The organism is Taklimakanibacter deserti, from assembly GCA_003574785.1.
Genome location: QORU01000013.1, coordinates 56,205 through 113,454, shown reverse-complemented (window position 1 = coordinate 113,454; position 57,250 = coordinate 56,205). Strand labels below are relative to the sequence as shown.

Annotated in this window: 54 protein-coding genes (2 of these 54 only partly in view); 17 read left to right on the top strand and 37 right to left on the bottom strand. The window is 63.5% G+C overall.

Translation table 11 applies throughout. From position 1 onward, the window contains the following. The 3 genes in view from argE to DS839_RS25820 are tightly spaced (at most 34 nt apart) and all read left to right on the top strand, a layout consistent with a single transcriptional unit that may run on beyond the window. Nucleotides 1-1,055, top strand: the 3' portion of a protein-coding gene (argE, locus tag DS839_RS25830; protein ID WP_119273371.1) for an acetylornithine deacetylase. It extends 133 nt beyond the left edge of the window; only the last 1,055 of its 1,188 coding nucleotides appear in the window; the start codon falls outside the window, past its left edge; its stop codon occupies nt 1,053-1,055. Nucleotides 1,056-1,089: 34 nt separating this feature from the next. Beyond that, a complete protein-coding gene (locus tag DS839_RS25825) occupies nt 1,090-1,509 on the top strand; it encodes a RidA family protein (RefSeq protein ID WP_368911922.1) in 420 nt (139 codons plus the stop codon). Nucleotides 1,510-1,523: 14 nt separating this feature from the next. Then, a complete protein-coding gene (locus tag DS839_RS25820) occupies nt 1,524-2,201 on the top strand; it encodes a DUF1028 domain-containing protein (protein WP_119273370.1) in 678 nt (225 codons plus the stop codon). A 340-nt stretch (nt 2,202-2,541) separates the two neighbouring features. Here the strand turns inward: DS839_RS25820 and DS839_RS25815 are convergent, their stop codons facing one another. Beyond that, complete coding sequence (locus DS839_RS25815) at nt 2,542-3,921, bottom strand: IS1380 family transposase (RefSeq protein WP_119273369.1); 1,380 nt, start codon at nt 3,919-3,921, stop codon at nt 2,542-2,544. Between the two features lie 117 nt (nt 3,922-4,038). Between DS839_RS25815 and DS839_RS25810 the strand changes: the two genes are divergently transcribed. Together DS839_RS25810 and murA are read left to right on the top strand one after the other, a co-directional pair. Then, entirely contained in the window at nt 4,039-4,995 is a 957-nt protein-coding gene (locus DS839_RS25810; RefSeq protein WP_368911921.1) for a LysR substrate-binding domain-containing protein, read from the top strand. Between the two features lie 60 nt (nt 4,996-5,055). Next, entirely contained in the window at nt 5,056-6,339 is a 1,284-nt protein-coding gene (murA, locus tag DS839_RS25805) for a UDP-N-acetylglucosamine 1-carboxyvinyltransferase (protein WP_119273367.1), read from the top strand. 1 nt (nt 6,340) lies between these two features. Here murA and DS839_RS36675 read toward each other — a convergent pair whose 3' ends face one another. Both DS839_RS36675 and DS839_RS25795 read right to left on the bottom strand, forming a co-directional pair. After that, nucleotides 6,341-7,516: a LysR substrate-binding domain-containing protein gene (locus DS839_RS36675; RefSeq protein WP_162918794.1), complete on the bottom strand. Its 1,176-nt coding sequence runs from the start codon at nt 7,514-7,516 to the stop codon at nt 6,341-6,343. 289 nt (nt 7,517-7,805) lie between these two features. Beyond that, the gene (locus DS839_RS25795; RefSeq protein ID WP_119273366.1) at nt 7,806-8,729 is read right to left on the bottom strand and encodes a LysR family transcriptional regulator; all 924 of its coding nucleotides are present in this window, start codon (nt 8,727-8,729) and stop codon (nt 7,806-7,808) included. 91 nt (nt 8,730-8,820) lie between these two features. On the opposite strand from DS839_RS25795, the gene DS839_RS25790 reads away from it, so the two are divergent. Next, entirely contained in the window at nt 8,821-9,978 is a 1,158-nt protein-coding gene (locus DS839_RS25790) for an aromatic ring-hydroxylating oxygenase subunit alpha (RefSeq protein ID WP_119273365.1), read from the top strand. A gap of 232 nt (nt 9,979-10,210) precedes the next feature. Next, on the top strand, nt 10,211-11,434 hold the full coding sequence (locus DS839_RS25785) for an NAD(P)/FAD-dependent oxidoreductase (RefSeq protein WP_119273364.1): 1,224 nt from the start codon (nt 10,211-10,213) through the stop codon (nt 11,432-11,434). On the opposite strand, the gene DS839_RS25780 is transcribed toward DS839_RS25785, so the two are convergent. The 20 genes from DS839_RS25780 to DS839_RS25685 form a co-directional block, all read right to left on the bottom strand. After that, the gene (locus tag DS839_RS25780; RefSeq protein WP_119273363.1) at nt 11,426-12,250 is read right to left on the bottom strand and encodes an ABC transporter permease; all 825 of its coding nucleotides are present in this window, start codon (nt 12,248-12,250) and stop codon (nt 11,426-11,428) included. The two genes, DS839_RS25785 and DS839_RS25780, sit on opposite strands and share 9 nt — an antisense overlap. Nucleotides 12,251-12,254: 4 nt before the next feature. Then, a complete protein-coding gene (locus DS839_RS25775; protein WP_119273362.1) occupies nt 12,255-13,508 on the bottom strand; it encodes an ABC transporter permease in 1,254 nt (417 codons plus the stop codon). A gap of 21 nt (nt 13,509-13,529) precedes the next feature. Then, nucleotides 13,530-14,579, bottom strand: coding sequence for an ABC transporter substrate-binding protein (locus DS839_RS25770; RefSeq protein ID WP_119273361.1), 1,050 nt, complete (start codon nt 14,577-14,579; stop codon nt 13,530-13,532). A 54-nt stretch (nt 14,580-14,633) separates the two neighbouring features. Next, entirely contained in the window at nt 14,634-15,752 is a 1,119-nt protein-coding gene (locus DS839_RS25765; protein WP_438816550.1) for an ABC transporter ATP-binding protein, read from the bottom strand. Between the two features lie 139 nt (nt 15,753-15,891). Continuing rightward, nucleotides 15,892-16,827 carry a LysR substrate-binding domain-containing protein gene (locus tag DS839_RS25760; RefSeq protein ID WP_119273360.1) on the bottom strand — a complete coding sequence of 312 codons (936 nt, stop codon included), beginning with the start codon at nt 16,825-16,827 and terminating at the stop codon, nt 15,892-15,894. Nucleotides 16,828-16,839: 12 nt separating this feature from the next. Next, nucleotides 16,840-17,661, bottom strand: coding sequence for an alpha/beta hydrolase (locus DS839_RS25755; RefSeq protein ID WP_119273359.1), 822 nt, complete (start codon nt 17,659-17,661; stop codon nt 16,840-16,842). Then, nucleotides 17,658-18,764, bottom strand: coding sequence for a zinc-binding dehydrogenase (locus DS839_RS25750; RefSeq protein WP_368911934.1), 1,107 nt, complete (start codon nt 18,762-18,764; stop codon nt 17,658-17,660). The genes DS839_RS25755 and DS839_RS25750 overlap by 4 nt, the downstream gene beginning before the upstream one ends. Next, a complete protein-coding gene (locus DS839_RS25745; RefSeq protein ID WP_119273357.1) occupies nt 18,764-19,987 on the bottom strand; it encodes an NAD(P)/FAD-dependent oxidoreductase in 1,224 nt (407 codons plus the stop codon). The genes DS839_RS25750 and DS839_RS25745 overlap by 1 nt, the downstream gene beginning before the upstream one ends. Before the next feature lie 2 nt (nt 19,988-19,989). Then, nucleotides 19,990-20,982, bottom strand: a complete 993-nt coding sequence (locus DS839_RS25740) for a fatty acid desaturase (protein ID WP_119273356.1) — start codon at nt 20,980-20,982, stop codon at nt 19,990-19,992. Between the two features lie 109 nt (nt 20,983-21,091). After that, nucleotides 21,092-22,585: a sugar ABC transporter ATP-binding protein gene (locus tag DS839_RS25735; protein WP_119273355.1), complete on the bottom strand. Its 1,494-nt coding sequence runs from the start codon at nt 22,583-22,585 to the stop codon at nt 21,092-21,094. Continuing rightward, on the bottom strand, nt 22,575-24,125 hold the full coding sequence (locus DS839_RS25730; RefSeq protein ID WP_119273354.1) for a xylulokinase: 1,551 nt from the start codon (nt 24,123-24,125) through the stop codon (nt 22,575-22,577). The genes DS839_RS25735 and DS839_RS25730 overlap by 11 nt, the downstream gene beginning before the upstream one ends. 15 nt (nt 24,126-24,140) lie before the next feature. After that, on the bottom strand, nt 24,141-25,160 hold the full coding sequence (locus tag DS839_RS25725; RefSeq protein WP_119273353.1) for an ABC transporter permease: 1,020 nt from the start codon (nt 25,158-25,160) through the stop codon (nt 24,141-24,143). Further along, nucleotides 25,157-26,149 carry an ABC transporter permease gene (locus DS839_RS25720; protein WP_119273352.1) on the bottom strand — a complete coding sequence of 331 codons (993 nt, stop codon included), beginning with the start codon at nt 26,147-26,149 and terminating at the stop codon, nt 25,157-25,159. Before DS839_RS25720 ends, DS839_RS25725 begins: the two co-directional genes overlap by 4 nt. Before the next feature lie 38 nt (nt 26,150-26,187). Next, nucleotides 26,188-27,495 (bottom strand): sugar ABC transporter substrate-binding protein, encoded by a 1,308-nt coding sequence (locus tag DS839_RS25715; protein ID WP_119273351.1) that lies wholly within the window; start codon nt 27,493-27,495, stop codon nt 26,188-26,190. A 70-nt stretch (nt 27,496-27,565) separates the two neighbouring features. Next, a complete protein-coding gene (locus DS839_RS25710; protein ID WP_119273350.1) occupies nt 27,566-27,910 on the bottom strand; it encodes a non-heme iron oxygenase ferredoxin subunit in 345 nt (114 codons plus the stop codon). Between the two features lie 131 nt (nt 27,911-28,041). Continuing rightward, a complete protein-coding gene (locus DS839_RS25705; protein WP_119273349.1) occupies nt 28,042-29,235 on the bottom strand; it encodes a M20 family metallopeptidase in 1,194 nt (397 codons plus the stop codon). Nucleotides 29,236-29,278: 43 nt separating this feature from the next. Next, on the bottom strand, nt 29,279-30,268 hold the full coding sequence (gene araD1 / locus DS839_RS25700) for an AraD1 family protein (RefSeq protein WP_119273348.1): 990 nt from the start codon (nt 30,266-30,268) through the stop codon (nt 29,279-29,281). A gap of 12 nt (nt 30,269-30,280) precedes the next feature. Next, a complete protein-coding gene (locus DS839_RS25695) occupies nt 30,281-31,060 on the bottom strand; it encodes an SDR family NAD(P)-dependent oxidoreductase (protein WP_119273347.1) in 780 nt (259 codons plus the stop codon). Between the two features lie 9 nt (nt 31,061-31,069). Continuing rightward, a complete protein-coding gene (locus DS839_RS25690) occupies nt 31,070-32,794 on the bottom strand; it encodes an IlvD/Edd family dehydratase (RefSeq protein ID WP_119273478.1) in 1,725 nt (574 codons plus the stop codon). A gap of 1 nt (nt 32,795) precedes the next feature. Next, complete coding sequence (locus DS839_RS25685) at nt 32,796-33,515, bottom strand: FadR/GntR family transcriptional regulator (protein WP_368911920.1); 720 nt, start codon at nt 33,513-33,515, stop codon at nt 32,796-32,798. A 170-nt stretch (nt 33,516-33,685) separates the two neighbouring features. Between DS839_RS25685 and DS839_RS25680 the strand changes: the two genes are divergently transcribed. The 3 genes from DS839_RS25680 to DS839_RS25670 all read left to right on the top strand — a co-directional run bounded on the left by DS839_RS25680 (nt 33,686) and on the right by DS839_RS25670 (nt 36,436). After that, on the top strand, nt 33,686-34,720 hold the full coding sequence (locus DS839_RS25680; protein ID WP_368911919.1) for an ABC transporter substrate-binding protein: 1,035 nt from the start codon (nt 33,686-33,688) through the stop codon (nt 34,718-34,720). A gap of 64 nt (nt 34,721-34,784) precedes the next feature. Beyond that, nucleotides 34,785-35,639 (top strand): ABC transporter permease, encoded by an 855-nt coding sequence (locus tag DS839_RS25675; protein WP_119273345.1) that lies wholly within the window; start codon nt 34,785-34,787, stop codon nt 35,637-35,639. Next, nucleotides 35,636-36,436, top strand: a complete 801-nt coding sequence (locus DS839_RS25670) for an ABC transporter permease (RefSeq protein WP_119273344.1) — start codon at nt 35,636-35,638, stop codon at nt 36,434-36,436. The genes DS839_RS25675 and DS839_RS25670 overlap by 4 nt, the downstream gene beginning before the upstream one ends. Here the strand turns inward: DS839_RS25670 and DS839_RS25665 are convergent. From DS839_RS25665 to DS839_RS25650, 4 genes are read right to left on the bottom strand one after another with little or no spacing between them, the layout of a single operon-like run. Continuing rightward, entirely contained in the window at nt 36,433-37,407 is a 975-nt protein-coding gene (locus tag DS839_RS25665; RefSeq protein WP_119273343.1) for an ABC transporter permease, read from the bottom strand. The two genes, DS839_RS25670 and DS839_RS25665, sit on opposite strands and share 4 nt — an antisense overlap. Next, on the bottom strand, nt 37,404-38,354 hold the full coding sequence (locus tag DS839_RS25660) for an ABC transporter permease (RefSeq protein ID WP_119273342.1): 951 nt from the start codon (nt 38,352-38,354) through the stop codon (nt 37,404-37,406). Before DS839_RS25660 ends, DS839_RS25665 begins: the two co-directional genes overlap by 4 nt. Beyond that, nucleotides 38,351-39,856: a sugar ABC transporter ATP-binding protein gene (locus tag DS839_RS25655; protein ID WP_119273341.1), complete on the bottom strand. Its 1,506-nt coding sequence runs from the start codon at nt 39,854-39,856 to the stop codon at nt 38,351-38,353. The genes DS839_RS25660 and DS839_RS25655 overlap by 4 nt, the downstream gene beginning before the upstream one ends. An 18-nt stretch (nt 39,857-39,874) precedes the next feature. Beyond that, the gene (locus DS839_RS25650; RefSeq protein WP_119273340.1) at nt 39,875-40,927 is read right to left on the bottom strand and encodes an ABC transporter substrate-binding protein; all 1,053 of its coding nucleotides are present in this window, start codon (nt 40,925-40,927) and stop codon (nt 39,875-39,877) included. 121 nt (nt 40,928-41,048) lie between these two features. Here DS839_RS25650 and DS839_RS25645 point away from each other — a divergent pair, with 121 nt between their 5' ends. Further along, on the top strand, nt 41,049-41,861 hold the full coding sequence (locus DS839_RS25645; protein ID WP_119273339.1) for an IclR family transcriptional regulator: 813 nt from the start codon (nt 41,049-41,051) through the stop codon (nt 41,859-41,861). Here the strand turns inward: DS839_RS25645 and DS839_RS25640 are convergent. The 3 genes from DS839_RS25640 to DS839_RS25630 form a co-directional block, all read right to left on the bottom strand. After that, nucleotides 41,858-42,685, bottom strand: a complete 828-nt coding sequence (locus DS839_RS25640) for an FTR1 family iron permease (RefSeq protein WP_119273338.1) — start codon at nt 42,683-42,685, stop codon at nt 41,858-41,860. The two genes, DS839_RS25645 and DS839_RS25640, sit on opposite strands and share 4 nt — an antisense overlap. A gap of 11 nt (nt 42,686-42,696) precedes the next feature. Then, a complete protein-coding gene (locus tag DS839_RS25635) occupies nt 42,697-43,059 on the bottom strand; it encodes a cupredoxin domain-containing protein (RefSeq protein ID WP_119273337.1) in 363 nt (120 codons plus the stop codon). 117 nt (nt 43,060-43,176) lie between these two features. Next, nucleotides 43,177-44,097, bottom strand: a complete 921-nt coding sequence (locus DS839_RS25630) for a LysR family transcriptional regulator (RefSeq protein ID WP_119273336.1) — start codon at nt 44,095-44,097, stop codon at nt 43,177-43,179. A 276-nt stretch (nt 44,098-44,373) separates the two neighbouring features. Between DS839_RS25630 and DS839_RS25625 the strand changes: the two genes are divergently transcribed. The 6 genes from DS839_RS25625 to DS839_RS25600 all read left to right on the top strand — a co-directional run bounded on the left by DS839_RS25625 (nt 44,374) and on the right by DS839_RS25600 (nt 49,928). Beyond that, nucleotides 44,374-45,501 (top strand): ABC transporter substrate-binding protein, encoded by a 1,128-nt coding sequence (locus DS839_RS25625; protein ID WP_119273335.1) that lies wholly within the window; start codon nt 44,374-44,376, stop codon nt 45,499-45,501. A 168-nt stretch (nt 45,502-45,669) separates the two neighbouring features. Continuing rightward, entirely contained in the window at nt 45,670-46,476 is an 807-nt protein-coding gene (locus DS839_RS25620) for an ABC transporter permease (RefSeq protein ID WP_368911918.1), read from the top strand. Continuing rightward, a complete protein-coding gene (locus tag DS839_RS25615) occupies nt 46,473-47,282 on the top strand; it encodes an ABC transporter permease (protein WP_119273333.1) in 810 nt (269 codons plus the stop codon). The genes DS839_RS25620 and DS839_RS25615 overlap by 4 nt, the downstream gene beginning before the upstream one ends. After that, the gene (locus tag DS839_RS25610; protein WP_119273332.1) at nt 47,283-48,365 is read left to right on the top strand and encodes an ABC transporter ATP-binding protein; all 1,083 of its coding nucleotides are present in this window, start codon (nt 47,283-47,285) and stop codon (nt 48,363-48,365) included. Nucleotides 48,366-48,378: 13 nt separating this feature from the next. Beyond that, nucleotides 48,379-49,155: a creatininase gene (locus tag DS839_RS25605; protein ID WP_119273476.1), complete on the top strand. Its 777-nt coding sequence runs from the start codon at nt 48,379-48,381 to the stop codon at nt 49,153-49,155. After that, complete coding sequence (locus DS839_RS25600; RefSeq protein ID WP_119273331.1) at nt 49,152-49,928, top strand: creatininase; 777 nt, start codon at nt 49,152-49,154, stop codon at nt 49,926-49,928. The genes DS839_RS25605 and DS839_RS25600 overlap by 4 nt, the downstream gene beginning before the upstream one ends. Here DS839_RS25600 and DS839_RS25595 read toward each other — a convergent pair whose 3' ends face one another. From DS839_RS25595 to DS839_RS25565, 7 genes are all read right to left on the bottom strand, one after another. Continuing rightward, complete coding sequence (locus tag DS839_RS25595; protein WP_119273330.1) at nt 49,929-50,630, bottom strand: SDR family oxidoreductase; 702 nt, start codon at nt 50,628-50,630, stop codon at nt 49,929-49,931. Nucleotides 50,631-50,638: 8 nt separating this feature from the next. Continuing rightward, nucleotides 50,639-51,934, bottom strand: coding sequence for a 4-aminobutyrate--2-oxoglutarate transaminase (gene gabT, locus DS839_RS25590; RefSeq protein ID WP_119273329.1), 1,296 nt, complete (start codon nt 51,932-51,934; stop codon nt 50,639-50,641). 104 nt (nt 51,935-52,038) lie between these two features. After that, nucleotides 52,039-52,239: a hypothetical protein gene (locus tag DS839_RS25585; RefSeq protein WP_119273328.1), complete on the bottom strand. Its 201-nt coding sequence runs from the start codon at nt 52,237-52,239 to the stop codon at nt 52,039-52,041. Further along, nucleotides 52,236-53,939, bottom strand: a complete 1,704-nt coding sequence (locus tag DS839_RS25580) for a hydantoinase B/oxoprolinase family protein (RefSeq protein ID WP_119273327.1) — start codon at nt 53,937-53,939, stop codon at nt 52,236-52,238. Before DS839_RS25580 ends, DS839_RS25585 begins: the two co-directional genes overlap by 4 nt. A gap of 11 nt (nt 53,940-53,950) precedes the next feature. Next, nucleotides 53,951-55,975 carry a hydantoinase/oxoprolinase family protein gene (locus DS839_RS25575; protein WP_119273326.1) on the bottom strand — a complete coding sequence of 675 codons (2,025 nt, stop codon included), beginning with the start codon at nt 55,973-55,975 and terminating at the stop codon, nt 53,951-53,953. Between the two features lie 30 nt (nt 55,976-56,005). Next, nucleotides 56,006-56,743, bottom strand: coding sequence for a GntR family transcriptional regulator (locus DS839_RS25570; RefSeq protein WP_119273325.1), 738 nt, complete (start codon nt 56,741-56,743; stop codon nt 56,006-56,008). After that, nucleotides 56,740-57,250 carry the 3' portion of a branched-chain amino acid ABC transporter permease gene (locus DS839_RS25565; RefSeq protein ID WP_368911917.1) on the bottom strand. Its footprint extends 530 nt past the window's final position, so only the last 511 of its 1,041 coding nucleotides appear in the window; its start codon lies off the right edge, out of view — the gene reads right to left on this strand; the stop codon is at nt 56,740-56,742. The genes DS839_RS25570 and DS839_RS25565 overlap by 4 nt, the downstream gene beginning before the upstream one ends.

Here is a 57,250-nt window from a genome sequence, read left to right as displayed (position 1 = left end):
GCATTCCCGATGTGTCGGGCAAGAAGGCCTCGCTCCTCGCCACGATCGGGCGTCCCGACCAGGCGGGCATCGTGCTCTCGGCCCATACCGATGTCGTGCCGGCCGAGGAACCGTCATGGTCGAGCCCGCCTTTCACTGCCACAACGCGCGGCGATCGTATCCACGGCCGCGGCACCTCGGACATGAAGGGCTTCATCGCCTCGGCGCTGGCCCATGTGGATGCGTTCAAGCGCGCCGCCACGGCGACGCCGGTTCATCTGGCCTTCTCCTATGATGAGGAAGTCGGCTGCCGTGGCGCGCCGGACCTCGTCAAGGCGACCGCCGCTTTGCCCGTGCGCCCAGCTTTGTGCATCGTCGGCGAGCCGACATCGTTGCGCGTCGTCTCGGCGCATAAGGGCAAGGTCGCGCGCCGCATCCGCATCACCGGCCGGACCGGCCATTCCGCCATGACGCATCGTGCCGCCAATGCCGTCTTCGCCGCCGCCCGCATCGTCGCCAGCCTCGACGACATGGCGCGGGAATTGAGCCGTCTCCCCTATGACGGCATCGCCTTCGATCCGCCCTACAGCACGCTTCATGTCGGCTCGCTCCATGGCGGCACCGCCCTCAATCTCGTGCCCGACCAGGCGGTGATCGAATTCGAGATCCGGAGCGTGCCCGGCGCCGATGTCGCAAGTCTGCTCAAGCGCATCGATGTGCTGGTCGACGCGCAGCGCCAGTCCCTCAGGCGCACGGCATCCGAGGCCGATATCGTGATCGAGGACATGTCCGCCTATCCGGGGCTCGCTCCTTCCGCCACCGATGCCGCCGTGAAGGCCGTGGCCGACCTTGCCCAAGTCGAAGCGGGCCAGGAAACCGTCAGCTTCGGCACCGAGGCCGGGCTCTACAGCGAAGCCCGGATCCCGACCGTTGTCTGCGGCCCGGGCGACATGGCCCGCGCGCACAAGGCCGATGAATGGATCGGCATGGACGAACTCTCAGGCGCCAATCGCATGATGCAGCGCCTCGCCCAGAAACTCGACCGGCCCATCGCCGAATGGATGGGTGCGACATGATCAACATCTTGCAACTATCCAATGGGGAACAATCATGATCCATAAGCGTCTCAGACCGTTCAACACCAAGGACACCTATCCCGAGCAGAAGCTCGACAATGACCTGTCGCAAGGCGTCGTCGCGCGCGGCACGATGGTCTTCCTGCGCGGCCAGGTGGCGCAGGACCTCGACACGAGGAAGAGCGTGCATATCGGCGATGCCACGCTGCAGACGCGCAAGACGATGGAAAACATCAAGCTGCTGCTCGAGGAAGCAGGCAGCGAGCTTAGCCACATCTGCCGCATCGTCGTCTATCTGACCGATGTGCGCCACCGCGAGGCGGTCTATCGCGAGATGGGGAGCTGGCTCAAAGGCGTGTTCCCCTGCTCCACCGGCCTCGTCATCACCGCCCTTGCGCGGCCCGAATGGCTGGTCGAGATCGAGGTGACCGCCGTCATTCCCGACAAGAGCTGAAGGGGACGTTCGCCATGACCTTCTCCATCTCTGCCCGCTGCCCGAGGACAGGCATGTTCGGCATCGCGGTCTCGTCTTCGAGCCCCTGTGTCGCGGCGCGCTGCGCCCATGCGCGCTCGGGCGCCGGCGCGGTCGCGACCCAGAACATCACCGACCCCATGCTGGGTCCCAAGGGTCTTGATCTCCTGGCCCAGGGACTTTCGGCCAAGGACGCCCTGGCGAAGCTCCGCGCGGGGGCCTCGCATATCGACTACCGCCAGCTCGCTCTGGTCGACCGCCAGGGCGGCACAGCGTCCTTTTCCGGTGCCAAGACCTTGGGAACCCATCGCACGGCCGAGGCGCCGAATGTCGTCACCGCCGGCAACCTCTTGAAAAACATCGATATTCCGCAGCGGATGATCGATGCCTTCATGGCTGACGAAAAGGCTCCCCTGGGCGATCGGCTGATCGCGGCCATGCAGGGAGCGCTTGCCGCCGGCGGTGAGGAAGGCCCCGTCCATTCGGCCGGCATGCTGCTGGTGCGCGATGTCGCCTGGCCGGTCGCCGATCTCAGGGTCGACTGGCACGAGACCGATCCCATCGGTGAGCTTCAGCGCCTATGGCAGTTGTGGCAGCCGCAAATGGACGCCTATGTCACACGCGCGCTCAATCCCTCGTCAGCGCCGAGCTATGGCGTGCCCGGCGATCGTTAGAGCAAATCCCGCCAAAGTTGCAGACTTTGGCGATAAGGATTTGCTCCAACATATAGATTCGGCGCGATTCCTTATCGGCGAAGTGGGAACCACTTCGCCGGGAAGCGCGCTGGGATTGAACCCTCCGTCAGACCTGACCTAAACTCCTCTTGTGAGGAGTCGGCTAGCCCGGATTTCTCACACTGCTGTTTGAATCGGCGGCGAGTGGTGGGTTGGTTGGGTTGGAGATTTTCGGGTTGTGAGCATTTGAGCGATTTTCGCCGATTTCGGGCGAGCTCGATCGCCTCGCCGCTGCGGGCGATGGCGGATGGGATTATGTGGTCCAAGGGCTTCTGGTTCGTCAGGGCGCCCGTTGGGCGAGCATCGCATGTGCGGCGGCGAACTCGCGCTGATAGGGGCAGCCCGACGCCATGGCGATCTTGATGCGCCGCACGCTGATCCGGACGAGCGCGCCGATCTTGAGAAGCTTGAGGCGAATGGTGCCGCATGCCGCCTTGGCGAACTGGGTGTGTCTGAGCGCGATGCGGCGCAAGGCGCAGAGCAGCACATAGGCCATCGACGCAAACCACAGGCGCAGCTGGTTGGCCTGCATGGTCGCCGTCGAGGTGCGATCGGCAAACAGATCGCCCTGGCATTCCTTGATGCGGTTCTCCATGTCGCCGCGGGCGCAATAGATGTTCTCGTAAAGATACCGTGCAGCGCACACGCTCCTGGCGAGCGAGGTCACCACAAAGCACGGATTGGCTTCTCCTCCAGTGTGCTCGGCCTTGGCCACCACCCGGCGCCTGGCGCTCCAGCTATCGCGTGTCGTCCACGTGAAGTCCTTGAACCGGCGCTGAGGCTTGCCGCTCTTGCGGCTGTGCGCGGCTGCCTCCTCGAGCTCGGCTGCAATCGCACCGACCAGCCGCTCGTTCCGGGCCAGGCCGAACAGAAAATCGACCTTATTGGCCTCGCACCACGCCATCAGCTCCTCGCGGGCAAAGCCTGAATCGGCCCGCAGCAGAATGCGGGTCCGCGGCCAGCGGACGCGGATTTGCGCGACAATGCGCGCTACCTCCGCGACCGCGCCGGCCGAGGCATCGATATTCGACCGCCTGAGCTTGGCCGCCAGCAGATGCTGACCGCAGAACACATAAAGGGGCAGATAGCAGTAGCAGTCATAGTAGCCATGGAAGAAACGGCCTTCCTGATGGCCATGCAGCGGATCGTCGGTGGCGTCGAGATCGAGAATGATCTGTTTGGGCGCCCGCACATGCGCTTCCAGGAACACATCGACCAGAAGCTGCTCGATCGCCGCACCGTCATGGCTGATCTTGTGATAGCGCGTCGCAACGGACCGGCTCAGCTCCAGACGGTTGAGCGTGCTCTTGCCCGCCACCGGCGCGCAATCCCGGCGCTTGGCTGCAAGCTTGCCCAAAAGGATCGCCAGAACCGGATCGTGGCGCAACTCGTCGTGATCGTTGAGATCCTCATAGCCCAACGCTATCCCGAATACCCGCTGCCCGACCAGCGTCGCCACCTCATGCTCGATCAGCTCCGGGCAGCGCCGATCGCGAAAGCAACCCGCAAAACGACCGATCAGTCTGATCACCCGATCCGTCATCCCAAGCAGCAACCCGCCAGCATCGGAGCTGATCGTCCCACCGTCAAATGCCGCGACAACCTCGCGGCTTTCAACATGTGCAAATCCAAACAAATCCGCTATACACTCTGTCTGCATCGGGGCGCTCCTCGAATCCTTCGAAGTTATTGCAGCACAACAACTTTCGCTGATTCGGCGCTCCGATGCGCCTACTTAGTTTGAGAAATCCGGGCTAGTCAGCAGAGAGGGAAGAGTGTGAGCAAAGGGGATCCCAGCCGTTCGCCTTTGCGTTTCACTTTACGGCAGCTCCTCTATTTCGTAGCGGCGGGCGAGACCAAGAGCGTCAAGCTCGCGGCCGAGAGGCTGAACATCTCGCAGCCTTCGATCTCGACGGCGATCGCGCAGATCGAGGAGGAGTTTGACCTGCAGCTTTTCGTGCGCCACCATGCGCAAGGCCTGTCGCTCACGCCCGCCGGCGAGCGCTTCCTGCAGGCGGCGAAGACGCTGCTCGACCAGACCGAGGAATTGCACAATGTCGCCGACGAGGTCGCGGGCTCGATCAGCGGGCCTTTGAATATCGGCTCCTTCCGCACCTATGCCCCGCTCATCATATCGGAAGTGTGCAAGGGCTTCCTCGACCAGTATCCGCGCGTAAAACTCCATGTCTCGGAGGGCGACGAGGCGCAGCTCATCACGCGGCTGCGCAAGGCCGAGATCAGCATCGCCATTACCTATTCGCAGCATATTCCCGACGACATCGCCTTCGAGCCCCTGGCCGAGCTTCCGACCTATGCGCTGCTGCCGGCCGATCACCCGTTGGCGGCGAAGGGGCCCGTCGCGCTCAGCGCCCTCGCCGAGCTTCCCTTCATCCTGCTCGATCTGCCGCTTAGCCGCGAATATTTCCTGTCGATCTTCATGCGCGAGAACCTGACCCCCAACATCCTGACGCGCTCGGAATATCCGGAAGCGATCCGGTCCTATGTGGCGAGCGGCTTCGGCTATTCGCTGCTCACCGCCCGGCCGCTCAACAAGGCGGCCCTCAATGGCAAGCCGCTGGCCTATGTGAGGCTCGCCGGCGACTATCCGCCCATGGTGCTCGGCATGGCGACGCTCAAAGGCCTGCGCAAGACCAGCGTCATGCAGGCCTTCGAGATCCATTGCCGGGGCGTGATCTCGACCGATAAGATGCCGGGCATGGCACCCCTCGGCTGAGTGCTCTACCTTTCCCGCCCCACCCCGCTCGAATCGCATTTTTGAATAAAAGGAGTCGCCGTGACCCGTTTCCTCATCGAGGGCCGTCATCCGATCTCGGGCATGATCGAGCCCAAGGGCAGCAAGAATGCCGCGCTGCCCATCATCGCTGCGACCCTCCTCACCGACGAGGCGGTCACCCTGACCCGTCTTCCCGACATCGCCGATGTGCGCGTCATGGCCAATCTGGTGCAGGGTCTGGGGTCGAGCGTCACCAGCATCACCGACAACCGCGCCACCTTCAAGGCGGCGTCCATTCGCCACTCCGCCCCCGACCGAGCCCTGGCGCAAGCCATCCGCGCCTCCTTCCTTCTGGCGGGGCCGCTCCTCGCCCGCACCGGCAGCGCCACCTTGCCGCGTCCCGGCGGCGACCGCATCGGCCGGCGCCCGCTCGATGCCCATATCATCGCCTTCCAGGAAATGGGGGCCGAGGTCGAGATCTCGCCCGACAGCTATCGTCTCACCGCGCCCAAGGGCCTCAAGCCCGCCGACATCTTTCTCCTCGAAATGAGCGTGATGGCGACGGAGAACGTCGTCATGGCGGCGGTGCTCACGCCGGGCACAACTCATATCCACAATGCCGCCAGTGAACCGCATATCCAGGATCTCTGCCGCCTCCTCACCGCCATGGGGGGGCGCATCCAAGGTATCGGCTCGAACGTCCTCACCATTACCGGTGTCACCTCGCTGCACGGCGCCACGCATGAGGTCGGACCGGATTATCTCGAAGTCGGAAGCTTCATCGGGCTCGCCGCCGCGACAGGCGGCGATCTCATCATCCGCAACTGCCGGCCGCGCGAGCACCGCATGACCGCCATCGCCTTCGGGCGGCTTGGAATCGAGTGGGAAGTGAAGGGCGAAGACATCCATGTCCCGCGCCATCCCCGGCTCCAGATCCAGGAGGATATGCACGGGGCGCTGACCAAGATCGATGATGGTCCGTGGCCCGCCTTCCCCGCCGACCTCGTGTCGATCGCCCTTGTGGTCGCGACCCAGGCCGCCGGCACCATCCTGATCCATGAAAAGATGTTCGAGAGCCGCCTGTTCTGGGTCGACAAGCTCATCGCCATGGGGGCCCGCATCATCCTGTGCGATCCGCATCGCGCCGTCGTGGTCGGCCAGTCGCATCTTTTCGGCCAGCGCCTGTCCAGTCCCGATATCCGCGCCGGCATGGGGCTCGTCATCGCCGCCCTCTGCGCTGAAGGCCAAAGCGAGATCCAGAATGTCGAGCAGATCGACCGCGGCTATGAAAGACTGGACGAACGCCTGCGGGCGCTCGGCGCCAGGATCGAGCGCGTTGATTGACTCACACCGTCCTGAACAGGCTGCGGCACTCGGCGGCGAAGGCTTCGGCGGCGGGACTGAGGCTCGAATTCACCCGGCGGGCCAAGACGACGCGGCTCGGCGGCGTGGGCTCGGCGAGTGGACGCGTGACGAGCGCGGCACCGTCATAGGACATGGACGCCGCGGGCTTGGTCGACAAGAGGCTGTAGCCGAAGCCCGAGCCCACCATGCCGCGCACCATCTCGAAAGACGAGGTCCGGAAGCGGATATGCGGAACGAGGCCCTTCCGGCTGAAGAGCGAGAGGAAATAATCGCCGCTCGGCGGCGGCTCGAGCAGGATCATCGGCTCTTCGGCAAGCGCTTCGAGCGAGAGCGCAGGTTGGCTCGCCAGCGGATGGCCTTCGGCCAACAGCACATAGGGCTGCAATTCGGTCAAAGGCTCGGACGCGATCTGGTCGCTCAGATTGAAGTCATACATCAGCGCAAGATCGACATCGCCCGATTTCACCGCCTCGAGCACGCGGCGGTGGTCACCCTCGACCAGCTTGAGATCGACCTGCCGTTCCTTGCGCGCGAGGCCGCTCAAGACCTTGGGCACGATATAGGGACCGAAAGTATGAAAGGCCCCGAGCTTGACGGTTTCGGCGCCCGCGACATTGCCCACCCGGAAGCTGTCGAAGCGCGAGGGCGTGCCATAGGCGCGATTGGCATAGATCAGCGGCGATCCGCTGTCGGAGGCGAAGATCTCGGCCACGCTGCCGACGATCACATAATGGGTGCCGATCTGCTGGGCCGAGAGGATGCGGCAGTCGAAGGCGGCGAGCGCATCGACGACACGCGGCGCGCCGGTGGCGAGCGTCGTCCAGTCGGCGCAGGAGAATTTGTCGCCATCCGCCGTCTTGACGCGCCCGGCGAAGCAATCGGACACGAAGGACTGGTCGTCGCGGAGCACATTCACGCAGAAGACGCCGTTATTGATGATGGCCTGGACCGCCGGGCTCAAATGATGGATGCAGACGAGCAAGGTCGGCAGTGCCGTATCGGCCGAGACCGAGGACATCGCCGAGACGGTGACGCCATGGCGCCCGGCCGTACCATTGGTGGTGACGACATTGACCGTGCAGGCAGCGAGCCCCATGCCGGCGAGGAAGCGCTGGCGCAAATGGGGATCAGTCGGGCTCTCGGCAGGCTGGACCACTTATCCTCCTCCTTCGCATGAGAGGAGTATTGGCCGCGCCAGGGCTTTTGGAAAATATTAGTTTCCGGCGTCCTGCTTCACCTAAACTGATGCATTTTTGCCTGGCTATCGCGGGCCAGACCATGCGATTTGGAAAATCTCATAATGGCCGTAGCGGGTCCGCCCTTGCGAAATTCCCTGCTCGGTATTCGAAAATCCCTGCTCGAAAATCTAACCCTTTGAAATCACTGAGGTGAGCAATTTTTTCGCGGAAATTCCCTGATAATCCCTGAAAATCCCTGTATCCGGCCTATTGCCGGAGCGGGGCGAATGCCGCTTTGAAGCGGTTGCGGGCATGGTCGGCGAAGCGGCGCAGGATCGGCCCATGGAGCGCCTTCTCGCGGGCGGCGAGGACGATGCCGAGGCGGCGTACATTCTCCTTGATGTCGATGACCGCGACCTCTCTTCCGTCATAGGTCATGGGGCTGGGCGGGCGCATGACCAGGAGCGTGAAGCCGAAGCCGTTGCTCACCGCACTACGCACGGTTTCGAGCGAGCCCGACCTATAGGCGATCGGTGGGTCGATGCCGTTCTCCGCGAGGAGCTCCTCGAAATACTGCCGGCTGCCCGGCGCGTCGAACAGCACATAGGGCTCGCGCGCCAAATCCTTGAGCCGGACGGTCTTCTGGCGCGCCCGCTTGTGGTCGGCGGCCAAAACCGCTTGCGGGCGCAGACTGGCAAGGGTGAGCGTATCGAGGCCAGCGAGATCGGCGCCCCGGTCATAGGTCAAAGCGAGATCGAGCGTGCCGTCGTGCAAGGCTCCCGCCAGCTCGCTCAAGGACATTTCCTGGGGATGGATCTTGATGTCAGGCGCCTCGCCCGAGAAGGAGCGGATCAGGCTCGGCGCATAGAACGGCGCCAGCGTGTGGAAGATGCCGAGCCTGATCTCGCCGGCGCGCTCCGCCGCGAGGGCTTCTGCCTCACGCTCGACCTGGCGCGCTTTGAGATCGAGCGCCAGCACATGATCGAGAAAGAGACGTCCCTGCAGAGTGAGTGTCACGCCCTTGGCATGATGGCGCTCGAAGAGCACCAGCCCCAAGACCGCTTCGAGCTTGTCGAGGGCCTGGGCCACCGAAGGCTGTGAGATATTGAGGGCCCGTGCTGCCTGGGCGATGCCGCCATGCTCGGCCACGGCGCGGAAATAGGCGCATTGGCGCAGCGTATAGCGAACCATATTTTACCTATATCGTTCTTAGGAATTTCAAGTTTTTACCTTGGTTCAATCTGGTCTAGGCTTGCACCCAAGTCAACGGAGGAAGACGCAAATGAAGTCCCTCGACGCCACCCTCTCCGACCTCACGCACACCGCCCGGCGTCCTTTCGAGGATGCGACCGCCATGCCGCCCGGCGTCTATACGAGCGAAGCCTTCCTTGCCCGTGAGCTCGATACGATTTTCGCCAAGGAATGGGTGTGCATCGGCCGCTCGTCCTCGCTCAAGGAGCCCGGCGACTACATCACCTATGATCTCGCCGGCCAGCCGATCGTCGTGCTGCGCGACGGCGAAAAGAAGCTCAAGGCCTTTTCCAATGTCTGCCTGCATCGCATGTCGACGCTGCTCGAAGGCCAGGGCAATACGCGCAGCATCGTCTGCCGCTATCACGCCTGGACCTATAATCTCGACGGCAGCTTGCGCGGCGCGCCCTTCATGAAGCCTACCACCGGCTTCTGCCGCGAAAACTATCGCCTGCCCGCGATACGCTCGGAAGAATGGCTGGGCTGGATCTATGTGACGCTCAATCCGCAGGCACCGGCCGTTGCCGAGACACTGAAGCCGCTCGAAGGCATGATCGCGCATTACGGCATGGAGAACTATATCGAGTGCTTCCGCGAGACCCATGTATGGGACACCAATTGGAAGGTCCTCGCCGAGAATTTCATGGAGAGCTATCATTTGCCGGTCTGCCATGCGGCGACTGTCGGGCCTCATTCCAAGCTCGAGGAGATGGAATGCCCGCCCGGACTCTCCGCTTTCAACTACCACTGGATCACCAAGGAAGCCTCCCTCGCGATCGGCAATGCGCATCCCTCCAATACGAGGCTCGAAGGCAAATGGCGTAAGACGACGGCACTGCTCGCCCTCTATCCGAGCCATCTCATCACCCTGACGCCCGGCTATTTCTGGTATCTCTCCTTGCATCCCAGGGGCGTCGGCCAGGTTCATATGGTCTTCGGCGGCGGCCTGTCGCCGGAATTCATCGATGATCCCAAGGCAAAAGACTATGTGACGGCGCTGAAAACGCTGCTCGATGAGGTCAATCTCGAGGATCGGCAATGCACCGAGCGGGTGTTCCGCGGCCTCAATGCCGAGAAGGCGGCCCCAGGCCACCTCTCCTATCTCGAACGGCCCATTTACGACTTCATGCAGTATGTCGCGGAGCGGACGGCGGGTGTCGCCCGCTCGCCACTCCTCGCCGCGGAGTGAGTTTATCCTACGAAAGACCTACCCATTACTTCCCCTCTCCCGTTGCGTAGCAATGGGAGAGGGTGCCCGAAGGGCGGGTGAGGGCTCTTTGTCTCAGCAAGGCATACTTGTCGAGATCAGTGCTCATTCCGCGAAAGAGCCCTCATCCGGCCTTCGACCACCTTCTCCCACGCGTACCGCGCGGGAGAAGGGAAACTCAAGATAGACCTGAGATGTTTGAGCCAGCGAACCCATGGTACGCAGAACGGTCATCATTGGCGGCGGACAGGCGGCGATCTCCATGATCGCGGAGGTCCGGCAATTGGCGCCGGATCGGGCCATCACGCTCATCGGCGATGAGCCCTGGCTGCCCTATCAGCGTCCGCCTCTGTCCAAAGCCTATCTCGGCGGCGAATGGACGATAGACCGCCTTGCCCTGAGGCCGGCCGAATGGTTTGCCAGCGAAGGCATCGACACGAGACTGGGCGTCAGCGTCGAAGCGATCGACCGCAAGTCTGCGAAGCTGCACCTCTCCGACGGCAGCACGCTCAGCTTTGACGATCTCGTTCTATGCACGGGCGCCCGCGCCCGGCCCTTGCCCGAGGCTTTGAGCCAGGGTCTCAAAGGCATCTATACCTTGCGCGGCATCGCCGATGCGGATGCCTTGCGAAGCGAGATGCAGGAAGGCCGCCATGTTCTCATCATCGGCGGCGGCTATATCGGCCTCGAATTTGCGGCGATCGCGGTCAAGAGCGGGCTCAAGGTGACGCTGGTCGAAGCAGCGGAGCGCATATTGGGCCGGGTCGCTGCAGCGGAGACGGCCGATTACTTCCGCGCGCTGCATCGCGCGAAAGGCGTCGATCTGCGCGAGGCGACGCAGGTCGCCGAGCTCTCCGGCAATCCGCATGTCAAGCGCGCTTATCTCTCCGACGGCGATGTGCTCGATGTCGACTTCGTGGTTGCCGGCATCGGCGCCGTCGCTGCCGATGATCTCGCGCGCGATGCCGGGCTCACCATCAGCAACGGCATCGCCGTCGATGATCACTGCCGCACCAGCGATGAGAGGATCCTGGCGGCCGGCGACTGCACCAGCTTCATCCGGGGCGAGACGCGGCTCAGGCTCGAATCCGTCCAGAACGCCATCGAGCAAGGCGAAGCGGCGGCCGCCACGCTTGCCGGCTCGACCGCCGGCCGCAAATTCTCGCCCTGGTTCTGGTCGGATCAGTATGACACCAAGCTGCAGATCGCGGGCGTCAGCCAGGGCTATGACCGCGTCGTCAGGCGTCCGGCCAAGCGCGAGGGAGCGCAGTCGATCTGGTATCTCAAGGCCGAGAAGCTCATTGCCGTCGATGCGATCAACGATCCGGCAAGCTACATGACCGGCCGGCGCCTGATCGATGCCGGCGTGACGCCGGCGCCGGAGGAGATCGCCGATCCCGCTTTCGCGCTCGTCAAGCTCGCCGGCCGATCAGCCTGACCGCGCCGCCTTCATCGCGCGGTGGCGCAGCCAGGCGATCACCACAAAGAGCGCGATGGCGAACAGCGTCAGGAGCGTCGAGACCACCAGGATCGACGGGTTGATCTGGTCGCGGATGCCGTTCCACATCTGGCGCGGAATGGTGCGCTGGTCGACGCCGCCGATGAACAGGACGACGATGACCTCATCGAAGGACGTGGCGAAGGCGAAGATGGCGCCGGTCACCACCCCCGGCATGATCAAGGGCAGCGTGATCTTGCGGAACACGGTCCAGGGCTTGGCGCCGAGGCTCGCCGCCGCGCGGGTCAAGGTCCAGTTGAAGGACGAGAGCGTCGCTGTCACGGTGATGACGACGAAGGGCACGCCAAGCGCCGTATGGGCAAGGATCAGGCCCCAATAATTGTTGACGAGCCCGAGCGGCGCGAAGACCAGATAGAGGCCGACCGCCACCACCACGACGGGCACGATCATCGGCGATACGAGGAGCGACATCACGAGGTTGCGGGCGGGGAATTGCGGCTGCGACAGGCCGAGCGCCGCCGAGGTGCCGAGCACGGTGGCGAGGATTGCGCTCGTCACGCCGATCGACAGGCTGTTGAAGAAAGCGCGCTGCCAGTCCGCCGATGCGAAGACGAATTCGTACCAGCGCAGCGAGAAGCCTGACATCGGATAGGAGAAATAGGAGCCCGCATTGAAGGAGAGCGGGATGGTGACGAGGATGGGCGAGATCAGGAAGATGAGGACGATCGCGCTGTAGATGCGCACGGCGCGCCCCGCCAGGCGTTCGATGAAAACGGTCGGTTGATTCTGCGCCATCAGGTCAACCCATTTTGAGGCGATCGACGCCCATCAACTGGCTGAAGGCGACATAGATCGCAACCGTGATGATCACCAGATAGGCCGAAAGCGCGCCGGCCAGGCCCCAATTGAGCTGCTTCTCCATCTGTATGGCGATGAGCTGGCTGATCATCTCATCGCCGCCGCCGCCAAGCAGTGCCGGCGTGATGTAATAGCCGAGCGCCAGCACGAAGACGAGGAACACGCCGGCGCCGATGCCGGGCAAGGTCTGGGGCACATAGACGCGCCGGAAGGCCTCGACCGGATGCGCGCCGAGCGACAAGGCAGCGCGGTAATAGACGGGCGAGATGCCTTTCATGACGGCGTAATTGGCGAGGATCATGAACGGCAGGAGGATATGGGTGAGGCCGATGAGCACGCCCAAGCGGTTGAAGACGAGGGGCACGGGCTCGGCGGTGAGCCCCATCGACATCAGGAGCGAATTGATGACGCCGTTGGGCTGCAGCAGCACATACCAGGCCGTGGTGCGCACCAGGAGCGACGTCCAGAACGGCACGATGACGAAGATCATCATCAGATTGGCCTGATGCGCCGGCAGATTGGCGAGGAGATAGGCGACCGGATAGCCGAGCACCAGGCACAGCGCCGTCACCACCGTCGAGATCCATAGAGTGCGCAGCAGGGCCGCTATATAGACGCGCTGGTCGGGCGCCACGGGCACGATCTCGCCATTCGCATCGGTCTTGCGGTCGATCGCCGCCAGGAGATAGTCGGGCGTGGTCGACCACGCCGCGCGCTGCATCAGCCGCCAGGTCTCGGTCTCGCCCCAGCGCTTGTCGATCTGGACGATGGTCGAGCGCCAGTCGCCTTGCGGAGCCGCCGGCAAGTTGCGCGCGGTCTTGAGCAGCAGGCTGCGGAAGCCCGGCTCATAGTAATTGAGGCGCCGGCCGACCTGGGCGAGCCCGCCGCCGCCTTGGGCATTGGCGATATCCTTGGCGAAGGCATCGAAGACCGGGAGGCCCGGCAGGTCGCGGCCGTCCCACTTTGCGAGCGCGGTGACGAGCGACGGCATGGCGGCGCGCAATTCCGGATTGTCGACGCTGCGCCACAGAAGCGAGACGATGGGCAGGATGAAAGTGAGTGTCAGGAAAGCCAGAAGCGGCACGGCGAGCAGGAAAGCGCGCCGCGCCTCGGCCCTCTGGGCTCTTTTGTAACCGAAGGTCTCATTGGCCGGGCGCGTCGCCGCACCCGGCCCAAGATCGACGGAGGCCGTCATCGACACGGTCTCGACAACCCGCTACTGCCCGAGCCAGGTCTGGAAGCGGTTGTTGAGCGTATCGAAATTGTCGGCCCAGAAGATTGCATCGATCTGCAGTGCATTCTTGAAGTTGTCCGGCGCCGTCGGCAAGTTCGGCACCATCGCCGGATCGATCTTCTGGATAGAGGAAGGCCGCGGCGGTGCATAGGCGATATATTTCGAGAGATCGCCGATCACCTCGGGGCCCGCCGCGAAGGTGATGAAGTCGGCGGCCTTCTCGGTCTTGCCGGTGCCCGCCGGGATACCCCACCATTCGAAGTCGTAGACCTGTCCGTCCCAGACGATCTTGAACGGCTTGCCCTCGTTCTTGGCGGCATCGAAGATCCGGCCATTATAGGCCTGGGTCATCACGACGGCGCCGTCGGCGAGCAATTGCGGCGCCTGGGAACCCGCTTCCCACCAGACGATCGAGCCCTTGATGGCATCGAGCTTCTTGAAGGCGCGGTCGGCGCCTTCCGAGGTGGCGAGCACCTTATAGACTTCCGCCACCGGCACGCCGTCGGCGATCAGCGCCCATTCGAGTGTGGCCTTGGGGCTCTTGCGCAAGCCGCGCTTGCCGGGGAACTTCGCCACGTCGAAGAAATCGCCGATGGTCTCAGGGCCCTGCGCCAGCTTCGAGGTGTCATAGGCGAAGACCGTCGACCAGACCATCGAGGCGACCGCGCAAGGCAGGGTGGCGCCGGGGACGAAATCGGCCGTGTCGCCGAAGACCTTGGGATCGAGCTTCTGCAGGAGGCCTTCATCGCAGCCGACAATGGCATCATTGGTCTCGAGATCGAGCACGTCCCAGGTGGTGTTCTTCGCCTCGACCATGGCGCGCAGCTTGGCGAGGCCGCCGTCATACTGTTCCTTGGCGATCGCCGTGCCGGATTTGGCCGTATAGGGCTCGAACCAGGCCTTCGCCGCGGCATTCTCGAAGGCGCCGCCGAAGGTGGTGATGGTCAGGCTGTCCTGGGCGGACGCCATGACGGACGACGCTGCAAGACAGGCGGCGCCCAGTAAGCTCGCACGCAACAATTTCGATAGCATCTCAGTCTCCCTATGTTGTTATGGCTCATGGCGCCGGCGCGAGGTCCGGACGCGTCAGATCACGATCTTGCAGTCTTCCTCCTGCCAATAGACCGATATGGTCTCGCCTTCGCGCGGAACGGCGAGCTGCTGGTCATTGGGTATCTTGACGATGAAGCCCTGGTCGTCGGCGGTCGAGAGCTGCACGCGCCGGTGGTCGCCGCAATAGGTGACGTCATCGACACGGCCTCTTAGCTCATTGCCCTTGGCCGCGCCGCCCCCGGCGAGGGCCACGCGCTCGGGACGCAAAGCGAGGATGGCCTCGGCCCCAGCCGCGAGCCCCTCTCCGGCAATGCCGGTCACGCGCGCGCCATTCGGCAGCGCCAGAACCGCGCGACCGTCACGGATCTCGGCGACCTTGCCCTTGAGCCCGTTATTCTCACCGATGAAATTGGCGACGAAGGAATTGGCGGGATCCTCATAGAGCCGGTCGGGCGTCGCGATCTGCTGGATGTCGCCGTCCGAGAACACGGCGACGCGGTCCGACATGGTGAGCGCTTCCGACTGGTCATGCGTCACATAGACGATGGTCGTGCCGAGCCTTCGATGCAGCTTCTTGATCTCATACTGCATCGTCTCGCGCAGCCGCTTGTCGAGCGCGCCCAAGGGCTCGTCCATCAGGATGAGCCGCGGCTCGAAGATCATCGCCCGCGCCAGCGCCACGCGCTGCTGCTGGCCGCCCGAAAGCTGCGACGGTTTGCGTTCGGCGATGCCCGGCAGCTCGATCATCTCGAGCGCCTCGCGGACGCGCGCATCGATTTCGGCCTTCGGCACCTTGCGCACCGAGAGCGGGAAGGCGACATTCTCGGCGACCGTCATATGCGGGAACAGCGCATAGTTCTGGAACACCATGCCGATGTCGCGCTGATAGGACGGCAGATCGTTCACCCGCTTGCCATCGAGGTGGATGTCGCCGCGCGAGGCGGATTCGAATCCGGCGAGCATCATCAGCGTCGTCGTCTTGCCCGATCCCGAAGGGCCCAGAAGCGAGACGAATTCCCCGCAAGAGATCGCGAGATTGAGGTTGCGGATGACGAAGGACTTGCCGTCATAGGTCTTGTCGACGCCCGCGAATGTGACGAAATCCGCCAGATTCCGGTCATGCGGCTCGCCCTCGAACTGCCTCGCCATCATCGTCATCGCCGAAAATCCGCACTCCCTCGAAAAAGCCCGCAAAAACGAGCGAAAATTAGAGGAATCGACCTTCGCACGAAATAAAAACGACGCTGATTAGTATTTTTCTCGCGCTTACTTTGTAAATTGCGAAGCTATCTCACGCCGAAATGTGGACGTCGCCATCCGTGCCCGCGCAGGCGGCATGCGACCTGGCGGCCTCCTCGGCCAGCTTCATGAAGGCATCGATCGGACGCAATGACCGGCGCGCCTTGAGGCAGATGGCGAAGGCCTCGGTATAGGCCTTGTGATCGACGATGCGCAGCGGCTGCAGCCGGCCATCGGCGACGAACTCCGTCTCCGAGACGACCCCGATGCCGAGGCCGGCGGCGACGGCCTCGCGCACCGCATCGCGCGAGATCTCCATGACGATCTTGGGACGGATGCGCTGCTTGGCGAGACATTCCTCGAAAGCCCGCCTGGTCATCGAGCCCGGCTCGCGCAGGATGAGGCGCTGGCCGTCGAGCTCCGACAGCTCGAGCTTGTCGCGCCCGCTCCAGGGATGATTTTCATCGACGAAGACAATGATCTCGTGCCGGCCAAGCAGCACCATGTCGAGGCGCGGATCATTGTAGTTGAAGCCGAGCACGGCGACGTCGACCTCGTAGTCGAGCAGCTTGCGATAGACGAGATCGGAATTGCCGCTCTCGACGAAGACCTGGGCCAAGGGATGCTTCTCGTGGAAGCCGGCGAGGAGCTTCATGACGAAGAACGGTCCGACCGTGCCAACCCTGAGCTTGCCGGTGACCTGGCCGTCCTTGGCGGCGAGAAGCTCGACCGCCTGCTCCTCGAGGGAGAAGATCTGGCGGGCGATGGCGAGCAGCGCCTCGCCGCTCTCGGTCAGCTTGAGGCCGCGCGGCGACCTAAGGAAGAGCTTTACGTCATAAGCGTCCTCAAGCGCCTTGACCTGCGTGGTCAGCGTCGGTTGGCCGATATTGAGAAACTCGGCCGCCCGGGTGAAGCTCAGCTCGCGGCCGACCGCGTAGAAGGACCGGAGCTGGCTGAAATTGACGAAATGAAGCTTGCGTCCTGCCATGGCAGCCGCTGCTCAACCTGGCGCGATGAACCGCTGGAGGTGATCCACAAGCTCGCTCCGTTTCTGCATCAGATCGCGAAGGATATCGTAGTGATGCCGCCCGCTCAACAGAACCAGGCGAGAGGGTCCACCCCGATCCGACCAGTGCCCGACATAGGCGGCCGATTGTTCCCGGAAGGCTTGAGTTTCCGCGCTGCCGACGACGGCGAGCAGCCTCGTATCGGCGATCCTTGCTTTGATCGGGCTGAAGGCGGCGGCTTCCTCCCGGTCGAGACCGAGCATCTCCCCCAGCGAGGTTTCGAGCAGCGGGGCGAGATCAAAAATCCCGCTGATCGGCAGGCAGGCCTGCAAAGGGATACCGGGTTCCACCGCACCCGCCGTGGCGAGCCACGCCGCCAGATGGCCGCCCGCCGAATGGCCGGATATGATCCAGGCGGGAGGATGAAACCGTCGGTCGCGCAGGGCCTGGACCACAGCCGGCACGCTCAGCCGCAGGCTTTCGCAAATGTGCGCGAAGGGAACTTCCGGCAGCAGCGGATAGCCGACGATCGCGACCGTATAGCCCTTCGCGACAAAGGGCCGCGCCACGAAGCTGAAGGTCCCCTTCGCCAGGCTCCGCCAATAGCCTCCGTGAATGAAGATCAGCAGCGGACCCGTGGGCACGCCGAAAAACAGGTCGAAGCGCTGGCGCGGATGATCGCCATAAGGAATGTCGCAGATATTCGGCAGCTGCCGGCGGGCCGCATCGCTCGTTTCAGCGAAAGCGCGATAGATCTCCACGCGCTCAGGATAGCGGTCGCGGAAGACATAGCCCGCTTCATGGGCCCCGATCATTCGAAACGGATCACGCTGCGCAACGCTTCACCGCGCTTCATCATCTCGAAGCCGCGATTGATGTCGTCGAGCCCGAGCTCATGGCTGATCAGCGGCGCGATCGCGATCTTGCCGTCCATATAGAGATCGATGAAGGAGCCAAGCCCGCTGCGGCCCTTGACGCCGCCGAAATAGCTTCCTTTGATCTTGCGCCCGTAGCGCACGCCGACCGGCGGAAGGGAGAGCTCGGCGCCCGCCGGCTCGACGCCGAGGAGGACGCAACAGCCCCAGGCCGGGGCACAACAATCGAAGGCCTGGCGCATCACCGCGATCAGGCCGGTGCATTCGAAGGCCACATCGGCGCCGCCATGGGTCAGATCGCGTATGGCCTGGACGATGTGGCCGCGTTCCTTCCCCGCTTCCAGGAAGTCGGTCATGCCGAAGGCCGTCGCCAGCTCCCGGCGATGGGCATGAAGATCGATGCCGATGATGCGGCTGGCGCCGGCGAGCCGCGCGCCCTGGATCACATTGATGCCGATGCCGCCCAGGCCGAAGACGGCGACCGTGTCGCCGGGCTTCACATCGTCAAGAGCTGCGCCGACGCCCGTCGTCACACCGCAGCCGAGAAGGCAGATGTGATGCAGCGGCGCATCCTTGCGCGCCTTGGCCAGAGCGATTTCAGGCAGCACCGTATAGCGGGAGAAAGTGGAGGTCCCCATGAAATGATGGAGCTTCTCGGATCCACGATGGAAGCGCGGGGTGCCATCCGGCATGACGCCCTTGTCGCGCGTCGCCTTGATCGACCAGCACAGATTGGTGCGGCCGCTCCGGCACATGCGGCAGTCCCCGCATTCAGGCCCGTAGAGGGGGATCACATGATCGCCGACGGCGAGGCCCGCAACGCCGCGACCGATCTCGACGACGCGCCCTGCCCCTTCATGGCCGGGGATGAGAGGATAGACGCAGGTCGCATTGCTGCCGTCGAGCGCCGTCAGATCGGTATGGCAGAGGCCCGTCGCCGCGATCTCGATCAGGACCTCGCCGTCTTTCGGCGGATCGACCGACACGCTGTCGATGATCAAGGGTTGGTTCGGCCCCATACATATCGCCGCGCGTGACTCGATCATGCGCCGACAGGCTCGGCCTGGGAGACGAAACCGCGCTTGGCCAAGTCGGACCGGTCGATGGCGGCGCCCGATCGCATGATCTCGCGCGCGATGCGGATGTCGCGGCCGCAGCCAATGCCGACGGCGCCGCGCAAATGCCGGCCGTCGCAATAATAAGCAAGATGACCGCGCTGCCCCATCTCGCCGCGCGTCAGGATGTCGGCCCCGGCTGCCGGCACGCCGGCGATCTGGATGTTCCAGTCATATTGATCGGTCCAGAACCACGGTACTTCCCGATAGGCCTGGCGGAGCCCGCAGAGATTGGCTGCGACAACCGCCGCCATGTCCTCGGCATTGCGCCAGGATTCGAGTCGCCAGCCGCGAGCGAAGATCTCGTTATGGTGCCGCGCCACGTCGCCTATGGCGAAGATGTCGGGATCGCTGGTCTGGCCGAATTCATTGACCACGATCCCGTCATCCACCGTGAGTCCGGCCCTCTGCGCGAGATTGTCATTGGGTTGACCGCCAATGGCCACCAGGATCTCATCGGCCATGATCATGCGGCCGTCATCGAGCGTAACGCGGACGCCCTCTTCCCACGCGACCGCATCGACGACCATGCGGCCGCATAGAATTCTGGCTCCCGCCTCTTGATGCACTTGCGACAGCCAGTGAGACAAAGCTTGCGGGAAAAGCCGTGTCAGTGGGCGCGGCGCGGCTTCGATGATCGTGACATGGGAGCCGCGCGACACCGCGCTGGCGGCGACCTCGAGGCCGATGAGGCCGGCGCCGATGATGAGGAGCCGCAAGCCGGGCCTCAGCCGGTCACGCAGCCTTCCGGCATCGGCGAAGTCGCGCAAATAGCTGACCCCTGAAGCCACGGGGCCAAGCGCATCGAGCCGGCGCGGCGACAATCCCGTCGCCAGCACGAGATGGCGATAGGCCAGGTGCCGGCCATTATCCAAATGGACCCGGCGGGCGGCGCGGTCGATCGCCACGGCTTCGTTGCCAAGATGGAACGTGACCTCCAGATCGCGCCAACGCTGCTCCGGCAGCAGATAGGCATTGGCGATGAGGTCCGGCCCCAGGAGGCAGGCTTTCGACAGCGGCGGTCGCTCATAGGGCAGCTCGGTTTCACTGCCGATGACATCGATCGTGTCCTTGAAGCCTTGCGCGCGCAGCCTTTCCGCCACGCGCCCGCCGGCATGGCCGCCCCCGACGATGACAACGCCCCGCTGCATCGCTAGCCTGTCGCCGCCTCATTCGGCTTGCGCCGCAGCACTTCGCGCAGGATGTCGCGATGGACCGCAATATAGCTTTTGCTCACGCACTGCAGGTGCGGCGACACATGCTCGTGGAGATCGCCCAGCGCATGGAAGGGCACCGAGGAAGCGAGATGGTGCTCGGCGTGATAGGGCATGTTCCAATAGAGCAGCCGCAAAACCGGGTTGGCCAGCGTCGTTCTGGTATTCGCGAGCAGATTGGGGCTCTCCTCGGCGCCCGTATGCTCGGCCATGCGGATGGCGCGCAGGACCGGCTCGCCCATCATGCGCGGCAGGAGCCAGTAGACGAGCGCCACAGTGCTGCCGGTCCAGATGGAGACGACGGCGATCGCCGCATAGAGAAGGCACATGATGCGGATCTCGCGGCTGACCGCGCCAAAGACGGACTCGGGCAGGAATTCGCGCTCTTCCTCGGTAAAGCGGCCGAGGCAGCCCCGCCACAGGGTGCCGAGGAGTTTCGGCCAGAAGGAGAAGCCGGCAATCTGGCGCAGATAGTCGCCGAAGGAGGTCGGGAACGGCACGATGTCGGGATCGTGGTCCTCATGCTGCGTATAGGTGTGATGCGCGGCGTGGCGGTATTTGAAATAGAGGAACGGGCGCATGGTGAGGGCCGCGACCGCAAAGCCCACCCAATGGTTGAGCCAGCGCGACTGGAAGGCGGTGCCGTGCGAGCATTCATGCAGCGGCGCGAAGAGCAGCACCACGACGATGCCGTAGAACAGAATGGCCGGGATCATGAGCCACAAATTGCCGTTCGCCAGATAGATGGCGGCGATGCCGATAAGGAGCGCCGTCATATGGACGGCAAGGCGGATGAGCCCCGGCGCATTCTGGCGCACGCGCAATGTCTTGAGCTTGTCGCGCGAGATGATCTCAGGACCGGTCAGCGGCCAGATGCGGCTGCCGATCCCGCCAATGCCGGCAAAACTCGCGGCGTCGTTGCCCTGCATCATCACGTCTCCTCGTCTCGGTCAGTTCCATTTTCGGGCTTAGGCGCATCGCCGGCGAATAGGAAATTCATTGTTTCGATGCTTCTATCGGTTTCAGCGAGGCGTCGTTGCGTCATTGCACCGCGCAGCGCGCGATGCTCTCGACGGAGAATTCCGGCCGGGTGAAATGCCCGGTGACGCGCCCGCGGCTCATCACGATGATACGGTCCGACACATCCATGAGCTCCTGCAATTCGCTGGTCACCAGAAGGATGGCCTTGCCCTTCCCCGCGAGCTCATGCACCGCGCGCCAGATCTGCGGCTTGGCGCCGACATCGACCCCGCGCGTCGGATCCTCGATCAGGAATATGTCGCCGCCGCGGGCGATCCATTTGGCAATGACGATCTTCTGCTGGTTGCCGCCGGAGAGCTCGACCGCCGGCTGCGCCAACCCGGAAACCTTTGCCGCCAGCGTCCGGATCAGGTCCTGGGCCAGGCGGTTGCGCCGGCCAGCGCGCATGAAGCCGAAGGAGGCCAGCCGCGACAGCAGAGTGAGCGCGATATTATCGCCGACGCTCATCGGCAGGACGAGGCCTTCCCGCTTGCGGTCGGCGGGCAGGAAGCCGAGCCCGGCCTTGATCGCCTCGCCGGGCGAGCGGAATTTTCTCGGCCGCTGCTGCACGCATATCTCGCCGCGCGTGATCGGCTGGCTGCCGAAGAGCGCTCGCACCACCGCCTCTCTCTGGCAGCCCAGAAGACCGGCAATGCCCAGGATCTCGCCGCTGCGGATCGCGAGCGACACGTCGTCGAAGAGACCGTCGGCGCCGATCGATTTCGCCTCCAGCATCACGTCGCCGAGCTGGCGCGCCGCATGGGCGATCTGACTTGGCACCTGGTCGCGGCCCACCATGAGCTTGATCAGTCGCGCTTCGCTCGCCTGCCCCGCCTCCAGGGTTTCGATCACCCGCCCGTCGCGCAGGACGGTGATCCGGTCGGCGATGTCGAGCACCTCGCTCAAGCGATGCGACACATAGACGATGCCGAGACCCTTGCTGCGGAGCTTGCGGATGATGGCCAGGAGATGGCCGACCTGATCGTCATTGAGCGAGGCCGTCGGCTCGTCGAAGACGAGAACCTCAGGGTTACTCGCCAGGGCCCGGCAAATCTCGACGATCTGCTGCTCATTGAGGCTGAGCTCGCCGGTCAGCCGCGCCGGATCGAGATCGACATGGATAGTCTCCAGGATCCGGCGCGCCGCCTGGTGCATGGCCTTACGGTCGCTGCGGCCGAAGCGGCTCTTCGGCTCCTGGCCGAGCAGGATGTTCTCGGCAACCGTCAGATTGGGGCACAGGACGAGCTCCTGATGCACCAGAGCGAGCCGGTTGGCGCGCGCGACCGACGGGTTGCGTAATTGGATGGGGCGGCCTTCGCGCCGGATCTCGCCCGAATCCGGCGCCTGAAGGCCGTTCATGATCGCCAGCAAGGTCGACTTGCCGGCGCCATTCTCGCCCACCAGAGCGTGAACTTCGCCGGGGAGGACGTCGAAGCTCACATCGGCGAGCGCCACCACACCAGGAAAGGACTTCCTGATCGCATGGACTTCCAGAAGCGGCGCGTCAGCCGGCATGATAGCGGTCGACAAGGGCGCGATGCGCGTCCATGTCGCCCTTCACATGCTGGTAGAGCGACGACCAGATGTCGAAGAAGGCCTTGTGGCGCTCATGCAGCTGGGGATCGGGATCGATCGTCTCCTTGATCCTGACGATGCGGTCGAGCGGCTCGACCGGCGATGAATAGATGCCGGCCGCGGTCGCGGCGAGAATGGCATCGCCGATCGGCGCCGCCTCGCCGATATCGGGAACCTTGAGTGGCACATTCACGACATTGGCGGTGATCTGGTTCCAGAACCGGCTCTTGGTGGGTCCGCCATTGAGGATGAGGCCGTCGACCGCGACGCCCGCCTCGCGCGCGATGCGCACATTGGAATAGAGATCGAAGGCGACGCCCTCGATGAGCGCGCGGATGAAATGCGCCCGCGTGGTGGTGGGCCTGATGCCGAAGAAGGCGCCGGTCGCGTTGCTGTGCCAGTTGGGCGAGAGCGTGTTGCCGAGATAGGGCAGATAGAGCAGTCCGTCCGAGCAGGGCGGGACCTGCATCGCCTGGGCGGTGAACAGATCGAAGACATTCTGGCCCATGCGTTCGGCGAGCCGCCATTCGCCATCGCCGAACTGGTCGCGGAACCATTTGAGCGAGGCGCCGGTGAAGGCCATGGGCCCGTCGAACATGGTGAGACCTGGGAGGACATGCGGCCATTTGAGGATGCGGTATTCCTCGACCCGTTGCTCGGTCGGAATCATGATGCCGAGATTGGAACCGGTGCCCATCGAATAATAGGCTTCGCCCGCCTTGGTGACGCCGACGCCCAGAGCGGCGGAGCTGATATCGGTGCCGCCCGCCGCCACCAGCGTCCCGGCGCGCAGGCCCGTCTCCTCGGCCGCCTGGCGCGTCACCTCGCCGACGAGCTCATGCGAGCGATAGAGCCGCGGAAACTTCTCGAGCGGGATGCCGATGGCATTGGCGATCGCCTCGTTCCATTTCTCCTTCTGATATTCGTAAGGATAGGCAAGGCCGGCATCGCCGGTGTTCATGGTGAAGTTGCCGCACATGCGGAAGGTGCAGTAGCCCGACGGCGACAGGAACTTGTGGGTGGCCTGGAAGATATGCGGCTCGTGGCGCTTGATCCACAGCGCCTTCGGATCGATGAACCAGGGCGCGACGCGGTTGCCGTTGTTGTGATTGATCGTCTTCTCGCCGACCCGTGTGCGGATGTCCTCGCATTCGGGCTCGGAGCGCGCATCCATCCAGATCATCGCCGGGCGAAGCGGCCGGCCCTGGTCATTCACCGGCAAGGTCACGCCGACGAGGCCCGACAGAGCGACGGCGGCGACATCATCGGCGAAGCGGCCCTGATCGAGGCATTGACGGATCGCCGCGACGACGGCGCCCCAATAGTTGCTCGCCTCCTGCTCGGCCCAGCCGGGAAAGGGATGAAAGAGCGGGTGTTCTTTCGAGCCGAAGGCGACGACCTTGCCGGTCGCCGTGTCGAGGATGGCGGCCTTGACATTGGTGGTGCCGATATCGATGCCGAGCGTGAGATGACCGCGCAAGTTGAAGCTCCCTAGTCAGTCTGTTGTTTTCCGGCCCAGGCCCGAAAGCGCCACCGCGACAATGAGCACCGTGCCGATGATGAGGTTCTGATACCATGTTCCGATGCCCCAGATCGCCAGCAGATTGAGGCCGGAAGCGAAGACGAGGCTTCCGAGCAATGTCCGCCAGGGCGATCCGACGCCGCCCGAAAGGGCCGTGCCGCCGATGACGGCAATGGCGATCGCGGTCAGCTCATAGCCCGAGGCCAAGGGCGCATCGACCGATTTGAGCCGGGCCGTGAACAAGATGCCGGCGACCGCGGCGCAGAGGCCGCTCAACATATAGGCCAGCACCACATAGCGCTCGGTCCTGATGCCGGCATAGCGCGCCGCCCGCTCGCTGCCGCCCAGCGCATAGAAGCGGCCGCCCGACACCGTGCCGTTCACGAACAGGATCAGAGCGACGAGAACGACGAGGGAGACGAGCGTGCTCAGGGGAATGCCGAGCACCACCTTGTCGCCGATGAAGCTGAAGACGGCGGAGCGCAGATAATAGGGATGGCCGTCGGTCAGGACATAGTTGAAGCCGCGCAAGGCGGTCAGCGAGACCAGCGTCATGATGAAGGGTGCGACCCTGAAATAGGCGATGCCGATGCCGTTGACGGCACCGACGAGGCCGCCCGTCGCGATGGCGATCAGCAGGAACGGCCAGGCAGGCCCGGCATAGGTGTTGCCTTTGACCAGCCAGCGCAATCCCAAGGCGTCGCCCATGAAGACCATGAGTTTCACCGCGACGACGATCGAGAAGATCATGGTCGCCGCGACCGAAAGGTCGATGCGCCCGGTCAGCATGACGACCGTCATGCCGAGCGCCAAGAGGCCGAAGACCGAGACGCTGCGCAGCAGGTTCTCGATATTCTGACCGGTGAGGTAATATTCCGAGGTGAAAGCGCCGGTGAGCAGGATCGCCGCGATAAGCCAGAGGAGCGGCTCGCGCCTGAGCGGTGCCGTGAGCGACAGGAGGCCTGGCGAAACGCTGAGCTGGGCCTGGCTCATTTTCCGCTTCCCCTTTGCAAGGCGTCCGGCAGCACGACGATGAGGATCACCACGGCCGTCACCACTTGCTGCAGATAGATGGAGACGCCGAGCTGGTTGAGAAGATTGTTGACGACGCCGATGATGAGCGCCGCGATCAGCGTCCCGGTGATCGTGCCCTTGCCGCCCGAGAGCGCCGCGCCGCCCAGCACCGTCACCGCCAGGACGCTGAGCTCGATGCCCTCGAAGCCCGCCGGATTGATATAAGAGAGGCGCGCGCTGTCGAGCATGCCGGCAAGGGCCGCGCAGAAGCCGCACAGCATGAAGACGGTGATCCGCACGGCCGTCACATTGATGCCCGAGAGCCGCGCCGCCCGTGCATTGCCGCCGGTCGCGTAGAGCGCGCGGCCGAAGACGGAGAAGCGGGTGAGGCAGATGGCGAGGCCGGCGAGGACCAGCAGAATGAGCACAGGGATCGGCATGCCGAGCCAGGTGCCGCGGCCGAGCCAGAGGTAGGTCGCGATGCTGTCCGGATAGAGAGCCTGGCCGCCGGAAGCGATATTGGCGAGCGCCCGGGCGATGCCCAGCATGCCGAGTGTGGCGATGAGCGAGGGAATGCGGAAGGCCGTGACCAGGAAGCCATTGATCAGGCCAGCGACGAGCCCGGTCGCGAGCGTCGCCGCGATGATGAGGAAGGGCGATCCGGTCGGAATCAATATGCCGCCCATCACGCAGGCCAGGATGGCGACGCCGGCGATCGACAGATCGATTTCGCCGGCGATCACCACCAGCGTCATGCCGAAGGCCATGATGCCGATCGCCGCGACCGCCATCAGGATCACCTGCAGATTGGCGAGGCTGAGGAAAGACGGCGCCACGATCGCGGCGATCACGACGAGGACGAGGAGAACCCCGATGCGGCTCACCTCCGCGACCTGCGACAGGCGCCAGGCGGGGCGCAGGATCGCAGCCGCGGAGTGAACCGCACTATTGTTGTCGATGACACTCATGCCCGAAGCTCAGGCGTCATGGCCGCCCTGCCCGCTGTTCAGCTGGCGGCTTCGGGGCCATAGGCATAGGGCCACTCATCAGGGGTCAGCGTCTCTATGCCTTCGATGGTCATCTTCTCTTTGGTGATCATGGGAAGATTGGGCGTCAGGATGAGCTTCGGCGGCGCATCCGCGAGCCCGGCCTTGTGGCCGATATGCATGATGACGGCCCTGATGCCGATATCGCCGAGGAGCGGCGTATAGGGCGCCACCATGTCCATATTGCCGGCGCGGATCTCCTTCAGAACCTCGCGCGCGTCGTCATTGGCGAGGATGATGATCTTCTTGCCGCCGGGCGCGCTGTTGAGGCGGCCTGCTTCGCGCACCGCATCGAGCGCCCCCATGGCCTCCTCGCCGCCGGTGTTGAAGATGATCGAGATGTCCTTGAAGGCCTGGAGCGCGTCGGCCGTCGACTTGAAGGCGAGCGTGCGCTGGCTGTTGGTGTGGTAATTGGCCAGCATCTTGTAGCCGGGGCTGTTGCCGATCACCTCGAGATAGGACCCGGTGCGGATCGAATCCGCCGTGCTGCCGAGGTCCTTGCGGTTGCAGATCATGCTGCCCGAGCCCCCCGCCGCATGCTGGAGATAGAGGCCCTGCTGCAGGCCGTTGGCGTAGAAATTGCCGAGCACTTCCGAGCTGATCACTTCCGAGGACGTGCGGCGGTCGAGGCTCACCACCGGGATGCCGGCGGCAATGGCGCGATCGACCGGCGGCCCCATGGGCGCTTCGCGCGACGGCCACAGCACGATGCCGTCGAACTGCTTGGCGATCCAGGTATCGATCACCTGGCCCATCTTGTTGTCATCGAATTCTGCATCGATGACCTCGAGCTGGATATTGGGATGGCGCGCCGCCTCCCAGGCCGCGGTGTCGGCCAGGCTGATGAGCCAGGGATGGTTGAAGCCGTGGAACACGAAGCCGATGCGATAGGTCTTGCTCTTGTCGAGCACCGGCCCTTCCGCCATCGGCAGATAGTCGGTGAAGGGCGCCTTGATCTGAAGCTTGCTGTAGGGCCCGGTGAAGGTTGCGCCCATGCCGGGCTTCCAGACGAAGCCGCCGGCGAGGTCGCCGACCGGATAGACATCGAGATAATCGCGGAAGCCGTCCTTCTCGAACAGCGCCTTGATTTCCTCATTGCTCATCGAGGCCTTGGCGGCATCGGAATATTTCTTGATCAGCTGATTGAGCAGGTCGTGGACGGACGCGGTTTCGGCTTGCGCCGGCGTGGCGAGGAGATCAGGCAGGGCAGCGGCAAAGGCAAGACCGGCTGCACCCTGGAAAAGCTGGCGACGAGATAAGGCTGGCATCTAATCCTCCCATGGATGATTGTTGGTTTCTCCCGGAGATCTTTCTCTCGGGAGCAGTCGTTGATTCACTTCATTCTCCGCTCACGCGGACATAGACGATCCCCTGCTCGATCTTCGTCTCATAGATCTTCAAGGGCTCGGTGACGGGCGGCGACAACGGCGTTCCGGTCGGTATGTGGAAAAGGCCCTGATGCAGCGGGCATTCGATGGTCTGGCCGTCGATATAGCCTTCCGAAAGGAAGGCATGCGCATGGGTGCATACGCCCGCAGTGGCGTAGAAGCGGCCGTCGAGATTGTAGATGGCGATGCAAGTGCCGTCATGCTGGATGCGCATCGCGTCATTGGGTTCGAGGCCGTCGACAGGCGTGGCCGCCACCCAGTTTTGCGATTGCCCTTTCGCCTCGACATCTCCCATTACGTCCTCTTTTGCTTTTTGTTCGCTTGTTTTTCGTTTCCTTTCGTTTGACGCGCAAATTCATTATTCCCATGGCGACATCTATGGGACCGATAATGCGGAAGATGAGGATTGGGCCGCGTCGCGGCGGATCAGCGGGCTTTGGCCTGGCGTGCAGCGTCCACCAGCATGCGCGCCGCCTTGGTCACTTGCGCGATCTCGACATGCTCGTCGAGCACATGCGCCTGGGCGATGCTGCCTGGTCCGAAGACGATGGTCGGGATGCCGGACGCCACCATCTTGGTCGAATCCGAGCCATAGGGAACACCTTCAGGGGTCGGATCGATGTCGTGCTGGCGGCAGATTTCCGAGAACAGGCCGACCACCGCTTCGCCTTCCGCCACATCCATCGCGGCTGAATCGATGAAGGGCGCTTCGGTGACGATGCGGATGCCGGGCGATGCGCCGGCAAGCTCGGTTGCGATCTTGGCGAAGCGGCGCCATACGGCATCGCCCTCCTCGTTCGGCAGATAGCGGTAGTCGAAACGCAGGCGCGCGCGTGACGGAACGGTATTGGGCCCCTCGCCCGCCTCGAAGGCGGTGCAGGTCAAGGTCGCCGGCCCGAGCAGAGGATGGATCTCGGTCCGCTTGCGCATCTCCGCCTCGAAGAGATCGAGAAGCTTGCGCGCCGCGACCACGGCATCGACTCCTTCATGCGGCTTCGCCGTATGGGCGGCACGGCCCTGCACCTCAACGAACCAGCGCACGCAGCCCTTGCAGGCACGCACCACGCGCAATTCGGTCGGCTCGCCGGCGACGCCCATGTCATAGCTGGCGTCACGCTCGACATGATGGGTGATGCCGGTGAAACTGAATTCCTCATCGGAAGCGGCGAGGAAGGTCACATCGCCAGGTGGCGGGTCTTGCGCCAGGTCGCGCATGGCGAGCATGAAAGCGGCAAGGCAGGCCTTGTCGTCGACGGCGCCGCGGCCATAGAGGCGGCCATCGGCAAGGCGCGGCGTAAAAGGATCGCTCATCCCCGTCACCTGTACCGTGTCGAGATGGCCTTCCCAGATCATTGTCGGACCGCCCGCGGTCCCCTTGACATGGGCGATCACATTCGGCCGCTCGGGCGCCACCAGATCGACTTCGACCGCGATGCCGTGCTCGCTGAGCCAGTCGGCGACGACGGCGCCGAGCCGCGCCTCGTTGAACCACTCATCCGGATCGCCCGCCTGGCGGAAGGCGATGTTGACGCTCGGCACCGCGACGAGGCGCGACAGGAGCTTTGCCACCTCGTCATCATCGATGCCGGTTTGTGCGGTCTTTGGTGCTTGATCGTTCATCGGACCTGCCTAGCACAGCAAGAGCGCCGATCAAGACCAAGTTCTAAAGCGCCCTGATCGCGAAACTCTGCTCGGCCTGTGCCGTCATCGCATTGCGCAGCGGACGTCCGAATGCCGGCACATCGATTTCGAACTCATCGCCCGACCGTGTTTTGACGTCATGGGCGCAACTCAAACACGGCGCACCGAAGAAATAGGCATGCAAATCACCCGGCCGCCGGAACATGTCATAGCGGAAATGATAGTGCTCGAGATTGCGGACCGAATGCGACATGTTGCTTTCGCCGCTCAGGAATTCACCCTCCCAGACGGGCTTGCCGGCACGCAGGACGCGCACCGTTCCCCTGACATCGTCCGGCAAGTCGCCCAAGAGGAGCTCGGGACCGATCGAGCAGGCCCGGAGCTTGGAATGGGCGAGATAGAGATAGTTGATGGCTTCGGTGACCTGATCGGAGAATTCGTTGCCGAGGGCGTAGCCGAGCCGCCAGGGCGTGCCGTCGGGGCTGACGATATAGAGCCCAACGATCTCGGCCTCCTCGCCGCCGGCGAGCGCGAAGGATGGAAGCGGCAGGGCGCTGCCCGGTGGCACCAGGCAGGTCCCCAGTCCCTTGAAGAACCATTCCGGCTGGACGCCGATCTCGCCCTCCGCGGGCTTCCCGCCTGTAAGGCCCATGCGAAATATCTTCATGGAATCGGTCAGGTCCGCATCCGCTCCATGGGCGAGCTCATGCATCTTGTCGCGCGCATCGGCGCTGCCGAGATGGGTGAGGCCGGTGCCGGTGATCCAGAAGCGCGCCGGCTCAGCATGATCGACGGGCGGCAGGAGCGATCCGTCTGCCGACACCCTGTCATAGTCGAAGAGCGTGCCGTCGATATGCCTTTCCGCTTCGACGGCAAGGCTCGACCCGCTCGCAATGGCGGCCAGAGCGAGATCATAGACACGCTCGACGCCGCCCAGGAGATTTGCCTTGCCGTTCGCGATGGCGCCGACGCGTCGCTTACCCGACGATTCCTGAAATTGCACGAGACGCATTCCGCAAACTCCCTATACCCATCCGCCATCGACGATGAACTGCTGCGAGGAGCACATCCGGCTGTCGTCGGCGGCGAGGAACAAGGCCATGCGGGCGATGTCGGGCGGAAAGAGCCGGTCCGGCAGGCATTGGCGCTCGGCGATCTGGCGCTCGCCTTCCGGCGTCAGCCACAGGCGCATCTGGCGCTCGGTCATGATCCAGCCCGGCAGCATGCAGTTCACCCGGATGCGATCGCGGCCGAATTCGCGCGCCAGGGCCCGCGTCATGCCGGTGATGGCGGCCTTGGAGGTGACATAGGCGGGACAGTCGCCATCGCCGACCAGCCAGGTGATGGAGCCGAAATTGATGATCGAGCCGCCGCCGGCCTCTTTCATCTGCGGGCGCACCGCCTGGGCGGCGAAGAACTGATGGCGGACATTGACCGCCATGCGGTCGTCCCAATAGTCGACGGTGACGTCTTCGCTGCGATGCCGGTCGTCATTGCCCGCATTGTTGCAAAGCGCGGCGATTGGACCGTTCCGCTTGGCGGCTTCGGCGATCGCCGTGCGCAAGATCGCGATGTCGCGCAGGTCGCCCGGGATGAAGAAGGGCGCCGGATCGCCCTTCGCCGCGATGCGCGAAACCAGCCGCCGCGAAGGCTCTTCCGCCAGATCGATGAAGGCGACGCGGCTCTTTTGCGCGCAGAAATGCTCGACCAGGCTTTCGCCGATGCCGCTGCCGCCGCCGGTGATGAAGACGCTGCGGCCCGCGAGGCTCGGATAGGCTGCGCCGTTGTCGATATCGCCCTGCATCGATGGACCTCAGTGGGAGTGGCGGGGGACGCCGGCATCGCGCCGGCCGACGAGGAAATCGAAATCGCAGCCCTGATCGGCCTGGAGAACGCGCTCGACATAGAGGCTCTGATAGCCGCCCAAGGACAGGCTGGGTGCAACCCACGCCTTGCGGCGCGCCGCCAGTTCCTCCGCGCCGACATGGAGCTCGAGGCGGCGGCCTTCGACGTCGAGCTCGATCAGATCGCCGTCCTGCACCAAGGCCAGCGTGCCGCCGCTCGCGGCCTCGGGCGCGGTGTGGAGCACGACGGTGCCATAAGCGGTTCCGCTCATGCGCGCATCGGATATGCGCACCATGTCGGCAACGCCCTGCTTCAAAAGCTTGGCCGGGAGCGGCATGTTGCCGACCTCGGCCATGCCGGGATAGCCGCGCGGACCGCAATTCTTGAGCACCATGACCGAGCTCGCATCGATGGCAAGTTGGGGATCGTCGATGCGGGCGTGGTAATGCTCGATATTCTCGAAGACGACGGCGCGGCCTTTGTGCTGCATCAGCTTCGGCGTCGCGGCCGACGGCTTGATGACGGCGCCATCGGGCGCCAGATTGCCGCGCAGCACCGCGATGCCGCCCTGGAGGGTGAGCGGGCGGTCGAGGGGCCGGATCACCTCGCTATTGTAGTTGGGCGCATCCTTGACGATGTCGCCGATCGACTGACCGGCGACGGTCTCGGCCTCCTTATGCAGAAGCCCGGCCTCGGCCAGCGTCCGCATCACCGCGCGCAAGCCGCCGGCATAATAGAAATCCTCCATCAGATAGCGCCCCGACGGCAGCAGATCGACGATGGTCGGCACATCGCGGCCGAGCCGGTCCCAATCATCGAGATCGAGGTCGACGCCGATGCGCCGCGCAACGGCAATGAGATGCAGCACCGCATTGGTCGATCCCCCGATCGCACCATTGACGCGGATCGCGTTCTCGAAAGCGGCGCGTGTGAGGATGCGCGACATCGTCACGTCATCCTTGACGAGCTCGACGATGCGCCGGCCGGCGAGATGAGCGAGGACGCCACGACGCGCATCGACGGCGGGGATGGAGGCATTGTCGGGCAGACCTATGCCCAGAGCCTCGACGAGGCTCGCCATGGTGGAGGCCGTGCCCATGGTCATGCAGCTTCCGGCCGAGCGGCTCTGGCCCTGCTCGGCGGCGAGGAAATCCTCGAGCGGCATGCGGCCGGCCTTCACATCCTCATAGAACTTCCACACATGAGTGCCCGAGCCGATGGGTTGCCCGCGAAAATTTCCGTTGAGCATCGGTCCGCCCGACACCGCGATGGTGGGAAGGTTGCAGCTCGCAGCGCCCATCAGCAAAGCCGGCGTGGTCTTGTCGCACCCCACCAGCAAGATGACGCCGTCGATCGGATTGCCGCGGATCGATTCCTCGACATCCATGCTGGCGAGATTGCGGAACAGCATCGCCGTCGGCCGCAGATTGGATTCGCCGAGCGACATGACCGGGAATTCGACCGGCAGCCCGCCCGCCTCATAGACGCCGCGCTTCACACGCTCGGCAAGACCGCGCAAATGCGCATTGCAAGGCGTCAGCTCCGACCAGGTGTTGCAGATGCCGATGACGGGACGGCCGTCGAACAGGTCATCGGGCAGTCCCTGGTTCTTCATCCAGCTCCGGTGCATGAACGCGTTCTTGCCGTTGCCGCCGAACCAGGCGGCCGAACGCAACTTCCGCTGCTCACTCATCCTATTCACCATCACTCTGGCGGCCGCGCCGCGCATCCAGGCTGCGCCGGACATCTTCCTCCGCCTGATCGAGCAGCGTCAGCAAGGATTGCCTGGCGCCTTCGGCGTCCTTCGCCGCGATCTTGCGGACGACGTCGCGATGCAGCGGCAAGGAATGGCGCTGGCCGCGCGGATTGTCGTTGGACAAGCGGAAGCTCATCACCAGCGCCGTCTCGATCACCGCGGCGAGCGAGCCGATGAGCTCATTGCCGGTCATGCGCAGGATGGACTGATGGAAGACGAGGTCGGGCTCGGCGAAGCGTTCGGCATCGTCGGCCGTTTCCTCCATCTCGGCGAGCGCGGACTCGAGCTCCTTCACCTGTTCGGGCGTGGCGCGCTCGGCGGCGAGCGCCGCCGCCATAGGCTCGATGCCGCGGCGAAGCTCGAAGAGCGCGCGCGCCTCATCGCCGCCGGCGGCCGTGGCATAGCGCCAGGCCAGTACATCGGGGTCGAGGAAATTCCAGTGGGAGCGCGGACGCACCCGCGTTCCGGTCTTGGGCCGCGATTCGACGAGACCCTTGCCGGCGAGAACCTTGAGCGCCTCGCGCAGCACCGTGCGGCTCACCCCTTCGGCTGCGCTCCAGTCGTCGGCATTCGGCAAGGCATCGCCGGGCGTGAGATCGCCCCGGAGGATGCGCTGTCCGATCTGGTTGAGGACCATGCCGTGCAAGCTGCCGGACATCGCAGCAGGCGGGCGCGCCGGATGCCGTCGAATAAGATTCGCAAGTGGGATCCGTGGTTTACGGCTTGAGATTGCTTTCTTCATACTATTCATACTATATCTTTATAGTGACGATCATGGGCCGTCAACGACGCTCTTCGCGTCGCAAAAGAATCAGGGAGGACTGCACGATGACAATCAAAGTGAACCGCCGCGCGGTGCTGGCGATGGGCGTGGCCGCGCCGGCACTTCTGCGCACGACATGGGCGCGGGCCGCAAGCGAGCTCAGGGTGATGGCCTGGCAAGGCTATGCCGATGACGACTGGGTCAAGGAATTCCAGGACCAGACGGGCGCCGTCGCCAAGGTCGTCTTCATCGGCACGGATGACGAGATCTGGGCCAAGATCAAGGGCAGCGAAGGCAAGGATTTCGACGTCTTCGCCGTCAATACGGCGCAGCTCCAGCGCTATATCGATGGCGGCCTCACCACGCCGCACGATCTCGACAAGGTGCCGAACCAGAAGAACGTTCTGCCGCGCTTCCAGGATCTGTCGAAGATCAAGGGCATCATGCGCGACGGCAAGGTGCACGCCATCCCGTTCTGCTTCGACTCGATCGGCCTCATCTATGACAAGGCCAAGGTCAGCCCGCCGCCTGATTCCTTCACGGTCCTGTGGGATCCGAAATATCAGGGCAAGATCCTCGCCTATGACAATGGCGAGCACAATTTCTCCTTCACCGCTCTGACGCTCGGCATCGCCGATCCGTTCCACCTTTCGGCGGAGCAGATGGATCAGATCAAGGGCAAGCTCGCCGAGCTCAAACGCAATGTGCTGAGCTTCTACACGACGCCCGACGAGGCGCTGCAGCTCTACAAGAGCAATGACGTGGCGCTCATCTGGGCCAATTACGGTCAGCAGCAGGTCAAGGCGATGAAGGATGCCGGCGCCGATATCGGCTATGTCAATCCGAAGGAAGGCGCTCTCGCCTGGCTCGACACCTGGGCCATGACCAGCGGCGTCCAGGACAAGGATCTGGCGGAAAGCTGGGTCAATTTCCTGCTGCAGAAAAAGATCGGCGAGCAGCTGTCGCAGCGCACCGGCTTCGGCAACACCGTCGCCGAGACCGGCAGCGCCAACCCCGACGACAAGCTGGTGTGGCTCGAATTCGTCGAGGATCCGACCAAACGCTCCGACCTCTGGAACGAAGTCAAGGCGCAGCCCTGATATGATGATCGCGGGCAGTCCGGCGAACTAAGCCGGACCGCACGCTTAGGGATGGTTGTAGCGCATGTTGTTCGTCGGAGATCGGCAGGCGAAGGGCTGGCGTCTCTTCATTACGGCGCTCGCCTATGGCCTGCCCTTCATATTCATCGTCGTGCCGCTCTTGAGCTTCCTCACCTACAGCTTCTTTTGGGTCGAGGGCGGCGTGCTGCATCATGAGCCGACAATCAGAAATTACGTCCGCTTCTTCACTGACAACATCTTCATGCCGGTGCTGTGGCAGACCTGCCTCCTGTGTTTTGCGGTCGCCCTCCTCGCGGTGGTGATCGGCTATCCCGTCGCTTTCCGGCTCGTCACCTTGTCGGGCCGGCGCAAATATGTGCTGCTCATGCTGGTGCTGGTGCCGCTGTTGATGAGCTACATCATCAAGATCTATGCGATCCGCAGCATCCTCGGCGGCAACGGCTTCCTCAACCGGTTCCTCGTTTCGACGGGCTTGATCGATCAGCCGCTGACTTTCTTCGTATTCAACTTGAAGGCGGTATTGCTGACTCTGACCGTGCTTCTGATCCCCTTTGCCATCCTGCCCATTTTCCTCTCGCTCGAGCGCATCCCGCGGAACCTCATCGAGGCGTCGGTCGATCTGGGAGCCTCCAACTGGCAGACCTTCTGGCGCGTCATCCTGCCCTTGAGCCTGCCCGGCGTCATGGCGGCGGCAAGCTTCGTCTTCGTGCTGGCGATCGGCGATTTCCTCACGCCGCAAATGGTCGGCGGCCCCAACGGCTTCACTTTCGGCCGTATCATCTACAGCCAGTTCGGCGCCGCCTTCAACTGGCCCTTCGGTGCTGCGCTCACCGTCATCCTCGCCATCGTGATGACCACGGTGATCGCCTTCGGCCGGCGCTTCGAGCGCCAGTCATGATGCAGCTCTCGCGCCTCGCCTCGCTCGGCCTCTCGCTGGTGACGGTGCTGGTCTTCACGCTCCTCTATGGGCCGCTCTTCGTCCCCATCGCATCGTCCTTCTTCGATGTGGCGCATGGCGATGTCGCCTGGAATGCACCATCGCTCTCGGCCTATGCCGCCCTCATGCATAATGAAGGGATCATCACGGCATTCCTCAACACGTTGCTGGTCGGCTTCTCGGCCACCTTCCTGGCGGTGATCCTCGGCATCCTGTTCGCCGTCCATTACCGCAATGGCACATCGCTCGGCCGCGACGTCATGCAGTTCGTGATCTTCCTTCCCTTCCTGATGCCGCCGATCATGATCGGTCTGGCGCTTCTGATCTTCTTCCGCGAGGCCGACATATCGCGCTCGCTCCTCACCGTGATCATCGGCCATACGATCTTCGTCCTGGCGCTCGCCTATCGGACAATCGTCGTGCGCCTGCAATCGCTGAGCGTGACCCTAATCGAAGCATCCTACGATCTCGGCGCCACGAGTTGGCAGACCTTCTTTTATGTCGTGCTGCCCAATCTCAAGAGCGCCCTGATCGGCGCCGCCATCCTCTGCTTCGCGCTCTCTTTCGATGAGACGATGATCACCATCCTGGTGACGGGGACCGACAATACGTTGCCGATCCGGCTCTGGGCGATGATGCGGCTCGGCTTCACGCCCGACATCAACGCGCTGGTGGCCCTCGTCCTGGCGTTCACCACGCTCCTCTGCGTCCTCGCCGTGCGCTATCTGCTGCCGAAGGAAAATATCGACAGCGCTTAACGGCGCTGCGAGTCCCGGCCGGACAAGAGAAGCAGCAGCAATATCAAAGTGCCGAAGAGGATGCTGCGCCAGCCGGCCGATGCATTGACGACGGTGATGAGGGCGGTGATGGTGACGAGAAGGATGGCGCCCGGAATGGTGCCGGCATAGGTCCCCGAGCCGCCCAGGATCGACGTGCCGCCGAGGACGACGGCGGCGATCGAGGCGAGAAGATAAGGATCGCCGATCCCGACATAGCCCTGCCCGTTCATGCCGAGCACCAGGACGCCGGCGAGCCCGGCGGTGAGCCCGCTCACCGCATAGACCGCCATGGTCGAGGTCCTGACATTGACGCCCGACAGCGCACTCGCCACCGGATTGGCGCCCAGCGCAAAGAGCCGCGCGCCGAAAGGCGTCGCATGAAGGACAAAGAGCGCAATGGCGGAAGCAAGCGCCCACAGGATGACGCCCGCCGGAATGCCGATCACCCGTGCATTGCCGAGCCATGCGAGCAGCGGATTCTGCGCCGAGATGGCGGTGCCGCCGGCGATGAGAATGAGCACGCCTTGCAGGAAGGTCGCCATGGCGAGCGTCATGATCATCGGGTGAATGCGCAGATAGGCGACGCCGAGGCCGTTGAGCAGGCCGATCCCCGTCGCCGCGGCGAGAATGAACAAGACTGCGAGAGCGCCGCTGCCGTCGCCCGACAGCGCCACCAAGGGCACACCGACGGCGCTGACCGTCACGATCGCGCCGACCGAGAGATCGATGCCGCCGGCAATGACGACATAGGTCTGGCCGATGGCGACAAGGCCGATCACCGCCGCGAGCTCGAGCAAATAGCGCAAATGCCCGTAGGAACCGAAGCCGGGCTTGGCGATCCCAGCGACGATCCAGACCAGCGCCACGATCAGAAAGGTGAGGAAAGCCCGGTTGCGCAGCAGCGCTGCCGGACGCCAGGCGGGAAAGCGCGTGCTCTTCACGTCCTTCATATCGCCCTCCGCCAGCGCGAGATCTCGGGCAGCGCCACCGCGCCGATGATGATGAGGCCTTGCGCGACATATTGCGCCACGGGCGAGAAGCCCAAGAAGAACATGACATTGATCATCACGCTCAGCAAAAGGCTGCCGGCAATGGCGCCGCGCATGGTGCCGCGGCCGCCGAGGAAGCCGACGCCGCCCAGCACCGCGGCGGCGATCGAATTGAGCGTGAAGGCCTGGCCGATCACCGGATCGCCGGAGCCCGTCTGCGCGGCAATGAAGAGACCGGCGAGCGTCGACAGAAGCCCGCTCAGCGCATAGGCCATGATGCGCGCCGCATCGACCGGCACGCCGGCGCGATAGGCACCGACCGGATTCTCGCCCGCCGCATAGAGGCTGAGGCCCAAGGGTGTCGCGAGATAGAGCTTCCACAACAGCGCCGTCAGCACCAGCAGGATGAGGGCCGCCGGCGTGTTGCCGGCCAGGAGATCGGAGAACCAGCCCGGTATGGCGCCGCCCGGCCGCGGCAGGATGAGGAGTGCGCTGCCTGCGATGATGAAGGAAGCGGCAAGCGTCACGATGATGGCCGGCAGGCGCAAGCGGATGGCGATCACGCCGCAGAAGGCGCCAATGGCAAGCCCTGCGACAGCGACAGCGGCGATGCCGCCGGGAACGCCCAAAGGCCCGGTCATGGTGGTCGCCGCGACCACAGCACCAAGGCTCACGGTCGCGCCGATGGCGAGGCTGATGCCGCCGGTCAGCATGAGGATCGCCTGCGCCATCGAGACGAGCGCCAAGGGCAGCCAGCTCTGGGCGAATTTGGAAATGCCGGTGATGGTCAAGAAGCCGGGGAACAAATAGGCATAGAGCGCCAGGAAGGCGAGAACGACGGCGTAGAGGCCGTAGAGGCCGCGATTGCGCCGGCGCTGCGCCGGCCAGTAGAGTACCGTGTCGGTCATGCGGCAGCCCTCGCCGTCTCGGCGCCCATCGCGGCGGCGACGATCGCCTCCTCGCTCAACGCCTTGTGCTCGATCATGGCGGCGATGCCGCCTTCGCGCATCACCGCGACCCGGTCGCACAGGTGCACGAGCTCCGGCGTGTCGGAGCTCGACAGCACGATGGCCTTGCCCGCTTCGGCGAAGCGGCGCAGCAGGACATAGATCTCGCGCTTGGTTTCGACATCGACGCCGCGGGTCGGATCATTGAGCAGCAGGATCGGCGGATCGCTCGGCATCCATTTGGCGAGCGCCACCTTCTGCTGGTTGCCGCCCGACAGCGCCTGGACCTGCCGGGTGAGATCGCCCTTGATGCTGAGACGGTCGGCCAGCGCTTCGGCGAGCTTGCGTTCACTTGCGCGGTCACGCCCGCTCAAAGCGCGGGTGCGGCCGAAGCCCGGCAACATCATGTTCCAGGCGATGCTGTGAATGAGGTGAAGCCCCTCGCGCTTGCGATCGGCCGGCACATAGGCAAGGCCCAGGGCATTCGCCTTCGGCACGGATGACGGCATGGACGACGAGCCGTTGAAGCTTGCGCTGCGCGCCGAGGCGGGCAAGGCGCCATAGAGGCCGAGAAGCAGATCCTCTTGCCCCTGGCCAACGAGCCCGCCAATGCCCAAAACCTCGCCGCGGCGGATCTCGAGATCGATGTCGTGCAGCAACCCGCAAGAAAAGCCCGAGACGGAGACGATGGTCTCGCGGTTCGCATTGGGCGTCCACTGCGGAAAGAGATCGCCCGGATCACGCCCGACCATCAATCGCACCAGGCCCGCCGCATCGACACCTTTGAGCGAACGGTCGGCGGTCACCTGGCCGTCTTTCAGCACCGTCACATGCTCGCAGAGGCGCATCACCTCATTGAGACGATGGGATATATAGAGAATGGCGGTGCCCTCATCGCGCAGCCTCTCCAGCAGCAATCGCAAGACCTGCGCTTCATGGGCAGAGAGCGACGAGGTCGGCTCGTCGAGGACGAGCACACGCGGCTGGCGGAACAGCGCCTTGGCGATCTCGACCATCTGGCGGCGGCCGAGCGGCAGGTCGCCGACCGGCGTCGCCAGATTTTCCTCGAGCCCGACCAGCGCGCAGACCTGGGCCGCGCGCCTGGCCAGCGCCCGGTAGTCGATCAGGCCGAAGCGGCGCGGAAAGGCGCCAAGGCCGATATTCTCGGCGATCGACAGGTCGCTGGTGAGCGAAAGCTCCTGCTGGACCACGGCGATGCCGGCGCGGCGGGCCTCGGGCGGCGTCAGGCGGTGATGCGCCTTACTGTCGATCTCGATGGTTCCTCCGTCGGGAGCGAGCGCTCCCGACAGGAGGTTGATCAAGGTCGACTTGCCGGCGCCGTTCTCACCCAGGAGGGCATGAATGCGACCCGGCTCCAAGGCGATCGATACGTCCTGCAGCACAGGATTGCCGAAGAACGACTTGGAGACCCCCCGGGCCGCAATGATCGGTTGAGGCGACATGCCCGAATTTATGATCGATCACTTCGCGGCGAGCAACTCGTCGAAGAGCTTCTGATCATAGGGCGAGTAGATATAGCCGTCGGCCGGGAAGTCCTTGGCCCGCGCCAGGTAGCTGTCGATGTTGCTGTTGTCGATGATCGGCAGCGGCACCTTGACGAAGGGCGCCACGTCCTTGCCCTGCAAGGCCTGGACCGCGGTATAGGCGGCAAAGGCGCCGAGCCAGTTCGGCTGCATCGTCGCCCAGGATTTCAGATCCTTCTCCTTCCACAGTTCCAGGAACTGACGGGCATTCTCGCCGGTGATCGGCACCATGCTGCGGCCTTGCTTGTCCATGGCGAGGATGGCGCCCGCCGACAAGGCACCGCCCAGCGACAGCACGCCGTCGATCTGAGGGTGAGCGAAGAGCAGGCTTGTCACCGCTTCCTGCGCCGGCGCCACATTGTAAGCGGTGTTGGTCTCGGCCAGGATCTCGATGCCGGGATTGGCGGCGAGCGCGGCATTGGCGCCCTTGCGGCGGTCATCGCTGACCGAGATGCCGGCCGGGCCGTTGAGGACCAGGATCTTGCCCTTGCCGCCCAGTTGCTCGATCAGCCATTTCGCGGCCGTGTCGCCCCAGGCGTTCGAATCGGTATTGATCTTGGCCGTCACCTCGTCGGTGTCGACCAGGCTGTCGAAATTGATGACGGCGATGCCCTTGGCGCAGGCATCGGCGATGACGCGCGCCGGTGCTGTGGACGAGCCCGCGATCAGCAGGATGGCATCGACATCGGCGTCGATCATCGACTGGATCTGCTGAATCTGCACATTGGCGTCGCCTTGCGCGTCGGTGATGACGAGCTTGTCGACCAGGCCCTGCTTCTTCAGCTCCTCGACCTCGGCCGAGATCGTGCCTTCGGTCTGCTTCATCCAGGTCGGCACCGAATAGATATTCGCCCAGCCCAGCGTGAAGGGCGCCTTGCGATCGCCCTTGATGCATTTTGCAGCGGCATCGGCTTGCGCCACGAAACCGACGCAAGTGAACAAGCCGAGGCAGAGGGCGCTGACCACGGCTTTCACGGATGACTTCGACATATGTTCTTCCTCCCGGGTGTGATTCCGCTATACTGGAACTCCTATCGGTATAGCGGAAGACAAATGCTATCTTCCTTCCCAAGCGCGAGCAATAGGACCAAGGCCCGAAAAGAGGATTGAGATGACGGCTGATGCAGTGACGGATTTCTATACGGGCCGACGGATGCGCGGGCTCGACCGCGCCGTCGAAATCCTGGACTATCTGCGCCGGAAGCGGCGTCCGGCACGACCCAACGAGATCGCGATCGGTATCAAGGCGCCGAAATCCACGACCTATGAGCTCATCAATCTCCTGATCAAGGCCGGCATTGTCGAATATGCCGACAAGGAGGGCCGCGTCTTTCTGGGACGCAAGCTCTATTTCCTCGGCCTCGCCTATCAGACGCAGTTCGACCTGACGCGCGAATGCAAGGCCTTCCTCGACCATCTGGCCGAAGCGACGCATGAGACCTCGCAGCTCTGCATGCTGGACGGCAACAAATATACCGTCGCCATGATGCGCGAGGGGGTGAGGCCGTTCCGGATCAGCTCGGATGTCGGCGAGCGCATTCCCATCACCTGGACGGCGTCAGGACGGCTTCTGGTTTCGCATATGAGCGATGAAGAGATCCTGGCCTTCATCCCGGACGAGGATTTCACCCTGCCGAATGGATCGCGGCTGACGCCTGAAAAATTCCTTGCCGATGTCGCCCGGGCACGGACGGCACGGTTCTATTCCTTCGACTCGCTCGCCGATAATTTCACCCATTGCTTCGCCGCACCCGTCTATCAGGAAGGCGAGATCTGCGTCGCAACATTGTGCCTGATCGCGCCACGCGAGGACGCGGCGCGCAATTATGAGCGCTACCGCGCCGCCCTCACCCAATCCGCCCGCGAGCTGTCGGAAAAGCTTGGGCTGACGCCGCTCAAATTCAGCAAAAGCGGCGTGGCTTAGTTGCCAACCGCCTGAGGTTTCGCCGCCGCCGAAAAACCGCGCGTCAAGGCATAGATGACGAGAAGCGTTGCGAGATAAGTGACGAGCTGGAGGGCGGTGGGCTGATCGCTGTAGCCGATCAGCGTATGCAGCACGCGTCCGACGATGCTCGTCTCGGACAGCAGGCCCGAGCTGTCCCAGACCGTTCCGCCCAGGATATCAATCACGCCCGCCTGCTCCAGGAAGAGAACGGCCTGGGCAGCCATGCCCGCGGCGAGGAAAGCGATCATCAGGCTCGTGACCCTGAAGAGATGGCGCGCCGGCACTTTGATGAGCCCCAGATAGGTAAGAGCGAAAAGACCTGCGCCGAGGACGAGGCCGCCGATGCCGCCGAGGATCAGCGATGCGCCCGAGCCGCCATCGGTGATGGCGATGCCATAGAGGAAGAGCACGATCTCGGATCCCTCGCGCAGCACCGCGATGCCGACCACCACCGCGAGCGCCACGAGCGACTTGCTGCCGCGGGCGATCGCCTCGCCGGTGGCGCGAATGTCCTCAGCCAGCTCACGGCCATGTCGCGCCATCCATATATTGTGTCCGATGAGCATGACGACGGCGACAGCGAGGATAGATGCGTTGAACAATTCCTGGCCAAAGCCTTCGAAGGCCGAAGCAATGGCGCCGGCGAATATCGCGACGAGACAGCTCCCCAGCACGCCGGCAATGACGCCGGCCGCCGCCCACAGCCGGCTGCCGCCGACCGAGCGCGTCGCCGCCAGCACGATGCCGACGACGATGCCCGCCTCGACGACTTCCCGGAATACGATGATGAGGGCGGCGAGCATGACTGTGATCCCTACTCGGAGACCACTGTTCCACGCGCTTCATCCTCGTGATACTCGTCATAGAATTCGAACTCACCGCCCGGCAGCGCCTTGACCCTGGTGAGGATCTCCGAATGGCCGGCGACGACCTTCTCGAACTTCATCTCCCTCGATTCGAATTCGGCCGGCGCGTCATTCTCGTTCTTGAGCTTGATGATGAAGGGCTCACCGGCCGGCACTTTGAGCTCCGCGGGCGTGAAGGCCTGCCCTTTGAGCGTCATCTCATAGGTCATGGGGTCTTTGGCGTCGACTGCGAGGCTCGCGAAAGCGAGGAGCGAAAAGCCGGCAGAAACGAAAATGAGCGCGCGCTTCGGCGCGCCGTGAAGACACAGCATTTCCGGATTTCCTTTCTATGGAATCTAAATTCCCGAGCACGCTACTCGGCTAATCTGTTTCAGTCGAGAAGCAGACGCCCGCATGGATGAAATTTAATGATTGGAACAGTTCTACGATCAAACTTCCTGCTCGATCGTGGCCGCTTCGAGCGCGGCCCAGAAATCCTTGAGAAAGGTATCCATCAGAAGCGAGGGCGAATGGCCCTTGCGGGTCGCGATATAATAAGCAGCACTCCAGCCCAGCACTTGCGGCAACACCGATTTGAGCTCACCCGTCGTCACCCAGGCATCGCCGAAATGCTTGGGGAGAAAGCCGATATAGGACCCGGTGCGGATCAGGAAGGATTTGGCGAGCACGTCGTTCACCGTCGCCGATGCCGTCTCGACCATCACCCGCGGCAATTCGGTCTGCATCCACATGCTGCGCGAGACGACGCGATAATGCGACAGATCCTGCACATTGATCGATTGCGGGTCCATCTCATAGAGCGGATGGCGCCGCCCGCAATAAAGCTCCTGCTTCTCCGAATAGACATACTCATAGGTCAATCCGCTGATCTTGCGCGGGAAGCAGCCGACGACGACATTGAGCTGGCCGTCGAGCAAGAGCTTCTCCATGACATGCAGTTCCTCGACCCTGACCGTGACGCGGGCATCATTGTCGCGCTGATTGAAGCGCCAGATCGCATCATGCACGGGCGAGAGCGGATTGGTGATGGCGGAATCGAGCAGCCCCAGATTGAGCGAGCCGGTCAATTGCCCGCGCAGGCTCGCCACCTCGCCGGTAAAGTCGCCGATCGAGGCAAAGATGCGCTTCGCCGCTTCATAGACCACGGCACCCTTGTCGGTGAGCTGGAAACCGACGCGGCCACGCTGGCACAGTTTTGCGCCCAGGCGGTGCTCGAGCTCGGTCATGTGATTGCTGATGGTCGAGGCGCCGATGTTCATTTCGGCCTGGGCGGCGGTAAAGCCGCCATTCTCCACCACGGCGGTGAAGACCTTGAGTAGGCGCAGGTCCTTCTCAGCGAAGTTGAACATGCTGATTTCTCAATTTGAATAAGATTACATCTCGATTTCTCAACATATCAAGGAGCACGATGATAATCAAAAGATCCATAATATGTACGATATCATGTTGTATTTAAACGGTATTGTGAGAATTCACATACGTCACGCCGATAGCGATAGCTTCGAAAGATCAAAGTTATCTATGCTACATGGATATTTTTAAAAGCCAGCAAGTGTGAAAGTCTCTCGTCGCGACAATGAGAAAAGTCGAGATCGGAACTTAGGGTGGGAACAAAGGAGAGGACGATGATCCATAGTTACAATGGCCGGGGACTGATCACCCGCCGCAGCCTTCTTACGGGCAGTGCCGCCGTGGCGGGCGCCGCCGCGATCGGCCAGCCGGCATGGGCCGCGGACGACAAGGTCGTGAGCCTTCTGAGCTGGCCGGGACATGGCGCCCAGGACGTGGTCGGCGATTTCGAGAAGGCCAATGGCGTTAAGGTGCAGGCCAAGGAATATACCAGCGGCGAAGAGATGGTGGCGCTGCTGCAGTCGTCGCCGCCCGGCACGTTCGACGTCATCCTCAGCGATGCCGAATATACGAGCCAGCTGCAGCAGGCGGGCCTCATCGACGAACTGAACCCGGCCGATTACCCGCTCAACGATTACTGGCCGGAGTTCCAGAAATTCCCGGCACAATATGTCGGCGACAAGCTCTACGCGATCATCGTCGATTATGGCTTCCTGGGCCTCGTCTACAATACCAAGCGGCTCACGCGCGAAGAGGTCGACTCCTACGCCATTCTCTCGACCGAGAAGGTCAAGGGCAAGGTCGGCATGTATGACTGGTATCTGCCGAACATGATGTGCCTCAGCCTCGGTGAAGGCAACCGGCCGCCGCATGACATCGATGAAGCGAAATTCGAAGCGCTCAAGAAGAAACTCTATGGGCTGGCGCCGCAAATGTCGGGGATTGGCGTGTGGTCATCGGTCTTCTCGCAGCTCACCAATGAGGAATCCTGGGTGATGCCGGGCGTCGGCGCCTGGGCCGCTCTGCTTCTCGAGAAAGGCGGCGTGCCGATCAAGGCCGTGGTGCCGAAGGAAGGCGGCCTGCAATGGACGGAATTGCTCACCATCTCCGCCAATTCGCAGAAGAAGGATTTGGCGAAGAAGCTCATTCAATACATGACCTCGCCCGAGGGCCAGGTGAAGGAAGCGACGAAATCGGCCTATTGGGCATCGATCCCCAACAAGGCCGGCTGGAAGCTGCTCAACGAGAAGAATCCGGAAGCGGCCGAAAAGCTCGAGCACCAGCTCGACAAGCGCAATGTCATGGACGAGCTGAAAGAGGGCAAGATCTTCGTCCGCGACGTCCCGAAGCAGCAGCCGATCGAGGCCTGGAACGAAGCCTGGACCGAATTCAAGAACATGTAGTCGAGGCAGGGGTGGCGTACCGCTCGCGCCGGAGTGCCGGCGCGAGCGGACGCCTTTGCGGCTGATATAATTGATCCGACCATGGCAGGACCCATATCCCATTCACCAAGGAATCCGGCGGCCCGCCGAGGGCGATCCCTGCCCTTCGCCTGGATCCTGGCCCTGCCCATGCCGGTCTGGCAGATCCTGTTCTTCGTCGCCGCCCTCCTGTTCCTGGTGGTCATGAGCTTCTGGTCGGTGCAGAATTTCCGCGTCACGCCCGACTTCACCTCCGACAACTGGATCAAGATCTATTCCGCCGGCTATTTCCGCGCCACCTATCTGCGCACCTTTCTCTATGCCGCCCTGGCGGCGGCGGTTTCGAGCCTGATCGCCTTCCCTTGCGCCTATGGCTTGGCCTTCAAGACCTCTGCCCTGATGCGCCGGCTGGTCGTCGCCAGCCTGATCATGCCCTATTTCACCAGCTACCTGGTGCGCGCCAATTCCTGGAAGATCCTCCTCACCGAACAGGGCGTCATCAACAGCGCTCTGGGTTGGATCGGCCTCGGCCCCTGGCCCATGACCAGCAATCTCTTCGCGGTGATGGTGGGCTATCTCACCCTCATCCTGCCGATCGTGATCCTCCTGCAGTATTTCAGCCTGGCGAATGTCGACCGAAGGCTCATCGAGGCGGCGCATAATCTGCACTGCGGGCGGATACGCACGGTCTTTCAAGTCATCATCCCAAGTGCCCGGACCGGGCTCGTCCTTGCCGCCACCTTCGCCTTCATCCTGTCCTTCGGCGACTTCGTGAGCCCGAGCTTCCTCGGCAACAACAAGCCGCCGACATTGAGCGTGCTCATGGTCGATGCGGTGAAATCGGGATCGCAATGGCCACGCGCCGCGGTGGTGGCCCTCACCATGGTGGGCACCCTCCTCATCGTCGCCTTCCTCGCCATGAACTTCGCCTATGGCGCCGAGAGGCGGCGCCGATGAAGCTCGATCGTGCTATTTCCGTTGCCCTCAAAGCCTATATCTTTATGGCGCTGCTTCTTGTCTTCGCGCCGATCCTCACGAGTTTCGTCTTCTCGTTCGATGCCAACAAATTCGCGGCCATTCCCTGGGGCGGCTTCAGCACGCAATGGTACACGGAAGCCTTCGCCGATCCCGACGTCGCCAAGGGCTTCCGCAATACGGTGATCGTCGCCGTGGCAAGCTCGGTCCTCGCCACCCTCATCGGCTTCACCGCCGCCTATACCGACTACCGTTACGAGTTCTTCGGCAAGAAGGCCTATCTGGCGCTCGCCTTCGTGCCGCCGACCATACCGGTCATCATCCTGGGGCTCGCGATGCTGGTCTTCCAGGCGCGCGTCGATCTTTCGGGCGGGCTGCATTCCATCGTCATCGCCCATGTCGTCTATTCCATCCCCTTCGCCATGGCGCTCATCCGCCTGCGGCTGTCGCAGATGAACAAGGACATGGAAGCGGCCGCCTGGAATCTCGGCGCCAGCCAGTGGCGGGCGCTCAGCGACGTCATCATTCCCTTCACGCTCCCCGCCATCCTCTCGGCGCTCTTCCTCACCATGGCGGTATCCTTCGATGAATATGCCATCGCCTGGTTCGTCTCCGGCTTCAACGAGACGCTGCCGGTGCGCATCCTGATGCTGCTGCAGCGCGAAGTGAGCCCGAAGGTCAATGCCATCGGCAGCCTGGTTTTCATCATCTCCATGACGCTCGTGATGCTCGCCCAGATCGTCTTCCTGGTGCGGGCGCCGGGCTCCGGCAAAGCAAAGGGGTCGTAAGTGCCTGAACCGCTTCTCGTGCTCGACGGCATCGTCAAGCGTTATGACGATCACACCGCCGTGCACCGGCTCGATCTCGATATCGCCGCGGGCGAGTTCATCGCCCTGATGGGTCCGTCCGGCTGCGGCAAGACCACCACCTTGCGCATGATCGCCGGCCTCGAGACGCCGAGCGAAGGCGAGATCCGCTTGCGCGGGCGGCGCATGAACGAGGTCAAGCCCTGGGAGCGCGACACGCCGCTCGTCTGGCAGAGCCTGGCGCTCTTTCCCTTCATGAGCGTCCTCAAGAATGTCGAATTCGGTCTCAAGATGCGCGATGTCGTAGGCCCCGAGCGCACCAGGCGTGCCATGTCCTGGCTCGAGAGGCTCGGCATCGCCAAATATCGCGACCGCAAGATCGACCAGCTCTCGGGCGGCGAACGGCAGCGCGTCGCCCTTGCCCGGGCACTCGTCACCGAGCCCGAGATACTGCTGCTCGACGAGCCGCTGTCGGCGCTCGACGCCCATCTCGTCATCAGGATGCAGGCGGAGCTCAAGCAATTGCAGCAGCAGCTCGGCATCACCTTCTGCTATGTGACCCACAGCCAGTCGGAAGCCTTCGCCATGGCTGACCGGGTCGCGATCATGGCCGAGGGCCGGCTGCAGCAAGTGGGGCCGCCGCGCGAGGTCTATCGCGCACCCGCCAACCGCTTCGTCGCCGAATTCGTCGGCGCCAACAACATATTGAGCGGGCGGATCGTCTCGCTGGCGAAGGGCCTGGCGGCCGTCGATACGCCTTTCGGAACGCTGCAGGCCAAGGCGGATCAAGCTTGTCAGGCCGGCGACCCGGTCGCCGTCGTCGTCAGCGCCGACCGGGTCACCGTCAGCGACGGCAAGGCCGAAGGCGAGAACGCGCTCGCCGGCACGGTCATCAGCGAGGAATTCGTCGGCGCCTTCGTGACGCTCCATGTCGATATCGGCGAGGACAAAAGCTTCCGCGCCCAGTTGCAACAGCATGCGCTCGAACCTCTGGGCGCGGTGCGCGGTAAGCGCCTCACCTTGCGCTGGAAACCCGAGCATACCGTCATCCTGAAAAACAAATGAATCTGGAGCCATGATGAGCGAGACCGTACTGATCTCTGAACTGCCCTGGACGGACTATGACAAGCGTTTGGCCCACGGACGCACGCCGGTGCTCCTGCCGGTCGGCGCGCTCGAGCAGCATGGGCCGCATCTGCCGCTCAATTGCGATACCGTCATTCCCTTGGCCGTCTGCGAAGGGGTGGCGAAGCGGATCGGCGCGCTGGTGGCGCCGCCTCTCGAATATGGCTACAAGTCGCAGCCGCGCTCGGGCGGCGGCAATCATTTCCCCGGCACCACCAGCCTCGACGGCAACACGCTGGTGCTGATGACGCGCGACATCATCCGCGAATTCGCCCGCCACGGCGTGCGCAAGATCGCCATCGTCGTCGGCCATACCGAGAATCTCATGTTCACCACGGAGGCCTGCGACCTCGCTTTGCGCGACCTCAAGGCGCAAGGCGTCACGGACATGAAGATCATCCATATGGGCTATTGGGAATTCATGACCGAGCCCACCATGCGCAAGGTCTTCCCCGACGGCTTCCCGAGCTGGAATCTCGAGCATGCGGGCGTCATGGAGACGTCGGTCATGCTCTATCTGCGCAAGAACCTCGTCGATTTCGGCCAGGTGCCGAAGCATCCGCCGGCCGATTTCCCGCCCTATGACATCCATCCCGTCGAGCCGCATCGCATCCCTGCTTCGGGCGCCCTGTCCTCGGGCCAGACGGCAACCGCCGAGAAGGGCAAATACATGTTCGATGAATATGTCGAGACCATCGCCGAGGCGCTGAAGAAGGAGTTCGCGCTGTGAGCGGCGGCGTTCTCATTTCCGAGCTCAGCTGGACGAGCTATGACGCGAAGCTGAAGCGTGACAATCCGGTCATCATCCTGCCCGTGGGCTCGCTCGAGCAGCACGGGCCGCATTCGCCGCTGGCGAGCGACACGATCATCCCGACCGAGATCGGCAAGGCCATTGCCGGAAAGATCGGCGGCCTGGTCGCGCCCGCCATCGCCTATGGCTATAAATCGATGCCGCGCACCGGCGGCGGCAACCATTTTCCCGGCACCACCAGCCTCGACGGCGACACGCTGGTCCGGCTCACCCGCGACATCATCTGCGAATTCGCCCGCCATGGCGCGCGCCGCATCCTCATTCTCGATTCGCATTATGAGAACGAGATGTTCCTCATCGAAGGGATCGACCTCGCTCTGAAGGATCTCAACTCCTGGGGCATCGGCGACCTCAAGGTGATGAAGGTGCGCTATTTCGAGTTCATCTCGGAGGCGACGCTCGCGAAGGTGTTCCCGGACGGTTTTCCCGGCTGGCCGCTCGAACATGCGGGCGTGATGACCACATCGGTCCTGCTCCATCTCAGGCCCGATCTCATCCATATGGACCGGGTGCCCAACCAGAAACCGGTCATCTACCCGCCCTACGATCTCTTCCCGGTCGATCCGGCGCAAGGCACGCAGACGGGAATCCTCGCGACCGCCAAGGGTGCTTCGCCGGAAAAAGGCAAGCTGTTGTTCGACGAATTTGTTGACGGCATCAGCGGCGCCGTGCGCGAGGCGTTCCGGCTCTGATCACCAAGGAATGACATTGCCCTGATAATCGAGGAAGCGGTGGCCGCTGGTGCCGCGCGCTCCTTCCACGATGCCGATCATGCCGGCGACGCTCGTCTCGGCATCGAGCGGCGCCTTCGCGCCGCCCATATCGGTCTTCACCCAGCCGGGATGGAACGAGAGGACGGCGAGCTTCCTGGCGCCGAGCCTCGCCACGAAGCTGCGGGTCAGGGTGTTAAGCGCCGCCTTGCTGGCCCGGTAGAGGTCGTAATCGCCGCCCTCATTGCGCGCCACGCTGCCGAGCTGCGAGGTCATGAAGACGAAGACGCCGGTACCCTCGCGCAGATTGCCGAGGAACGTCGTGGCGAAGCGGACCGGCGCCAAGGCATTGGTCAGCATCAGGGACTGGAATTCATCATCGCTGATCCGCATCGGGTCGTGATGCCGCGGTCCCATGATTCCGGCGTTGATATAAAGGACGTCCAGGCGCCGATCGCCGATCTCGGCCTTGAAGGCCGCGACACTGCTCTGATCGGCGATATCGAGGCGATTGATCGCGATGCGATCCGGCCTTTCCGTCTGGAGGCGAGCCAGATCTGGCGCGCCATCGAGATTGCGGACGGTCGCGATCACCTGCCAGTCGCGTTCGGCGAACTGGCGGGCGAGCTCGAGGCCCAGCCCGCGCGAGGCGCCTGCCACCAGAACGACCGGACGATCGGCCATGTCCTCTCCTATCGGGCCTCGCCTTGCGCCTGGCGAATTGCTGCTTCCAGACGGTCGAGCCCTTCATCCAGCAGGTCGAAGGGAATGGTGAGCGGCGGCAGGAGGCGCACGCCATTGCCCCTGATGCCGCAATTGAGCACCAGCAATCCCGAATCCAGGGCGATCTTGGTCACCGCCTTGGCAAGATCGGCGGCCGGGGCCCTTGTGGCACGGTCGGTCACGAACTCGATCGCCACCATGGCGCCGAGGCCGCGCACCTCGCCAATGGTCGGAAACTCATTGCCATTGGCCCAGGGCTCAAGCCGCGCCTTGATCCGCTTGCCGATCTCCTGCGCACGCTCGACCAGCTTCTCTTTCTCGATGACATCGAGGACGGCATGGGCCGCAGCACAGGCCAGCGGATTGCCGGCGAAGGTCGACCCAACGCCGCCCGCCGGGATCTTGTCCATGAGATCGGCACGGCCGGTGATCGCGGCAATGGGGAAACCGCCGCCCAAGCCCTTCGCCATGGTGACGATATCGGCGTTGACGCCTGAATGCTCCATCGCGAACATCTTGCCCGTCCGGCCGAAGCCGGTCTGGATCTCATCGGCGATGAGCAGGATGCCATGCTCATCGCAAATGCGGCGCAAGGCCTTGAGGAAGGGCACAGGTGCCGGATAGAAGCCACCCTCGCCCTGCACCGGCTCGATGAAGATCGCGCCGACGCGCGAGGGATCGGCCTGGACGCGGAACACCTGCTGCAGCGCTTCGAGCGAGTCCGCCACGCTCACGCCATGGAACGCGATCGGGAACGGCACGTGATAGATGTCGCCCACCAGGGGACCGAAGCCGGCCTTGTAGGGGACCGTCTTGCCGGTGAGGGTCATCGCCAGCAAGGTGCGCCCGTGAAAGGCGCCGGAAAAGGCGATCAGCGCCGAGCGCCCGGTGACCGCGCGCGCGATCTTCGCGGCATTCTCGATCGCCTCCGCCCCCGTCGTCACCAGGAAGGTCTTCTTGGGCACATCGCCCGGCACCAGCGCATTGAGCCTTTCGCACAAGGACACATAGTCCTCATAAGGCGTCGTCTGGAACGACGTATGGGTGAACTGGTCGAGCTGCCGCTTGACCCTTTCGACCACCGCCGGATGGCGATGGCCGGTATTGGTGACGGCAATGCCGGCGGCGAAATCCACATAGCGGCGGCCTTCGACATCCCAGAGCTCGGCATTCTCGGCGCGCTCGATATAGATGTCGGAGTGCTTTGCCAGCCCGGCGGGAATGGCGGCGCTGCGGCGCTCAGCCAGTGATGCGTTCGATCTCAAGGGTATCTTCCTTACGCTTTGGCCTTAGCGCGCATCCCGGCGAAGTGGTTTCACTTCGCCGAAAAGGATTCGCGCCCATTAAATGCTGGAGCAAATCCTTATCGCTAAAGTCGGGAGACTTTAGCGGGATTTGCTCTGGCACGACGCTCGTCGCGGTCCTTCTTCCAGTCGATGCACCAGGACGAGCAATAGACCCCATTGTCCGGGCCGCGCTTGGCCTCGCCAGCCTGCTCATAGATCAGCACGCCGCAATTGGTGCATTTCGTATAGCTCTCGATATAGAGCCCGTTCTGGGAGAACTTCATGACTTCGACTCCTCAAAGGAATAGTTGCGCTTGGCGAAGTCGCCCGTGATGTAGCCTTCGGTGAGATCGTCGCGCACGTGATCCTTCGGCCGCTTCTTGGGATCGCCATAGCCGCCGCCGCCCGGCGTCACCAGCCGCACCCGGTCGCCCTTGCGGATCGACACGTTGGAATAGCGGCTGGTCGACTTCTTGCCGTAGGCCTCGCGCATGGTCTTCCACTTGCTCTCGCCCGCCTTCTGCACCAGCGTGGCGCCGGTGCCGCCTTCGCCGCCGCCATTGAGCCCCCAGGGTGCGATCAGATGGCGGTCAGTCATCTGCGAGCAGATGATCTCCTTGTTGAGGCACAGCATCTGCTTGGTGTAGCCGACGCCGCCGCGATATTCGCCGGCGCCGCCCGAATCCGGGTTGAAGGCGAGGCTCTCGATGCGCCAGGGGAAGCGCGTCTCATAGACCTCGACCGGCGTGATGCGGCAATTGCCGTTGATCGAATCGACCGCGTCATTGCCATCGGCAAAGGCGCGCCCGCCCCAGCCCACGGCTTCGAGATCGTAGCAGGCGAAGAACTCGCCGGTCTCGGCATCGACGCCGCCGAAGACGAAGTTGCAATGGGTGGCGCCTTCCGCTGCCATGGTGCGGTTGGGCACCGCCTTCGACATGGCGCCCATGATGGCGCCGACGATGCGCGGATGGGTCTCGGTATTGCCGCCGACCTCGGGCGCCGGGAAGTCCACATTCACGATGGTGCCGGGGGGTGCGACGATGCGGATCGGCCGGAAGCAGCCGGAATTGCGCGGGATCGAGGGGTCCGTCATGTGCAGCACGGCGTTGTAGGCGGCCGACGTCGCCACACCGAGCGTCGCATTGATCGGGCCCGCGGCCTGGGGCGATGAGCCGGTATAGTCGACGATGATGTCGCCGCCCTTCTTGGTGACCTCGACCTCGATCGTATGCTTGCGGTCCTCCTCGATGCCGTCGCTTTCGATGTGATCGATGAAGGAGAAGCGGCCATCGGGCAACGCTTCGAGCTCGGCCCGCATGCGCCGCTCCGAATAGAGCAAGAGATCGCGCACCGTCTCCTTGACCTTCTGCTTGCCGTATTTCTTGAACACCTGGGTCATCTGCTTCTCGCCCAGATCGACGGCGGCGATGAGGGCGCGCAGATCGCCATAATTCACGCGCGGCGTACGCACATTGGCGAGGAGCAGCTTCCACACCTCGATGACGTCCTTGCCGCGCTTCTTGATCTTGACCGGCGGGATGCGGAGGCCTTCCTGGAAGATCTCCGTCGCCTCACCGCAGAAGCCGCCGGGCGCCATGCCGCCGACCTCGGCGATATGGCCAATGGCCACGGCGAAGCCCATGAGCTCGCCCTCGACGAAGATCGGCTTGAAGAACGTGTGCTCGGGCGTGTGCAGGCCGCCGCGATAGGGATCGTTGTGGAGGATGACGTCGCCCTCCTCGATCTCCGAAAGCGGGATCTCTTTGAGGCAGGAGCGCACCAGAAGCGGCATGCCGCCGATCTGCGCCGGGCAGTAATCGGCGACGGCGATCATGTCGCCGTCGAGGTCGGCCAGACCGCAGGTGAAGTCGAGCGCTTCGTTGAAGATGGTGGAATAGGACGTCTTCATCAGCACGATGCCCATCTCGCGGCAGATGGACACCATCGTCGATTCCAGGATGTTCATGGTGACAAGATCCATGATCGGTCTCCTTATGAGGCGATGAGGAGATTGCCGAAGCGATCGACAACCAGGTTCTGTTCGGGGCGAAGGATGGTGACCGAGGCGTTTTCCTCGATGACGGCGGGACCTGCGATCTTGTCGCCGTCCTTGAGATCCTCGCGGTTGAAGACCGGCACGTCGTGCCAGCCCTCCTCGTAGCGCACGCGGCGTTTACCGCGCGCCTCGGCCTTGCCGGTGCCCTTCGCCAGCGTCTTCATCGAGGGCTTCTCCGACACCGATATGGCCACGACCTTGAGATTGACGGTCTCGATGGTCTCGCCGGGAATCGAGAAACCGAAGCGGGCTTCATGTTCCTGATGGAAGCGGTCCCACAGATCGGCGACCGTCTTCTCGTTGAACTCATTGCCCGGGAAGGTCAGCTCGAGCTCGTGATTCTGGCCCAGATAGCGCGCCTCGATCGAGCGGTAGACCTCGATGCCCTGGGTATAGCCATATTGGGTCAGCTCATTGACGGCATTGTCGGCGAGCTCGGTCATGGCCGCGGTGGCGCGAACGGGATCGAAATATTTCGAGATCTGCTGCACGGTGCGGTGCCGGTCGACGCGGGCATCGGTCATGATGAAGCCGAAAGCCGAGAATTGGCCCGGATAGTTGGGGATGAGGCCCTTGGGGATGCCGGCGATATGCATGAGATCGCAGACATGGACGGGGCCTGCTCCCCCCGAGGCCAGAAGCGTGAAGTCGCGCGGATCGAGGCCGCGCTGCAGCAAGACCGCCCGAAGCGCGCCCAGCATGTTGTTATTGGCGATCTGCACCATGGCATAGGCCGCGGCATCGGGCGCCAGATTGAGCGCCTTGGCGACCTTCTCGACCGCGCGATGCGCCGCGTCGGCGTCGAGCTTCATCTTGCCGCCGAGAAAGTAGTCCGGATTGATGCGGCCGAGGACGACATTGGCGTCGGTCACCGTGGCATTCTCGCCGCCGCGACCATAGCAGGCGGGGCCCGGATCGGCGCCCGCCGATTGCGGACCTACCCTCAGCATGCCGCCCTTGTCGATCCAGGCGATCGATCCGCCGCCGGCGCCAATCGTGTGGATGTCGATCATCGGCACCTGGATCGGAACGCCCCATTCGATCTCGAAGCTGGTGGTGACATGCTCCATGCCGTCGACGACGGTCGAGCAGTCGGTCGACGTGCCGCCCATATCGAAGGTGACGATGTTGTTGATGCCGGTGAGGCGGGAAAGCGCCCTTGTCGCGACGACCGCACCCGTCGGTCCCGACAGCGTCATCTGCACCGGTGAAGCGGCGGCGCCGGCGAGCGTCGCCTCGCCGCCATTCGACTTGATGACGCCGACCCTGCCGCCGATGCCGATGGCATCGAGGCGCTTCTGCATGCGGCGGAAATTGTCGGAGACGACCGGCTTCAGATAGGCATCGGCAATCGTCGTCGAGGAACGGTCATATTCCTTCCATTTGGGCAGCACGTCATAGGAAATCGAGATCGGCATCGAGGGCATGACCTCGGCGAAGATATCGCGCACCCGCATCTCATGCGTCGGATCGATGTAGGAGAAGAGCGTGCAGATGGCGACCGCCTCGATGTCGCCTTCCTTCTTGATCTTCAAGGCCAAGTCGCGCACCGCCTTCTCGTCCAGCGCCTCGACGACCTCGCCCCTGGCCGAGAGGCGCTCGGAGACCTCGTGGCAGTCGCGCCGCTTCATCAAGGGCTTGGTCTTGATCCAGGTGATGTCATAGTGGCTGCGGCGGTCGCCGCGCTGGATGAAGGGCACGTCGCGAAAGCCCTTGGTGGTCACATAGGCGACCTTGGCGCCGCGCCGGGTCAGGAGCGCATTGGTGGCGATCGTCGTGCCGAGCCGCAGCTTGTCGAGCTTCTTCACGTCCTCGACACGCTCGAGGCCTTCGAGCACGCCATCGATCGGCTCGGCCGGCGTCGTCAGGTTCTTCCAATTGTGGATCTCGCCGGTCTTCGGGTCATAAGACACGAAATCGGTGAAGGTGCCGCCGATGTCGATGCCGATGATGTTCTGCATGATGTCTTCTCCTGAACTCAAACTTCCGCGTCACGTCTGCTTGGCGGGGCTCTTCTTCTCGTAGGCTTTGACGATACGCCCCCATGGGTCCTTGATATGGGTGACCATGGCGGCAATGGCTTTCTCGGGATCGCGCGTGCGCAGGGCCTCGACCACCGGCCAGTGATCGACGGCCGCGGCATTGAGGCTCTCGAAGCGGTGCTCGACCAGAGTGATCAGCATGCGCACCTCGGCATAGATGTCGTTGAAGGCGCGCGCGATATGGCGGCTGCCGGAAAGCTCGCAAATGCGGTGATGGAAGGCGATGTCGTTCTCGACCAGCGCCCTCTCGTCGCTGGCCGCGGCCGCCGCCACCATGGCGTCGACGATGTGCGCCAGCCCGTCGAAATCGCTGTTCGTCATGCGCGGCAGCGCCGCCCTGATCGCGGCACTTTCGATGCAGATGCGGAAGGTGAAGATGTCGTTCACATCCTCGAGCTCGAAATGGCGGACGAAATTGCCCTTATGCGGGATCGAGATCAGGAGGCCCCGCTCCTCGAGCTTGCGCACCGCCTCGCGGATCGGGTTGCGGCTGATGCCCAAGATGCGGGCGAGCTCGGCTTCGTTGATCCGCTCGCCCTGCTGCAGGCGTCCCGCCACCAGTTGCTTGAACAGGAAGTTCTCGACCTGGTCGACGAGGCTGTTGCGGTCGAGCGTCGTCGCCGCCGCCTGGTCGCGCAAGGCCTTCGAGCCCTGCGCATGAGATTTGCGGCCGTCATCCATCGTCATGTGACATCTCCAGAACCGGTTTGCCGGCTGAGGGATGGCCAGACGAATTCGCGGCCCTTGGTCAGGCCATCTCGGCGGAAAATCAGCACCAGCAGCATGACGACCGCAAGCACGACTTCCTGACTTCCCGCCGGGAGCGCCACTTCCCCGCCGCCGAAGGACATCCCCGCCTCCATGCGGCGCAGTATGTCGGTCACGAAGGAAATGACAACCACCCCCAGGACGGCGCCTGAGAGCGACTTCATGCCGCCGACCACCAGCATGGTGAGGGTGATGAAGGTGAGTCCTAAGAAGAACGTGTCGACCGAGATGGTGCCGAGGAAATGCGCATGGAGCACGCCCGCCATGCCCATGACAAAGCCGGAGAGGGTGAAGGCGGCGAGGCGCATCCAATAGACCGAGATGCCGGAGGCGCGGGCCGCCACCTCGTCCTCGCGCGTCGCCCGGAGCGTCAGGCCCCAGCTCGAAACCTGGAAGAGATAGGCGATGACCATGGCAAGGCCAGCG

Excerpts from the sequence above, each read along its gene's own strand:
- DS839_RS25825 (WP_368911922.1), top strand. The coding sequence starts at position 1,090 with ATGATCCATAAGCGTCTCAGACCGTTCAACACCAAGGACACCTATCCC.
- DS839_RS25820 (WP_119273370.1), top strand. The coding sequence starts at position 1,524 with ATGACCTTCTCCATCTCTGCCCGCTGCCCGAGGACAGGCATGTTCGGC.
- DS839_RS25815 (WP_119273369.1), bottom strand. The coding sequence starts at position 3,921 with ATGCAGACAGAGTGTATAGCGGATTTGTTTGGATTTGCACATGTTGAA.
- DS839_RS25795 (WP_119273366.1), bottom strand. The coding sequence starts at position 8,729 with ATGGTTCGCTATACGCTGCGCCAATGCGCCTATTTCCGCGCCGTGGCC.
- DS839_RS25790 (WP_119273365.1), top strand. The coding sequence starts at position 8,821 with ATGAAGTCCCTCGACGCCACCCTCTCCGACCTCACGCACACCGCCCGG.
- DS839_RS25785 (WP_119273364.1), top strand. The coding sequence starts at position 10,211 with ATGGTACGCAGAACGGTCATCATTGGCGGCGGACAGGCGGCGATCTCC.
- DS839_RS25780 (WP_119273363.1), bottom strand. The coding sequence starts at position 12,250 with ATGGCGCAGAATCAACCGACCGTTTTCATCGAACGCCTGGCGGGGCGC.
- DS839_RS25775 (WP_119273362.1), bottom strand. The coding sequence starts at position 13,508 with ATGACGGCCTCCGTCGATCTTGGGCCGGGTGCGGCGACGCGCCCGGCC.
- DS839_RS25770 (WP_119273361.1), bottom strand. The coding sequence starts at position 14,579 with ATGCTATCGAAATTGTTGCGTGCGAGCTTACTGGGCGCCGCCTGTCTT.
- DS839_RS25765 (WP_438816550.1), bottom strand. The coding sequence starts at position 15,752 with ATGATGGCGAGGCAGTTCGAGGGCGAGCCGCATGACCGGAATCTGGCG.
- DS839_RS25760 (WP_119273360.1), bottom strand. The coding sequence starts at position 16,827 with ATGGCAGGACGCAAGCTTCATTTCGTCAATTTCAGCCAGCTCCGGTCC.
- DS839_RS25755 (WP_119273359.1), bottom strand. The coding sequence starts at position 17,661 with ATGATCGGGGCCCATGAAGCGGGCTATGTCTTCCGCGACCGCTATCCT.
- DS839_RS25745 (WP_119273357.1), bottom strand. The coding sequence starts at position 19,987 with ATGCAGCGGGGCGTTGTCATCGTCGGGGGCGGCCATGCCGGCGGGCGC.
- DS839_RS25740 (WP_119273356.1), bottom strand. The coding sequence starts at position 20,982 with ATGATGCAGGGCAACGACGCCGCGAGTTTTGCCGGCATTGGCGGGATC.
- DS839_RS25735 (WP_119273355.1), bottom strand. The coding sequence starts at position 22,585 with ATGCCGGCTGACGCGCCGCTTCTGGAAGTCCATGCGATCAGGAAGTCC.
- DS839_RS25725 (WP_119273353.1), bottom strand. The coding sequence starts at position 25,160 with ATGAGCCAGGCCCAGCTCAGCGTTTCGCCAGGCCTCCTGTCGCTCACG.
- DS839_RS25720 (WP_119273352.1), bottom strand. The coding sequence starts at position 26,149 with ATGAGTGTCATCGACAACAATAGTGCGGTTCACTCCGCGGCTGCGATC.
- DS839_RS25715 (WP_119273351.1), bottom strand. The coding sequence starts at position 27,495 with ATGCCAGCCTTATCTCGTCGCCAGCTTTTCCAGGGTGCAGCCGGTCTT.
- DS839_RS25710 (WP_119273350.1), bottom strand. The coding sequence starts at position 27,910 with ATGGGAGATGTCGAGGCGAAAGGGCAATCGCAAAACTGGGTGGCGGCC.
- DS839_RS25705 (WP_119273349.1), bottom strand. The coding sequence starts at position 29,235 with ATGAACGATCAAGCACCAAAGACCGCACAAACCGGCATCGATGATGAC.
- araD1 (WP_119273348.1), bottom strand. The coding sequence starts at position 30,268 with ATGCGTCTCGTGCAATTTCAGGAATCGTCGGGTAAGCGACGCGTCGGC.
- DS839_RS25695 (WP_119273347.1), bottom strand. The coding sequence starts at position 31,060 with ATGCAGGGCGATATCGACAACGGCGCAGCCTATCCGAGCCTCGCGGGC.
- DS839_RS25690 (WP_119273478.1), bottom strand. The coding sequence starts at position 32,794 with ATGAGTGAGCAGCGGAAGTTGCGTTCGGCCGCCTGGTTCGGCGGCAAC.
- DS839_RS25685 (WP_368911920.1), bottom strand. The coding sequence starts at position 33,515 with ATGTCCGGCAGCTTGCACGGCATGGTCCTCAACCAGATCGGACAGCGC.
- DS839_RS25680 (WP_368911919.1), top strand. The coding sequence starts at position 33,686 with ATGACAATCAAAGTGAACCGCCGCGCGGTGCTGGCGATGGGCGTGGCC.
- DS839_RS25675 (WP_119273345.1), top strand. The coding sequence starts at position 34,785 with ATGTTGTTCGTCGGAGATCGGCAGGCGAAGGGCTGGCGTCTCTTCATT.
- DS839_RS25670 (WP_119273344.1), top strand. The coding sequence starts at position 35,636 with ATGATGCAGCTCTCGCGCCTCGCCTCGCTCGGCCTCTCGCTGGTGACG.
- DS839_RS25665 (WP_119273343.1), bottom strand. The coding sequence starts at position 37,407 with ATGAAGGACGTGAAGAGCACGCGCTTTCCCGCCTGGCGTCCGGCAGCG.
- DS839_RS25660 (WP_119273342.1), bottom strand. The coding sequence starts at position 38,354 with ATGACCGACACGGTACTCTACTGGCCGGCGCAGCGCCGGCGCAATCGC.
- DS839_RS25655 (WP_119273341.1), bottom strand. The coding sequence starts at position 39,856 with ATGTCGCCTCAACCGATCATTGCGGCCCGGGGGGTCTCCAAGTCGTTC.
- DS839_RS25650 (WP_119273340.1), bottom strand. The coding sequence starts at position 40,927 with ATGTCGAAGTCATCCGTGAAAGCCGTGGTCAGCGCCCTCTGCCTCGGC.
- DS839_RS25645 (WP_119273339.1), top strand. The coding sequence starts at position 41,049 with ATGACGGCTGATGCAGTGACGGATTTCTATACGGGCCGACGGATGCGC.
- DS839_RS25640 (WP_119273338.1), bottom strand. The coding sequence starts at position 42,685 with ATGCTCGCCGCCCTCATCATCGTATTCCGGGAAGTCGTCGAGGCGGGC.
- DS839_RS25635 (WP_119273337.1), bottom strand. The coding sequence starts at position 43,059 with ATGCTGTGTCTTCACGGCGCGCCGAAGCGCGCGCTCATTTTCGTTTCT.
- DS839_RS25630 (WP_119273336.1), bottom strand. The coding sequence starts at position 44,097 with ATGTTCAACTTCGCTGAGAAGGACCTGCGCCTACTCAAGGTCTTCACC.
- DS839_RS25625 (WP_119273335.1), top strand. The coding sequence starts at position 44,374 with ATGATCCATAGTTACAATGGCCGGGGACTGATCACCCGCCGCAGCCTT.
- DS839_RS25620 (WP_368911918.1), top strand. The coding sequence starts at position 45,670 with ATGCCGGTCTGGCAGATCCTGTTCTTCGTCGCCGCCCTCCTGTTCCTG.
- DS839_RS25615 (WP_119273333.1), top strand. The coding sequence starts at position 46,473 with ATGAAGCTCGATCGTGCTATTTCCGTTGCCCTCAAAGCCTATATCTTT.
- DS839_RS25605 (WP_119273476.1), top strand. The coding sequence starts at position 48,379 with ATGAGCGAGACCGTACTGATCTCTGAACTGCCCTGGACGGACTATGAC.
- DS839_RS25595 (WP_119273330.1), bottom strand. The coding sequence starts at position 50,630 with ATGGCCGATCGTCCGGTCGTTCTGGTGGCAGGCGCCTCGCGCGGGCTG.
- DS839_RS25585 (WP_119273328.1), bottom strand. The coding sequence starts at position 52,239 with ATGAAGTTCTCCCAGAACGGGCTCTATATCGAGAGCTATACGAAATGC.
- DS839_RS25580 (WP_119273327.1), bottom strand. The coding sequence starts at position 53,939 with ATGGATCTTGTCACCATGAACATCCTGGAATCGACGATGGTGTCCATC.
- DS839_RS25575 (WP_119273326.1), bottom strand. The coding sequence starts at position 55,975 with ATGCAGAACATCATCGGCATCGACATCGGCGGCACCTTCACCGATTTC.
- DS839_RS25570 (WP_119273325.1), bottom strand. The coding sequence starts at position 56,743 with ATGACGATGGATGACGGCCGCAAATCTCATGCGCAGGGCTCGAAGGCC.